This is a genomic window from Pseudomonas sp. NPDC089530, assembly GCF_050280705.1.
Classification (GTDB): Bacteria; Pseudomonadota; Gammaproteobacteria; order Pseudomonadales; family Pseudomonadaceae; genus Aquipseudomonas.
In genome coordinates this window covers 1-52,479 of the sequence record NZ_JBNNVU010000012.1, presented here as the reverse complement: position 1 = coordinate 52,479, position 52,479 = coordinate 1, and the positions used below count along the sequence as shown (strand labels likewise).

General features: G+C 64.0%; 57 protein-coding genes and 4 pseudogenes (1 of these 61 only partly in view). 31 read left to right on the top strand and 30 right to left on the bottom strand.

All coding sequences use genetic code 11. From position 1 onward, the window contains the following. Positions 1-281, top strand: partial view of an ABC transporter substrate-binding protein gene (locus ACQKQA_RS07375; RefSeq protein WP_427555011.1) — the final stretch only. Its footprint begins 733 nt before the window's first position; 281 of the gene's 1,014 nt are visible here — the last part of the coding sequence; the start codon falls outside the window, past its left edge; it ends in the stop codon at positions 279-281. Positions 282-288: 7 nt separating this feature from the next. Here ACQKQA_RS07375 and gstA read toward each other — a convergent pair whose 3' ends face one another. Next, on the bottom strand, positions 289-894 hold the full coding sequence (gstA, locus tag ACQKQA_RS07370; protein ID WP_427555009.1) for a glutathione transferase GstA: 606 nt from the start codon (positions 892-894) through the stop codon (positions 289-291). Positions 895-992: 98 nt separating this feature from the next. Between gstA and ACQKQA_RS07365 the strand changes: the two genes are divergently transcribed. Then, entirely contained in the window at positions 993-1,865 is an 873-nt protein-coding gene (locus ACQKQA_RS07365) for a LysR family transcriptional regulator (RefSeq protein WP_427555007.1), read from the top strand. An 80-nt stretch (positions 1,866-1,945) separates the two neighbouring features. Here the strand turns inward: ACQKQA_RS07365 and ACQKQA_RS07360 are convergent, their stop codons facing one another. From ACQKQA_RS07360 to ACQKQA_RS07350, 3 genes are all read right to left on the bottom strand, one after another. After that, positions 1,946-2,455, bottom strand: a complete 510-nt coding sequence (locus ACQKQA_RS07360) for a hypothetical protein (protein ID WP_427555005.1) — start codon at positions 2,453-2,455, stop codon at positions 1,946-1,948. Between the two features lie 193 nt (positions 2,456-2,648). Continuing rightward, positions 2,649-3,278, bottom strand: a complete 630-nt coding sequence (locus tag ACQKQA_RS07355; RefSeq protein ID WP_427555003.1) for a glutathione S-transferase family protein — start codon at positions 3,276-3,278, stop codon at positions 2,649-2,651. Positions 3,279-3,360: 82 nt separating this feature from the next. After that, positions 3,361-3,792 (bottom strand): PACE efflux transporter, encoded by a 432-nt coding sequence (locus ACQKQA_RS07350; RefSeq protein ID WP_427555001.1) that lies wholly within the window; start codon positions 3,790-3,792, stop codon positions 3,361-3,363. 133 nt (positions 3,793-3,925) lie between these two features. Between ACQKQA_RS07350 and ACQKQA_RS07345 the strand changes: the two genes are divergently transcribed. Next, positions 3,926-4,825, top strand: a complete 900-nt coding sequence (locus tag ACQKQA_RS07345; protein WP_427554999.1) for a LysR family transcriptional regulator — start codon at positions 3,926-3,928, stop codon at positions 4,823-4,825. A 12-nt stretch (positions 4,826-4,837) separates the two neighbouring features. Here the strand turns inward: ACQKQA_RS07345 and ACQKQA_RS07340 are convergent, their stop codons facing one another. Further along, on the bottom strand, positions 4,838-5,770 hold the full coding sequence (locus ACQKQA_RS07340) for a LysR family transcriptional regulator (protein ID WP_427554997.1): 933 nt from the start codon (positions 5,768-5,770) through the stop codon (positions 4,838-4,840). 66 nt (positions 5,771-5,836) lie between these two features. Here ACQKQA_RS07340 and ACQKQA_RS07335 point away from each other — a divergent pair, with 66 nt between their 5' ends. Beyond that, on the top strand, positions 5,837-6,457 hold the full coding sequence (locus tag ACQKQA_RS07335; protein ID WP_427554995.1) for a LysE family transporter: 621 nt from the start codon (positions 5,837-5,839) through the stop codon (positions 6,455-6,457). Between the two features lie 7 nt (positions 6,458-6,464). On the opposite strand, the gene ACQKQA_RS07330 is transcribed toward ACQKQA_RS07335, so the two are convergent. Then, positions 6,465-7,496, bottom strand: a complete 1,032-nt coding sequence (locus ACQKQA_RS07330) for a LacI family DNA-binding transcriptional regulator (protein ID WP_427555106.1) — start codon at positions 7,494-7,496, stop codon at positions 6,465-6,467. Between the two features lie 215 nt (positions 7,497-7,711). Between ACQKQA_RS07330 and ACQKQA_RS07325 the strand changes: the two genes are divergently transcribed. Both ACQKQA_RS07325 and ACQKQA_RS07320 read left to right on the top strand, forming a co-directional pair. Beyond that, positions 7,712-8,245, top strand: coding sequence for a gluconokinase (locus tag ACQKQA_RS07325; RefSeq protein WP_427554993.1), 534 nt, complete (start codon positions 7,712-7,714; stop codon positions 8,243-8,245). A gap of 82 nt (positions 8,246-8,327) precedes the next feature. After that, positions 8,328-9,680 (top strand): GntP family permease, encoded by a 1,353-nt coding sequence (locus tag ACQKQA_RS07320; protein ID WP_427554991.1) that lies wholly within the window; start codon positions 8,328-8,330, stop codon positions 9,678-9,680. Between the two features lie 64 nt (positions 9,681-9,744). Here the strand turns inward: ACQKQA_RS07320 and alaC are convergent, their stop codons facing one another. Continuing rightward, the gene (gene alaC / locus ACQKQA_RS07315; RefSeq protein WP_427554990.1) at positions 9,745-10,956 is read right to left on the bottom strand and encodes an alanine transaminase; all 1,212 of its coding nucleotides are present in this window, start codon (positions 10,954-10,956) and stop codon (positions 9,745-9,747) included. 257 nt (positions 10,957-11,213) lie between these two features. On the opposite strand from alaC, the gene ACQKQA_RS07310 reads away from it, so the two are divergent. From ACQKQA_RS07310 to ACQKQA_RS07300, 3 genes are all read left to right on the top strand, one after another. Then, positions 11,214-11,876 (top strand): LysE family translocator, encoded by a 663-nt coding sequence (locus ACQKQA_RS07310; protein ID WP_427554988.1) that lies wholly within the window; start codon positions 11,214-11,216, stop codon positions 11,874-11,876. A 65-nt stretch (positions 11,877-11,941) separates the two neighbouring features. Beyond that, positions 11,942-12,430 (top strand): GyrI-like domain-containing protein, encoded by a 489-nt coding sequence (locus ACQKQA_RS07305; protein ID WP_427554986.1) that lies wholly within the window; start codon positions 11,942-11,944, stop codon positions 12,428-12,430. 307 nt (positions 12,431-12,737) lie between these two features. Continuing rightward, a complete protein-coding gene (locus ACQKQA_RS07300; protein ID WP_427554984.1) occupies positions 12,738-13,235 on the top strand; it encodes a GNAT family N-acetyltransferase in 498 nt (165 codons plus the stop codon). Between the two features lie 127 nt (positions 13,236-13,362). On the opposite strand, the gene ACQKQA_RS07295 is transcribed toward ACQKQA_RS07300, so the two are convergent. Together ACQKQA_RS07295 and ACQKQA_RS07290 are read right to left on the bottom strand one after the other, a co-directional pair. Then, entirely contained in the window at positions 13,363-13,968 is a 606-nt protein-coding gene (locus ACQKQA_RS07295; RefSeq protein WP_427555104.1) for a pyridoxamine 5'-phosphate oxidase family protein, read from the bottom strand. Positions 13,969-13,989: 21 nt separating this feature from the next. Beyond that, positions 13,990-14,475, bottom strand: a complete 486-nt coding sequence (locus ACQKQA_RS07290) for a GNAT family N-acetyltransferase (RefSeq protein ID WP_427554982.1) — start codon at positions 14,473-14,475, stop codon at positions 13,990-13,992. Between the two features lie 197 nt (positions 14,476-14,672). On the opposite strand from ACQKQA_RS07290, the gene ACQKQA_RS07285 reads away from it, so the two are divergent. The 4 genes from ACQKQA_RS07285 (at position 14,673) to ACQKQA_RS07270 (ending at position 17,313) form a co-directional block, all read left to right on the top strand. Beyond that, positions 14,673-15,107 carry a YybH family protein gene (locus ACQKQA_RS07285; RefSeq protein ID WP_427554980.1) on the top strand — a complete coding sequence of 145 codons (435 nt, stop codon included), beginning with the start codon at positions 14,673-14,675 and terminating at the stop codon, positions 15,105-15,107. A 67-nt stretch (positions 15,108-15,174) separates the two neighbouring features. Next, a complete protein-coding gene (locus ACQKQA_RS07280) occupies positions 15,175-15,519 on the top strand; it encodes a YciI family protein (protein WP_007925146.1) in 345 nt (114 codons plus the stop codon). Between the two features lie 52 nt (positions 15,520-15,571). Next, entirely contained in the window at positions 15,572-16,063 is a 492-nt protein-coding gene (locus tag ACQKQA_RS07275; RefSeq protein WP_427554977.1) for an SRPBCC family protein, read from the top strand. Further along, positions 16,063-17,313, top strand: coding sequence for an RNA polymerase sigma factor (locus ACQKQA_RS07270; RefSeq protein WP_427554975.1), 1,251 nt, complete (start codon positions 16,063-16,065; stop codon positions 17,311-17,313). Before ACQKQA_RS07275 ends, ACQKQA_RS07270 begins: the two co-directional genes overlap by 1 nt. A gap of 76 nt (positions 17,314-17,389) precedes the next feature. Here ACQKQA_RS07270 and ACQKQA_RS07265 read toward each other — a convergent pair whose 3' ends face one another. After that, positions 17,390-18,244, bottom strand: a complete 855-nt coding sequence (locus tag ACQKQA_RS07265) for a LysR family transcriptional regulator (RefSeq protein WP_427554973.1) — start codon at positions 18,242-18,244, stop codon at positions 17,390-17,392. A 90-nt stretch (positions 18,245-18,334) separates the two neighbouring features. Here ACQKQA_RS07265 and ACQKQA_RS07260 point away from each other — a divergent pair, with 90 nt between their 5' ends. Next, on the top strand, positions 18,335-18,778 hold the full coding sequence (locus ACQKQA_RS07260) for a multidrug/biocide efflux PACE transporter (RefSeq protein ID WP_427554971.1): 444 nt from the start codon (positions 18,335-18,337) through the stop codon (positions 18,776-18,778). A gap of 24 nt (positions 18,779-18,802) precedes the next feature. On the opposite strand, the gene ACQKQA_RS07255 is transcribed toward ACQKQA_RS07260, so the two are convergent. Continuing rightward, the gene (locus ACQKQA_RS07255; protein WP_427554969.1) at positions 18,803-19,435 is read right to left on the bottom strand and encodes a TetR/AcrR family transcriptional regulator; all 633 of its coding nucleotides are present in this window, start codon (positions 19,433-19,435) and stop codon (positions 18,803-18,805) included. Between the two features lie 161 nt (positions 19,436-19,596). Here ACQKQA_RS07255 and ACQKQA_RS07250 point away from each other — a divergent pair, with 161 nt between their 5' ends. The 4 genes from ACQKQA_RS07250 to ACQKQA_RS07235 are packed head-to-tail and all read left to right on the top strand — an operon-like array spanning position 19,597 to position 23,099. Next, complete coding sequence (locus ACQKQA_RS07250) at positions 19,597-20,205, top strand: paraquat-inducible protein A (RefSeq protein ID WP_427554967.1); 609 nt, start codon at positions 19,597-19,599, stop codon at positions 20,203-20,205. Further along, the gene (locus tag ACQKQA_RS07245) at positions 20,205-20,819 is read left to right on the top strand and encodes a paraquat-inducible protein A (protein WP_427554965.1); all 615 of its coding nucleotides are present in this window, start codon (positions 20,205-20,207) and stop codon (positions 20,817-20,819) included. The genes ACQKQA_RS07250 and ACQKQA_RS07245 overlap by 1 nt, the downstream gene beginning before the upstream one ends. Further along, entirely contained in the window at positions 20,812-22,500 is a 1,689-nt protein-coding gene (locus ACQKQA_RS07240; protein ID WP_427554963.1) for an intermembrane transport protein PqiB, read from the top strand. The genes ACQKQA_RS07245 and ACQKQA_RS07240 overlap by 8 nt, the downstream gene beginning before the upstream one ends. Further along, positions 22,497-23,099 (top strand): PqiC family protein, encoded by a 603-nt coding sequence (locus tag ACQKQA_RS07235; protein WP_427554961.1) that lies wholly within the window; start codon positions 22,497-22,499, stop codon positions 23,097-23,099. The genes ACQKQA_RS07240 and ACQKQA_RS07235 overlap by 4 nt, the downstream gene beginning before the upstream one ends. A gap of 123 nt (positions 23,100-23,222) precedes the next feature. On the opposite strand, the gene ACQKQA_RS07230 is transcribed toward ACQKQA_RS07235, so the two are convergent. Further along, the gene (locus ACQKQA_RS07230) at positions 23,223-24,140 is read right to left on the bottom strand and encodes a LysR family transcriptional regulator (RefSeq protein WP_427554959.1); all 918 of its coding nucleotides are present in this window, start codon (positions 24,138-24,140) and stop codon (positions 23,223-23,225) included. Positions 24,141-24,387: 247 nt separating this feature from the next. On the opposite strand from ACQKQA_RS07230, the gene ACQKQA_RS07225 reads away from it, so the two are divergent. From ACQKQA_RS07225 to ACQKQA_RS07200, 6 genes are all read left to right on the top strand, one after another. Next, on the top strand, positions 24,388-25,146 hold the full coding sequence (locus ACQKQA_RS07225; protein ID WP_427554957.1) for a 5-oxoprolinase subunit PxpA: 759 nt from the start codon (positions 24,388-24,390) through the stop codon (positions 25,144-25,146). An 87-nt stretch (positions 25,147-25,233) separates the two neighbouring features. Next, positions 25,234-25,479 (top strand): acetyl-CoA carboxylase, encoded by a 246-nt coding sequence (locus tag ACQKQA_RS07220; RefSeq protein WP_075121217.1) that lies wholly within the window; start codon positions 25,234-25,236, stop codon positions 25,477-25,479. Between the two features lie 10 nt (positions 25,480-25,489). Continuing rightward, entirely contained in the window at positions 25,490-26,863 is a 1,374-nt protein-coding gene (locus ACQKQA_RS07215) for an acetyl-CoA carboxylase biotin carboxylase subunit (protein WP_427554955.1), read from the top strand. Beyond that, positions 26,860-27,732: a 5-oxoprolinase subunit B family protein gene (locus tag ACQKQA_RS07210; protein WP_427554953.1), complete on the top strand. Its 873-nt coding sequence runs from the start codon at positions 26,860-26,862 to the stop codon at positions 27,730-27,732. The genes ACQKQA_RS07215 and ACQKQA_RS07210 overlap by 4 nt, the downstream gene beginning before the upstream one ends. After that, positions 27,729-28,703, top strand: coding sequence for a biotin-dependent carboxyltransferase family protein (locus tag ACQKQA_RS07205; RefSeq protein WP_427554951.1), 975 nt, complete (start codon positions 27,729-27,731; stop codon positions 28,701-28,703). Before ACQKQA_RS07210 ends, ACQKQA_RS07205 begins: the two co-directional genes overlap by 4 nt. 112 nt (positions 28,704-28,815) lie before the next feature. After that, positions 28,816-30,138: a purine-cytosine permease family protein gene (locus tag ACQKQA_RS07200; protein ID WP_427554949.1), complete on the top strand. Its 1,323-nt coding sequence runs from the start codon at positions 28,816-28,818 to the stop codon at positions 30,136-30,138. 128 nt (positions 30,139-30,266) lie between these two features. Here ACQKQA_RS07200 and ACQKQA_RS07195 read toward each other — a convergent pair whose 3' ends face one another. Further along, a complete protein-coding gene (locus ACQKQA_RS07195; protein WP_427555102.1) occupies positions 30,267-31,769 on the bottom strand; it encodes an inorganic phosphate transporter in 1,503 nt (500 codons plus the stop codon). 260 nt (positions 31,770-32,029) lie between these two features. Beyond that, positions 32,030-33,052 (bottom strand): transporter, encoded by a 1,023-nt coding sequence (locus tag ACQKQA_RS07190; RefSeq protein ID WP_427554947.1) that lies wholly within the window; start codon positions 33,050-33,052, stop codon positions 32,030-32,032. 207 nt (positions 33,053-33,259) lie between these two features. On the opposite strand from ACQKQA_RS07190, the pseudogene ACQKQA_RS07185 reads away from it, so the two are divergent. Both ACQKQA_RS07185 and ACQKQA_RS07180 read left to right on the top strand, forming a co-directional pair. Beyond that, a pseudogene (locus ACQKQA_RS07185) lies at positions 33,260-34,015 on the top strand (methyl-accepting chemotaxis protein); the annotation flags it as partial. Between the two features lie 165 nt (positions 34,016-34,180). Then, the gene (locus tag ACQKQA_RS07180) at positions 34,181-34,948 is read left to right on the top strand and encodes a methyl-accepting chemotaxis protein (protein ID WP_427555100.1); all 768 of its coding nucleotides are present in this window, start codon (positions 34,181-34,183) and stop codon (positions 34,946-34,948) included. Positions 34,949-35,022: 74 nt separating this feature from the next. Here ACQKQA_RS07180 and ACQKQA_RS07175 read toward each other — a convergent pair whose 3' ends face one another. Next, positions 35,023-35,340 (bottom strand): PepSY domain-containing protein, encoded by a 318-nt coding sequence (locus tag ACQKQA_RS07175; RefSeq protein WP_427554945.1) that lies wholly within the window; start codon positions 35,338-35,340, stop codon positions 35,023-35,025. Positions 35,341-35,492: 152 nt separating this feature from the next. On the opposite strand from ACQKQA_RS07175, the gene ACQKQA_RS07170 reads away from it, so the two are divergent. Beyond that, positions 35,493-36,380 carry a sterol desaturase family protein gene (locus ACQKQA_RS07170; RefSeq protein ID WP_427554943.1) on the top strand — a complete coding sequence of 296 codons (888 nt, stop codon included), beginning with the start codon at positions 35,493-35,495 and terminating at the stop codon, positions 36,378-36,380. A 1-nt stretch (position 36,381) separates the two neighbouring features. Here ACQKQA_RS07170 and ACQKQA_RS07165 read toward each other — a convergent pair whose 3' ends face one another. Then, positions 36,382-37,062, bottom strand: a complete 681-nt coding sequence (locus ACQKQA_RS07165) for a helix-turn-helix domain-containing protein (RefSeq protein ID WP_427554941.1) — start codon at positions 37,060-37,062, stop codon at positions 36,382-36,384. 10 nt (positions 37,063-37,072) lie between these two features. Then, complete coding sequence (locus ACQKQA_RS07160; RefSeq protein ID WP_427554939.1) at positions 37,073-38,197, bottom strand: glycerophosphodiester phosphodiesterase; 1,125 nt, start codon at positions 38,195-38,197, stop codon at positions 37,073-37,075. 250 nt (positions 38,198-38,447) lie between these two features. Between ACQKQA_RS07160 and ACQKQA_RS07155 the strand changes: the two genes are divergently transcribed. Continuing rightward, positions 38,448-38,780 carry a DUF2025 family protein gene (locus ACQKQA_RS07155; protein ID WP_427554937.1) on the top strand — a complete coding sequence of 111 codons (333 nt, stop codon included), beginning with the start codon at positions 38,448-38,450 and terminating at the stop codon, positions 38,778-38,780. A gap of 36 nt (positions 38,781-38,816) precedes the next feature. Here ACQKQA_RS07155 and ACQKQA_RS07150 read toward each other — a convergent pair whose 3' ends face one another. Continuing rightward, on the bottom strand, positions 38,817-39,140 hold the full coding sequence (locus ACQKQA_RS07150) for an antibiotic biosynthesis monooxygenase family protein (protein ID WP_427554935.1): 324 nt from the start codon (positions 39,138-39,140) through the stop codon (positions 38,817-38,819). Further along, on the bottom strand, positions 39,137-39,856 hold the full coding sequence (locus ACQKQA_RS07145; RefSeq protein ID WP_427554933.1) for a CTP synthase C-terminal region-related (seleno)protein: 720 nt from the start codon (positions 39,854-39,856) through the stop codon (positions 39,137-39,139). Before ACQKQA_RS07145 ends, ACQKQA_RS07150 begins: the two co-directional genes overlap by 4 nt. Before the next feature lie 25 nt (positions 39,857-39,881). Between ACQKQA_RS07145 and ACQKQA_RS07140 the strand changes: the two genes are divergently transcribed. Next, positions 39,882-40,829 (top strand): LysR family transcriptional regulator, encoded by a 948-nt coding sequence (locus ACQKQA_RS07140; RefSeq protein ID WP_427554931.1) that lies wholly within the window; start codon positions 39,882-39,884, stop codon positions 40,827-40,829. 4 nt (positions 40,830-40,833) lie between these two features. Here ACQKQA_RS07140 and ACQKQA_RS07135 read toward each other — a convergent pair whose 3' ends face one another. The 5 genes and pseudogenes from ACQKQA_RS07135 to ACQKQA_RS07115 all read right to left on the bottom strand — a co-directional run bounded on the left by ACQKQA_RS07135 (position 40,834) and on the right by ACQKQA_RS07115 (position 45,040). Beyond that, positions 40,834-41,373: a DUF1003 domain-containing protein gene (locus ACQKQA_RS07135; RefSeq protein ID WP_427554929.1), complete on the bottom strand. Its 540-nt coding sequence runs from the start codon at positions 41,371-41,373 to the stop codon at positions 40,834-40,836. Between the two features lie 97 nt (positions 41,374-41,470). After that, positions 41,471-41,908, bottom strand: a pseudogene (locus tag ACQKQA_RS07130) (methyl-accepting chemotaxis protein); the annotation flags it as partial. Positions 41,909-42,025: 117 nt separating this feature from the next. Beyond that, positions 42,026-42,700: pseudogene (locus ACQKQA_RS07125) on the bottom strand (PAS domain-containing protein); the annotation flags it as partial. A 444-nt stretch (positions 42,701-43,144) separates the two neighbouring features. After that, positions 43,145-44,221, bottom strand: a complete 1,077-nt coding sequence (locus ACQKQA_RS07120) for a diguanylate cyclase (protein WP_427554927.1) — start codon at positions 44,219-44,221, stop codon at positions 43,145-43,147. A 210-nt stretch (positions 44,222-44,431) separates the two neighbouring features. Beyond that, on the bottom strand, positions 44,432-45,040 hold the full coding sequence (locus tag ACQKQA_RS07115) for a TetR/AcrR family transcriptional regulator (protein WP_427554925.1): 609 nt from the start codon (positions 45,038-45,040) through the stop codon (positions 44,432-44,434). 202 nt (positions 45,041-45,242) lie between these two features. On the opposite strand from ACQKQA_RS07115, the gene ACQKQA_RS07110 reads away from it, so the two are divergent. Continuing rightward, positions 45,243-46,301 (top strand): MBL fold metallo-hydrolase, encoded by a 1,059-nt coding sequence (locus tag ACQKQA_RS07110; RefSeq protein ID WP_427554923.1) that lies wholly within the window; start codon positions 45,243-45,245, stop codon positions 46,299-46,301. A gap of 90 nt (positions 46,302-46,391) precedes the next feature. Then, positions 46,392-46,949 carry an AAA family ATPase gene (locus ACQKQA_RS07105; protein WP_427554921.1) on the top strand — a complete coding sequence of 186 codons (558 nt, stop codon included), beginning with the start codon at positions 46,392-46,394 and terminating at the stop codon, positions 46,947-46,949. Here ACQKQA_RS07105 and ACQKQA_RS07100 read toward each other — a convergent pair. The 6 genes and pseudogenes from ACQKQA_RS07100 to ACQKQA_RS07075 form a co-directional block, all read right to left on the bottom strand. Beyond that, positions 46,931-47,248 (bottom strand): helix-turn-helix domain-containing protein, encoded by a 318-nt coding sequence (locus ACQKQA_RS07100; protein ID WP_427554917.1) that lies wholly within the window; start codon positions 47,246-47,248, stop codon positions 46,931-46,933. The genes ACQKQA_RS07105 and ACQKQA_RS07100 overlap by 19 nt on opposite strands. A 210-nt stretch (positions 47,249-47,458) precedes the next feature. Continuing rightward, positions 47,459-50,143, bottom strand: a complete 2,685-nt coding sequence (locus tag ACQKQA_RS07095) for a T6SS phospholipase effector Tle1-like catalytic domain-containing protein (protein ID WP_427554915.1) — start codon at positions 50,141-50,143, stop codon at positions 47,459-47,461. Continuing rightward, a complete protein-coding gene (locus tag ACQKQA_RS07090; RefSeq protein ID WP_427555098.1) occupies positions 50,128-50,601 on the bottom strand; it encodes a DUF3304 domain-containing protein in 474 nt (157 codons plus the stop codon). The genes ACQKQA_RS07095 and ACQKQA_RS07090 overlap by 16 nt, the downstream gene beginning before the upstream one ends. Positions 50,602-50,735: 134 nt before the next feature. After that, positions 50,736-51,284, bottom strand: coding sequence for a DUF3304 domain-containing protein (locus tag ACQKQA_RS07085; protein WP_427554913.1), 549 nt, complete (start codon positions 51,282-51,284; stop codon positions 50,736-50,738). After that, the gene (locus ACQKQA_RS07080; RefSeq protein WP_427554911.1) at positions 51,281-52,087 is read right to left on the bottom strand and encodes a DUF4123 domain-containing protein; all 807 of its coding nucleotides are present in this window, start codon (positions 52,085-52,087) and stop codon (positions 51,281-51,283) included. The genes ACQKQA_RS07085 and ACQKQA_RS07080 overlap by 4 nt, the downstream gene beginning before the upstream one ends. Positions 52,088-52,098: 11 nt before the next feature. Continuing rightward, positions 52,099-52,479: pseudogene (locus ACQKQA_RS07075) on the bottom strand (type VI secretion system tip protein VgrG); the annotation flags it as partial.

Genomic DNA, 52,479 nt, shown 5'->3' with positions numbered 1-52,479 from the left:
TGGCCGATGCCGGCAACCCCCATCCGCGGGGCACCCGGTCGCTGCCAGCGCATCTGGCCATCGGCGTGTCCGCGCCGTTCAAGGCGCAGTACCCGGAACTGGTGAGCTTCTTCGAGAAGGTCGACCTGCCCATCGACCTGCTGAACCGCACCCTGGGCCGGATGAGCGAAACCCGCCAGCCGCCGCGCCAGGTCGCCGAGGCCTTCCTGCGCGAACAGCCGCAGGTATGGCAGGGCTGGGTACCGAGCGAGATTGCCAGCCGCGTCAGCGCCGCCCTTTGACCCGCTCCTACAGGGCGGCTTCGGCCGCCAGGGCCGCTTGCACGGCTTCGCGCCGGGCAATGCGCGCCTGGAAGCGCACCAGCGCCGGCCACTGCTGCAGGTCGATGGCGAAGCCGGCGGTCCAGCGCAGCACGGTGAACAGGTAGGCGTCGGCGATGCCGAAGGTGGCGCCCAGCAGGTAGTCCTGCTGTTCCAATGTCTGGTTCAGCAGCCCCAGGCGCTTGAACAGTTTCTGCCGGATCTGCGCCTTGGTCGCCTCGGGAAACCCGTCGTTGAACAGCCAGCCGAGGCCGCCATGGATCTCGCTGGAAACGAAGTTGAGCATCTCCTGCAGCCGCACCCGCGGCCAGCTGCCGTTGGCCGGTGCCAGGCCCGCCTGGGGTTCGAGGTCGGCCAGGTACTGCAGGAGCGCCGGCCCCTCGGTCAGCACCTGGCCGTTGTCCAGCGCCAGCGCCGCCACATAACCCTTGGGGTTGATCGCCAGGAAGTCGGCGCCGTCGACCGTGGTCTTGTTGCGGTTGTCGACCCGGATCAGCTGGAACGGCAGGGCCAGTTCGCGCAGCACGATATGCGGGGCGAGGGAGCAGGCGTCAGGTGAGAAATACAGCTTCATCGGGGGCTCTCCAGAAAAGGGGAAGGCCAGTGTCACAGTCCGCGCTGCTCTCAGTAAAATGACTCTTTCAGAATGCAGCCATAAGGACAGCTACTGCCATGATGAACCTGATGCACTGGCGCCTGCTGGTGGCCGTGGCGGACACCGGCAACATCACCCGCGCCGCCGAGCGGGTCGGCATGACCCAATCCGGCGCCAGCCAGGCCCTGGCCCTGCTCGAGGACAACCTGGGCGTGCAGCTGTTCGTTCGCGAACATCGCCAGGCCCTGCCCACGGCCGTCGGTGGAGCCGTGGTCGAGCAGGCGCGGCTGATGCTCGCGGCGTTGCAGAACATCCGCGACACCGCGGACGCGGCCCGGGACATCCAGCGCGGCACCCTTCGCCTGGCCAGTTTCCCCATGGTGCTGGCGACCTTCCTGCCGCCGCTGCTGCGGCGCTTCAAGCAGTTGTACCCGGGGATCCAGGTGGTGGCGCTGGAGGTCAGCGACGACGAGGTCGAGGCCTTGCTTGCGGCGCGGCTGGTCGACGTCGGGGTGGTCCTCAACCCCGCTCCCGGGCGCAGTGCCGGCCTGCTGGGACGCGATGCCTGGGTGGCGGTGCTGCCGGCCGGGCACGCCCTGGCGCGTCGCACTCAAGAGCAGGGGGTGAGCTTGCAGGAGCTGGTGCGCGAGCCCTTCGTGCTGGCCACCGGCGGCTGTTCGGTCAATGCCCGCAGCCTGGCGGCGGACGCCGGCCTGGAACTGGCGGATGTGCGGGTCGAGGTGCGGGAGTGGAGCAGTGCCTTCACCCTGGTTCGCGAACAGGTGGGGGTGAGTCTGGTGCCACAGATGACCTTGCCGGAACAACGCCACGGCCTGTGCGTGCTGCCGTTGAGCGTGCCGATCCAGCGCAGCTTTGCCCTGGTGCTGGCTGAGGGCGGTGAGCCGTCGCCGGCGTTGCGGGCCTTGCTCGATCTGGTGGGACAGGGCTGAGCCCGGAGAAGGGGCGGCCCGCTCATTTGGGCCGATGACTGAAAAGGGTTCCGTGCGGGAACCCTTCTTCGGTGTGTCGCTTACAGCGCGGCGAGGAACTTGTCGGCGACTTGTTTCTCGACGCCATTAGCGTCTTTCTCGACCTGTGCCAGCTTCAGCTTGTCCTGCATCCGCTGGGCGATTTCCTGGGCCACCGCCTGCTGTTTCTCCGGCGGCATGTTTTTCAGCTCTTCCTCGGTAATGCCCATCTCTTCGAGGATTCTGTCGCGCAGGCGCTGTTCGGGGGACTTGCTCATGTAGTCCTTGAACTCATTCAGGGCTGAACCCTGGGTGGCGCTGTTGGTTTGCGCGGTGCTGGCGGTCGGCGGGGTGGCCTGCAGCAGCACGCGGGTCTTGGCGAAGGCCGCCGCGACATTGTCGCTGACCGTATTGCTGGCCTGTTGCACGGTCTGGGAGGCCTGGAACGTCGCGGCGTTCTGCACGTTCTGCATCAGGCCGCTGTACAGCGCGCTGGCGGCAGCGGTGGTAGGGTCCAGGTCGGACCGCTGGGAGGGCTGGATTGCCGAGGTTTTCTGGGCACTGACCAACATGATTGGGTACCTGCATGTAAGGGCTCTCCCGGGCTAAACAGCAATTTGCGTGCCGTTGCCCCGGAGCGCTCTGGGATGGGACCTGGCGCCGATCGCCCAGCAAGGCTGGCGGCACACGGCGGACAAGCCTTGCCGCTTGCGGCCAGCGGCGACCGGTTGGCGCGCAGACGCTATCGACCGTCGTAGGCGCGAATCAGGGGTGGCCGTTGCGCCCATGCAGCAGGAACCCCGGGCGTTCGCTGAGGCGCTGGTAATAGGCGGCGACGGCGGGATAGTCCGGGTGTTCGATGGGCGCCACGGCCCAGCGGTGCACCGACAGGCCGAGGACGATATCGGCCAGGGTGAACCGGTCGCCGAGCACATAGGCGTCGCTGCCGGCCAGTTGCTGCTCGAGCAGGGCCATTTTTTCGTTCCAGCCGCGCACGCCGGCGGCGATCCGCTGCGGGTCCTGATAGTCCGGGTTCTGCCGCACCAGGGCATGGAAGGCATAACCCCAGGAGGGGTTGAGCTCCGTGGCCTGCCAGTCCATCCATTGCTCCACCAGCGCCCGGCGCCGGGCTTCGCCGGGCAGCAAGCGTTGTCCGGGCACCTTGCTGGTCAGGTAGCGACAGATGCTGTTGGATTCCCAGAGCACGCCGGCTTCGTCGATCAGCACCGGCACCTGGGCGTTGGGGTTGAGCTTGAGAAACTCGGGGCTGTGGGTCGACTGGAAGCCGTTGCCCCAATCCTCGCGTTCAAAGGGCAGACCCAGTTCCTCACAGGTCCACAGTACTTTTCTGACGTTGATCGACGACGCTCTACCGAGAATTCTCAGGGTTCCCATGGGACGTTCCTTGGCGGTTGGGGAGGCCCGGGGAATGTAGCAACGCCGCCCGCCCGCGTCGATGACGATGGGGGCCTGGGGCTCAGGCCGGGTCGGGCAGCGCCGAGGCCGGCAGGCCGAAGACCCGGTCGAACAGCCAGTTGAAGACGAAGGTGTAGCAGGGGATGAACAGGATCAGCGCCAGGTCCAGCAGGAAGGCCTGCACCAGGCTGATGTGCATCCACCAGGCGATCAGCGGGATCAGGAACACGATCAGCGTCAGTTGGAAACCCACGGCATGGGCGATGCGCCGCTTGACCGTGCGGGTCCGCGAGACCTGGCGGCTTTCCCAGCGCTCGAACAGGCTGGTGTAGATGAAGTTCCAGGTCACCGCGATGCTGGTGATCACCACCGCCAGCGGCCCGGTGCTGCTCGGCGAGGCGCCGGACAGAAGGGCCAGGCCCAGGGCCGAGAACGTCATGCCGAACACCTCGAACAGGGACACATAAACCAGTTTGCGCTTGATGCCTTGCATGCTTTTTTCCTCTGCGTTCATTGGCCGGGCCGCTCCTGGAGCAGGAAAGGCTGGCGAAGGCGGCGCAAGATAGCTTCAATAGACGTGACAGAAAAAGTCAGAATCTTTCAGATTTACTGATGGGTAAGGGTTTGTGAATTTCTCCAGCGACAGCATCCAGTTGTTTCTCGCCGTGCTCGAGCGCGGTTCGTTTTCCGCCGCGGCCCGGGCCCTGGGCAAGGTGCCTTCGGCGGTGAGCATGGGCATCGCCAACCTCGAGGCCGAGCTGGGATACCCCTTGTTCGACCGCAGCCATCGCGAGCCGGTGCCCACCGCCATGGCCAACGCCCTGGCGCCCCATGCGCGGCTGATCGCCGAGCAGCTCAAGCACTTGCAGGTGCATGCGGTGGAGCTGTCCCTGGGGCTGGAAAGCCGGCTGTCCATCGGCGTGGTCGAGGACCTCGACAAGTCCCGGGTGCTGGCGGCGATCAAACTGATCGCCGAGCGCCATCCCTTGCTCGATATCGAGGTGCTGAGCGCGCCCCAGGACGATGTGCTGCAACTGCTGCACAGCGGCCGGATCGCGGTGGGCGTGGCGTTCGCCGGGGTCAGCCTGAATGTGCTGGAGTATTTCCAGTACGTCGGCAGCGAACGGATGATCGCCTGCATTTCCGCGCAGCACCCGCTGCCCATGGCGCCGGATGCCACCCTCTACCTGGAGGAGCTGGTCAACGTGCGCCAGGTGGTGGTCGCCAGCCGCGACTTGCCAATCCGCGATACCCGGCCGCTGATCGCCGAGTCCTACTGGCGCACCGACAGCCTGGCGATGGCCCTGGACATGGTCGAGTCCGGCATCGGCTGGGGCAATTTCCCGCAGTCGGTGATCGCTCCGCTGCTCGAAGCCGGACGGCTCAAGCGCCTGACCTTCAAGAACATCGATAACGGCCTGCTGCTGCCGGTGCACGCGGTCTGGCTGAGGAGCCAGCCCCTGCAAAAGGCCGCCCAGGCCTTTGTGCAGTTGCTGGGCGGCCAGGACCCGGCGCTGGGCGTCTGAAACGGGGAGCGTTCAGGCGCTCGCCAGGGCCTGGCAGCGCAGCCAGTCGAGCAGGCGGGCGACCGGCGAGTCCGGCTCGATCGCCTCGGGTGACAGCAGGTAGTAGGCGCTGCCGTCGGCGATAAAACCGCAAGGCGCGACCAGCAGGCCCGAGTCCAGGTCGTCGCGCACCAGTTGCCAGGGCGCGATGGCCAGCCCCAGCCCGGCCACTGCCGCTTGCAGGCTGAAGTAGAAATGCTCGAAGACCTGCTCCTCGCCCGCGCTCTGTTGCAGGCCCTTGAGGGCCGACCACTGCTCCCAGGCCTGGACCCGGGTCGCGCTGTGCAGGCGCGGCGCGTTGTCGGCCAGTTGCACCCTGCCGCTGGCTTCGCGGGTCCAGCCAGCGGCCTGTTCCGGACGGCACACCGGGCCGATGGCTTCGTCGAACAGCCACTGCGCCTGGGTGTGCCGCTGCCAGGGAAAGTCGTTGCGGCGGATCGCCAGGTCGATGCCCTGGCCGAAGACGAAGGGCCCGCCGCCGGCCACCAGTTGCAGGGGAATGTCCGGGTGGGCGGCGAAGAAAGCTGGAATCCGTGGAATCAGCCAGCGCATCAGCAGGGTCGGTTCGCAGGACAGCACCAGGGGCGCGGCGTTGTCCGGCGTCCGCAGTTTGCGCGCGGCGGCCTCGATCAGGTCGAAGGCATTCGTCACGCTGTGCAGCAATTCGCGGCCGGCGTCAGTGAGAAACACCCGGTGGCTGCGCCGCTCGAACAGGCGCGTACCCAGGTCTTCTTCCAGGGCGCGCACGGCCCGGCTGATGGCGCCATGGGTCAGGTGCAGGGCTTCGCCGGCACGGGTGAAACTCTCCAGCCGGGCGGCGGCCTCGAAACAGCGCAGGGCGCTCAGGGGCGGCAGGCGCCGTTTGACTGTCTGTGAGTTTTCATCACCGAGAGTGTCAGTTTTCATCGTTCGCTCTGTGACTGTTCGTGCCCATAAAGTGTGGGCCGGATTCTATAGCGAAGGCGTTTGAAAATGACCGAACTGTTAGTGGTAATCACCATCACCTTTCTGGCGGTGCTTAGCCCGGGGCCGGATTTCGCCATGGTCACGCGCAACAGCCTGGTGCTGTCGCGGCGCCATGGGGTGTTCACGGCACTGGGGATCGGGCTCGGCGTGATGCTGCATATCGGCTACACGCTGTTCGGCGTCGGGCTGCTGGTCAGGGAGTCGTTGTTTCTGTTCGGCGTCTTGAAAATCGCCGGGGCGCTGTATCTGGTCTATCTCGGCATCGGCATGCTGCGCTCCCGGGGCGACGAGGCGGGCGAGGTGGCGGTCGATGGGCGTCGGATCTCGGCCTGGGTGGCCTTGCGCAGCGGTTTTCTGACCAATGCGCTGAACCCCAAGACCATGATCTTCGTGGTCAGCCTGTTCATGCAGGTGATGCAGCCGGGTACGGTGCTGGCGGTGCAGATCGGTTATGGCGCGATCATTGTCCTGGCCCATGTGCTGTGGTTCGTGGCGGTGGCGCTGTTCTTCTCGGCGCCGGGCATCCGCGCCCGGCTCATGGCGTACAAACGGCGTATCGACCAGGTGTTCGGCGTGCTACTGGTGGGCTTCGGCGTGCTACTCAGTGCCTTGAGCCTGCGTTCCTGAGCGAGGCTCAGGTGCTTTCGCGCACTTTCAACTCGAAGCCCATGTCCACCACCGGCCGGGCCACGGTGTTGCCGGCCATCAGCGTCAGCAACTGTTCCGCCGCGCGGCGGCCGATGGCTTCGCGCGGGGTGCTGATGCTGCTCAGGCGCGGCACCATGTGCGCCGAGGCGGGCAGGTCGTTGAAGCCCATGATCGCCACGCGCTCGGGGATCTTGATGCCGTGACGCATGGCTTCCAGGAGGGCGCCGTGGGCCAGGTCGTCGTTGCCGAAGAAGATCGCGTCGACGTCCGGGTGGCGGTGCATCAGTTGCAGGAACAGCTCGCCGCCCAGGCCCACCGACGAGGGGCGCGGGGTGAGGATTTCCAGGTTCGGGTCGTACAGCCCGGCCTTCTCCAGGCCGCGGCGGAACCCTTCGCCGCGCATCAGGGTGCGCTGGTCGAGCTGGGCGCCGATATAGGCCAGGCGTTTGCGCCCGCGCAAGATCAGGTGCTCGGCGGCGGTTTCGCCGGCATTGTGCTGGGAGAAGCCCACGCAGTTCAGGCCGGCGTCGGGGTTCAGATCCATCATGTAGACGCAGGGCACATTGCTGGACTCGACCATCCGTCGGGCGCTTTCGGTCCGGTCGAAGCCGGTCAGCAACAGGCCGCGCGGCTGATAGGCCATATAGTTGCGCAGCAGGTTTTCTTCTTCGTCGGGGGAATAGTGGAAGTTGCCGATCAGCACTTCGAAGCCCTTGGGCCGCAGCACCTGATGAATGGCTTCCAGGGTCTCGATGAACAGCAGGTTGGACAGCGACGGCACCAGCACCACCACCGAATGGCTCTGGGCCGAGGCCAGGGCGCGGGCGGCGGGGTTGACCACGTAATTGAGCTCGCGGGCCGCCTTCTGCACCTTTTCCACCAGCTCCTTGGCCACCGTGTCGATGCCGCGCAGGGCCCGCGAAGCGGTGATCGGGCTGACGCCGGCCAGGCGCGCGACTTCGTTGAGGGTAGGGCGCCCCGTGGTGCGGGTATTTTTATCGTTCTTGGAGGAGGTCATCAGACGGCTTGCCAAACAAAATTCAAGTCACTAAGGTAGCGCTGTCTCGAAACAGCTGCAATGCGTGAGCGCGGTCGGCCTGACCCGCACTCTTCGGTTTCGCGGCCTATATACGCGGCAACCCACAAAAATGACAAGAAGGCGTCGGCAGAAACTATTTTTGCACTAGCATTTCCGAGAGCGAAGGTAGCGCTGTCTGCGCGCTGAGGTGTTACATGAGTCAACCCATCACCGCCCTGGTCATCATGGGCGTTGCCGGCTGCGGCAAGTCCAGCGTCAGCGAAGCGCTGTGCCAACGCAGCGGCGCTACGGCCATTGAAGGCGATACGTTCCACCCTGCCGCCAATATCGCCAAGATGAGTGCCGGTATCCCCCTGGACGACGACGACCGTGCCGGCTGGCTCGACAGCCTGTGCGACGAGTTGCGCCGGGCCCTGGCCGCCGGACAGCGTCCGGTGCTGACCTGCTCGGCGCTCAAGCGCAAGTACCGCGACCGCCTGCGCAGCGCCACTCCGGGCCTGGGCTTCGTTTTCCTGCAATTGACACCTCAGGTGGCCGCCGAGCGCGTGGCCCACCGACCGGGGCATTTCATGCCCTCGACCCTGATCGACAGTCAGTTCGCCACCCTCGAATCTCCCGTCGGCGAACCCCTGACCCTGGCATTGGACGCCACCATCCACAGCGTTGACCGCCTGGCCGAACAGGCCCATGGCTGGTGGCTGGAGCATGGGCTGGAACCATCCCGGTAAGCTTCGGTTCATCTAGATAGCGCTATCCCACTCGGCTCACGTTTTTAATGCGAATAAAAACAACAAACCGGAGGCAACCCCCATGTTTGGCATGTCCCAAGAGACCTTTCTGCTGATCGATGCAGTGGTCACCATCATCGGGCTGATCGTGCTGATCACCCGATTCAAGCTGCATCCCTTCATTGCCCTGACCATCGCCGCGGGTTTCCTCGGCCTGACCTCGGGCATGCCGGTGGACAAGATCATCAAGGCGTTCCAGGACGGCTTCGGCGGGGTACTCGGTTTCGTCGGGATCATCCTCGCGCTGGGCACCATGCTCGGCAAGATGATGGCCGAGTCCGGCGGCGCGGATCAGATCGCCCAGACCCTGATCCGCTCGTTCGGCAAGGAGCGGGTGCAGTGGGCGATGATGTTCGCCGCCTTCCTGGTGGGCATCCCGCTGTTCTTCGAAATCGGCTTCGTGCTGCTGATCCCGCTGGTGTTCATCGTCGCCCGGCGGACCGGCGTGTCGATCATCAAGATCGGCATTCCGCTGCTGGCCGGCCTGTCCGCGGTGCACGGCCTGGTGCCGCCGCATCCGGGGCCGCTGCTGGCCATCGGCGTGTTCGGCGCCGACATCGGCAAGACCATTCTCTACGGCCTGATCGTGGCCCTGCCGACCGCCATCATCGCCGGTCCGATCTACGGCACCTTCATCGCCAAGCACATCCCGGGGCATCCGTCCCAGGAACTGGTGGACCAGCTGGCGCGGGAGAACACTTCGCAGAACCTGCCGAGCTTTGGCGTGACTCTGCTGACCGTGTTGCTGCCGGTGTTCCTGATGCTGCTCAAGACCTTCGCCGACGTCGCGTTCCCGGACGGGCATTTCTTCCGCATCTGGATGGACATGATCGGTCACCCGATCAGTGCGTTGCTGCTGGCTTTGCTGCTGTCGCTCTACACCTTCGGTTCGCGCCAGGGCATCGGTTCCAAGCAGATCCTCAAGCTGCTCGACGCCAGCCTGGCGCCGACCGCGGCGATCATCCTGATCATCGGCGCCGGCGGCGGCTTCAAGCAGATGCTGGTGACCAGCGGCGTGGGCGATGTGATCGGCCACATGGCGGTCAATGCGCAGATCTCGCCGATCCTGCTGGCCTGGCTGGTGGCGGCGGTGATTCGTATCGCCACCGGTTCGGCGACCGTGGCCACCATCACTGGCGCGGGCATCGTGGTGCCGGTGGTCGGCATGATTCCCGGGGTCAACCGTGAGCTGCTGGTGCTGGCCACCGGCGCCGGCTCGCTGATCCTGTCCCACGTCAACGACGCCGGTTTCTGGCTGGTGAAGCAGTACTTCAACATGACCGTGGCGGAAACCTTCAAGACCTGGACCGCGATGGAAACCATCCTCTCGGTGGTGGGCCTGATCTTTATCCTGCTGTTGTCGCTGGTGGTCTGATCCGCTTCCTGTCGCGAGATACAAAAAAACCGCATCGCTGCGGTTTTTTTGTGTCTGCTCGATCTCAGCCTTTCGCTACCAGGCCATCGGCCCGGAACATGCCGCGGATGCCGCGTACGGCCTGGCGAATGCGGTCCTGGTTTTCGATCAGGGCGAAACGCACGTGGTCGTCGCCGTATTCACCGAAACCCACCCCCGGCGAGACGCAGACCTTGGCCTCGGCCAGCAGCTTCTTGGCGAACTCCAGGGAGCCCAGGTGCGCGTAGGCCTCGGGAATCTTCGCCCAGACATACATCGAGGCCTTGGGGTTCTCGACCATCCAGCCCAGCTCGTGCAGGCCCTTGACCAGCACGTTGCGGCGCTGGCGGTACTGTTCGGCGATGTCTTGCACGCACTGCTGGTCGCCTTCCAGCGCGGCGATCGCCGCCACTTGCAGCGGGGTGAAGGTGCCGTAGTCGTGGTAGCTCTTGATCCGCGCCAGGGCGCTGACCAGTTCCGGGTTGCCGACCATGAAACCGATGCGCCAGCCGGCCATGTTGTAGCTCTTGGACAGGGTGAAGAACTCCACCGCGATGTCCTTGGCACCCGGCACCTGCATGATCGATGGGGCTTTCCAGCCGTCGTAGACGATGTCGGCGTAGGCCAGGTCGTGGACCACCAGTACGTCGTATTGCTTGGCCAGGGCGATCACCCGTTCGAAGAAATCCAGCTCCACGCACTGCGCGGTGGGGTTGGACGGGAAGCCGAGGATCATCATCTTCGGCTTCGGGATCGAGCCACGGATGGCCCGTTCCAGCTCGTCGAAGAAGTCCACGCCCGGTACCAGCGGCACCGAACGCACCTGGGCGCCGGCGATCACCGCGCCGTAGATATGGATCGGGTAGCTGGGGTTGGGCACCAGCACGGTGTCGCCCTGGTCCAGGGTGGCGAGCATCAGGTGCGCCAGGCCTTCCTTGGAGCCGATGGTGACGATGGCTTCGCTTTCCGGGTCGATATCGACCTCGTAGCGATCCTTGTACCAGCGCGAGATCGCCCGGCGCAGACGCGGAATACCCTTGGAGGTGGAGTAGCCGTGGGTGTCTTCGCGCTGGGCGACGGTGACCAGTTTTTCGACGATGTGCGGCGGAGTCGCACCGTCGGGGTTACCCATGCTCAAGTCGATGATGTCTTCGCCGCGCCGACGCTCAGCCATCTTCAGCTCGGCAGTGATATTGAAAACGTAGGGGGGGAGTCGATCTATGCGCGCAAAGCGGCGCGGCGAACCTTGTTCGGCCATTGTTGCCTCGGAGTACGTGAGCGCCCGGAACCGTCCGAGCGACGTCGGCCACTGCGGTGGCCTGCGGGGCAGACGATAAGGGTAGGGGCGCCAGGCTGTCCAGAGGGCCGTGACAACTATTTTTTTTGCCGGTGCCGGCATTGCCTGGACGGGAATTTGCATCGGCGTGCCGGGATCCGCGGCGCGCGGATTGTGTTTGCCGGGGGCGCCCGCGTTAAATACCCCCACTCGAATAACCGCATCAAACGGGATGAACGATGGAGTTTTCCAGCGGCTTTCTGCTGAGCCTTTCCCTGTGCCTGGACATAGGCGTGGCCAATATCGCGATCATTACCCTGGCCATGCAGCGTGGCTACTTCCAGGGTTTCTGCCTGGGCCTGGGCACGTGTGTCGGCGACCTGATCTACGCCGTGCTGGCCCTGGCCGGCATGACCGTGCTGCTGCAGTACCCGGCGGTGCGCTGGGTCCTGTGGATCGGTGGTTCGGCGCTGCTGGTGTACTTCGCGGCGAAGATGATCCATGCGGCGATCTACCACAGCGCCGTGCTGGCCGAGGCCGGGGAGGTGGACAACGGATCGCCGCGCAAGGAGTTCTTCCGTGGCGTCTTCCTGGCCATGTCGTCCCCCAGCGCGATCCTCTGGTTCGCCGCGGTGGGTGGCACCCTGATTGCCCGTTCCGGTGGTGGCGACCTGGCCAGTTCCGGGTTGTTCCTCAGCGGTTTCTTCTGCGCCGGGCTGGCCTGGATCCTCGGCCTGTGCTTCGCCGCGACCCAGGGCGGCAAGCTGCTGGGCGACAAGCTGTTGCGTTATTCCTACCTGGCATCGGCGGCGATCTTCTGCTATTTCGCGGTCTACGTGATTCTATCCGGCTATCAGGAGTTCATCGTCGGGGCGACGGTCGCCGAGCTGCCCGGGCTCTGAGTGGGGGATTCGGATTTGGCTTCTATACTCCCTGCCGAATCCATCTTTCTGGTAGGAGTTGCACCATGGATGAGCACAGCAAGAGCGCAGGACCGGCGCCACGCCTCGAAAAGGGGCATTTTCTGCTGATTGCCGGTCTCGGTGGGCATTTTACCCCGGAGACGACGCAAGGCATTTCTGAACTCTGGGAGCGCTTCATCCCGCATCTCGGCAAGGTCCCCGACCAGGTGGGGGAGGTGACCTACGGCGTCTGCTGCAACCCCGACGGCCAGGGTGGCTTCGACTACATCGCCGGGGTCGAGATCAGCAGGCTCGACGACCTGCCCGAGCTGTACCGCTGGATCGAGCTGCCAGCGCAGCCCTATGTGGTGCTCGAGCACCAGGGGCCGCTTTCCAGTGTGCCGCAGACCTTCGGTTACCTCTTGAAAACCTGGCTGCCGCAGTCCGGGCGCGAAGCCGCCGAGGCGCCAGCGTTCGAACGCTACAGCGCCGACTTCAACCCCTGCACCGGCCAGGGCGTGCTGGAGGTCTGGCTGCCGCTCAAGGAGCAGTAGTTGTGCCACGCGGCCGGGCCCGCCCTGGGCCCGGCTATTGGCCCTTGCTGGCTCGGCGCGCGCGCCACAGGTCGATGGACAGGGTGATGAAACCGAACGCGCTGATACCGAACAGCACCAGCAAACCGATCTGAACATTACTCATGGCGATTTTCCGTACTCGACCAGGATTAGGGCCTTGATAAATAGCCCGGCCGGCGTGCGGAAGACAGCGACTCTACGCAGGTTTTACGGCTTTGCCGGCAATCGATATGCAAGCCTTATTACTTTATGATCGGCGGCCTTTCCCCTTGCCGGTTCGTACTCCATGACCTTGCCCAATCTTGTCATCCGTCAGGTCGTCGCTGCCGACCTGGACCGCTGCTTCGCCATCGAAACCCTGGCCTACGAAGGCGACGAAGCCGCCACCCGGGAAAAGATCGCCACCCGCATCGCCACCTGGCCCGAGGGCTTCATTGTTGCGCAGGTGGATGGCGTGGTGGCCGGTTTCATCAACTCCGGCGCGGCCTTCGAGGTCGAGATGGCCGACGAGGCGTTCAAGGAACTGATCGGCCACGACCCGGCTGGCCCCCATGTGGTGATCATGTCGGTGGTGGTGCACCCGGACTACCAGGGCCTGGGCGTTTCCCGGCAGTTGCTGGAGGCGTTCATCGAGCGCATGCGCGGCCTGGGCAAGGCCAGCATCAACCTGATGTGCAAGGAACGGCATGTACCGCTGTACGAACGCTTCGGTTTCGTCTACCTCAAGGCCTCGGCGTCGGACCACGGCGGCATGGCCTGGCATGAGATGGCGCTGAAGCTGTAAGAAATTACCGCCCACTCCACAACGCCCCCCTGTAGGAGCGAGGCTTGCCCGCGATCAAGACGCCGCGGTCTGGCCGATCCACCGCGTTAGCCTTCATCGCGAGCCAGCTTCGCTCCTGCAAAAGCGCTCAGTACAGGCTGTTGCGCAGCCGCTCGGGCATTTCCCGGTCGTAGCGGTCGGCGTCGAACTGATCGCCGTTGACGCGCTTGAGGATGGCGCCGGCGGAGGGCAGGGCCGAGCGTTCCAGGTAACGCTCCGGGTTCCACAGGTCGGAGCGCACCATGGCCTTGGAGCAGTGGAAGTAGGCCGCCTCGATGTCCACCAGGATCACCGTGCGCGCCGCCTTGCCATTCACCGCGAAGCTTTCCAGCAGCGCCGGTTCTGCCGAGATGCGCGCCCGGCCGTTGACCCGCAGGGTTTCGCCGATCCCCGGGATGATGAACAGCAGAGCCACCCGCGGGTCCTTGATGATATTGCGCAGGCTGTCGATGCGGTTGTTGCCCGGGCGGTCGGGAATGGCCAGGGTGCGTTCGTCGATGATCCGCACGAAACCCGGGGCATCGCCCCGGGGCGAGCCGTCCATGCCGTCGGGGCCGACGGTGCTCAGGATCACCAGCGGCGAGGCGCGGACCATGGCCTGGTAGTCCGGGTTGAGGAAGGGGATTTCCTTGCGCACGGCCCGCTCCAGGGGCTGGCCGTAGATCGCTTCCAGTTGCTCGAGGGTGGTCAGCATCATGCTTCTCCGAAAGTCACGTCAGAACATCAGGGCCAGGCGCCGCTCGTAGCCGATGCGGCCCTTGTAGGCTTCGCCGCAATCGACCCAGCCTTGCTGCAGGTAGAGGTTGAAGGCCGCCTGGTTGTGCGCGTCCACCGACAGCATCAGACCCTTGATCTCCGGCCAGGCCTGGCGTGCCGCCGCGGGCAGGGCTTGCAGGCAGGCCCGGCCGTAGCCTTGGCCCTGGACCCGACGATCGACCTGCAAGGCATGCAGGGTCGCGGTGTCGGGCTCGGCCCAATGGGGCAGGAACGGCGGGCGCTTGAGCAGCAGGAAGGCCACCGGGACTTCGCCTGCGAGCAGGGCGAAGCCCTTGATGCCAGGCTCCGGCGCCTTGAGCAGGGTGTGCAGTGCGGTGTAGATGTCGCCGGAAAAATTCAGCTGCTGCGGGTGTACCTCGAGGGCGTCGAGTTGCTGCAATTGCGTGGCGTCGAGCTGCTCGTAGGGGACGAGTCGGGTGGTCACTGGGTTTCCCTGTCCAGGTACTGATGGCGGGTGGTGCGAGTGGCGATTCTAGCGATTTTGTCCGCCCCAGCGTTTTTTTTTCCTGGCCTTGTCGATTTGCCCGGCGGCCAGACGACTAAGGGTGTCTTCAGGATTTCAACGGTCGCCTTGCGGTGGCCGCCTCGACCCTGTGTCACTCAAGCCCAAGGAGAAATGCCATGAACGCCCCTACCAGCGAAAGCGAAATCCGCAGCCTGATCGACGCCTGGCGCCAGGCCGTGATGGTCAAGGACATCGACCGCATCGTCAGCTATTACGCCGACGACATCACCTCGTTCGATGCCGTGGCCGCGTTGCAATTCAAGGGCAAGGAGGCCTACCGCGCGCACTGGAAAGCCTGCATGGAAGTCTGCCCCGGCCCGGGCATCTTCGACTTCGAGCAACTGCGGGTGGTCGCGGCCGGCGACATCGCCTTCGCCCACTGGCTGGCCCACTGCGGCGGCACCGACGACAAGGGCGAGACCAAGGCCTGCTGGATGCGCGTGAGCGCCGGTTACCAGCGCCTGGGCGGCCAGTGGAAAGTGGTGCACGAACACTGGTCGGCGCCGTTCGACATGCAGAGCGGCACCGCGTTGTTCGACCTGCAACCCTGATCGTCAGGTTTTTCGCCAAAGCCTGAAACTGCAGCCATAGTTGATCAGCCCGATCGAGGAGAGCCCCATGAAATACCTATGCCTGGTCTACAGCGACGAACAGTTGCTGCACAGCCTGCCGGAGAGCCCGAAGGACGCCGAATGCATGGCGTACGCCGAGTCGGTGCAGGGCAGTGGCCGGATGCTCGCCGCCGAGGCCCTGGAGTCGGTGCAGACCGCGACCACGGTGCGCATGCGCGGCGGCCGGCTGTCGATCACCGACGGCCCGTTCGCCGAAACCAAGGAGCAATTGGCCGGGTTCTACCTGATCGATGCCAAGGACCTCAACGAGGCCATCCAGGTCGCCGGCAACATCCCGGCGGCCCGGGTCGGCAGCGTCGAGGTGCGCCCGGTGCGTGAGCTGAATCCCTGACCCCCGACCTTTGCCGGCGACCCTGAAAATAATCATAAGCAGGAGTTTCACCATGACTGACCACCGCGCGAGCCGTGCGCCCGCCCAGCATGAGTTGTCCATCAGCCGCCTGATCGATGCGCCGCCCGCCAGGCTGTTCCGCGCCTGGACCGAACCGGAGCTGCTGGTGCAATGGTGGGGGCCCCACGGCATGACCACCCCGGAGTGTGAAATGGACCTGTGGGTGGGCGGCCAGTTTCGCACGCTGATGCGTGCCCCGGACGGCAGCGAATACCCGACCATGGGTGTGTTCCTGGAAATAGTCGCGCCGCGGCGGCTGGTGTTCACCGATGCGTTCCTGCCGGGCTGGGTGCCCTCGGGCAAGGCTTTCATGAGCGCCGAGGTGACCTTCGACGACGTGGGCGGCAAGACCCTCTACACCGCCCGCGCCATGCACTGGAGCGAAGAGGATCGAAAGGCCCATGAGGCCATGGGTTTCCACGAGGGCTGGGGGCAGAGCCTGGATCGCCTGGAAAGCCTGGTGACCCGGGGCATGCCGGACTGATGCCGACCGAGACGCAGGACAGCGTCAAGGCGCTGGTGGAGAGGGTCTACCGCAACGAGTCGCGGCGGATCCTGGCGACCCTGATTCGCCTGCTGGGGGATTTCGACCTCGCCGAAGAAGCCTTGCACGAGGCGTTTTTCGTCGCGGTGGAACGCTGGCAGCGCGACGGCGTCCCGGACAATCCCCGGACCTGGCTGGTGTCGACCGGGCGTTTCAAGGCCATCGACGGCTTGCGTCGCCGGGCGCGCTTCGCCGCGTCCCAGGCGGCGCTGGTCAGCCAGCTCGAAGAGCTGGAGCAGGCCGACTGGAGCGAGGAAGACCTGGAAGACGACCGTCTGCGCCTGATCTTCACCTGCTGCCACCCGGCGCTGGCGGCGGACGCCCAGGTGCCGCTGACCCTTCGGGAAATCTGCGACCTGACCACCGAGGAAATCGCCCGGGCCTTTCTCTCGACGCCGGCCACCATCGCCCAGCGCATCGTGCGCGCCAAGGCCAAGATCCGCGATGCGCACATCCCTTATCAGGTGCCGTCCCTGAACGAGTTGCCCGAGCGTTTGGACAGCGTATTGCGGGTGATTTACCTGGTGTTCAACGAAGGTTATTCGGCGTCCATGGGTACCGAGCTGACCCGCGAGGACCTGACCCATGAGGCGATCCGCCTCGGGCGTCTGCTGCTGGAGTTGCTGCCGGAACCCGAGGTGATGGGCCTGTTGGCGCTGATGCTGCTGCATGAGTCACGGCGCCCGGCGCGCACCTCGGCGAGTGGGGAACTGGTACTGCTGGACGAGCAGGACCGCTCGTTGTGGGACGCCGGGCTGATTGCCGAAGGTTGTGCCCTGGTGGAGCACGCCCTGGGTACCCGGCGTTTCGGTCCTTATTGCCTGCAGGCGGCGATCGCCGCGGTGCATGCCGAGGCGGCGACGGCGGGAGAGACCGATTGGCAGCAGATCGTCGGCCTGTACGACGTGCTGTTGCGCGCCATGCCCTCGCCGGTGATCGAGTTGAACCGCGCCGCCGCCATCGCCCAGCGCGACGGGCCGCTGGCTGGCCTGGAGCGGGTCGAGGCGATTTTGGCCCGGGGCGAGTTGCAGGATTACCACCTGGCCCATTCGGCCCGGGGTGAGTTCTGTCGGCAATTGGGGCGGATCGAGTCGGCGCGGGAGGCTTATCGGCGCGCTCTGGAACTGACCCGGCAAGAACCCGAGCGGCGCTTTATCGAAAAGCGTCTCGAAGCCCTGAAAACACCCTGAATCCTGTAGCCGCTGCCGCAGGCTGCGCTCGGGCTGGGCGGCATTCCGACGTAGCGCCCGCAAGAAACACCGGCGATTATTCCAGCATCTTCCCCAACAACCAGCTGCCCGCCGGCCCCGGCGGGTGCAGGCGCGACCACAGGGCATCGACCGCCACGTTGCGCGGCCAGCCGCGGGCGTCGAGTTCCACCAGGCTGCCGGCGGCGAAACGCTCCACCAGCCAGCGCGGCAGGGGCGCCCAGCCAAAGCCGCCCTGGGCCATTTCCAGCAGCATCAGGTAGCTCGGCGCCGACCACACCCGGCCCCGGGGCCGGCTTTCGTTCGGGTTGACGATGGTCGCCAGGCGCAGCTCGCGGTGCTGCTGCAACTGCGCCTGGTCGATATTCTTCTGCGCCGCCAAGGGATGCCCGTGGGACACGAACAGGGCAATTTCCGTGCGCTCGTCCACCGTCGCGTGCTCCAGGTCCGGCGGGTAGACCGGCTGCATTTCGGCAAAGGCGATCTGCGCCCGGCCACGCTGCACCAGCTCGATCAGGTCATCGCATTCGGCGATCAGGCATTCCAGTTCCAGGTCCGGGTAGCGTTGCTCGAAGGTGTTCATCGAGGCTTCGAAACGGTCCGACTGGTAGGTGTCGGACAGGGCCACCGTGAGCCTGGCCTCCACCCCGCGGGCCAGCTGGCTGGCGGCCATTTCCAGGCGGCTGGTGGCGGCCAGGATGTCTTCGGCCCGCTGCAGCATGATGCGCCCTTGCGGAGTGAGGGCGGGCTTGCGGCTGCTGCGGTCGAACAGTTGCAGGTCGAGGTCGATTTCCAGGCTCGCCACCGCCGCGCTGATGGTCGACTGGCTTTTGCCGAGCTTGCGCGCGGCCGCGGAAAACGAGCCCTGGGTGGCCGCCTGGACAAAGGCCAGCAGTACTTCGTGTGAGGCCATGAACTATCGCCTTGGTCGATGGTTAATGATTATGAAGTATCGGCAGCGAAGGTGATCATGGCAACCTCATTCACTGGCGGGAGCCGGATCATGAACACCACCAAATCCTTGACCGAACGCGTTTGCCAGGCCGTGGGCTTCGAGCTGCTGGCATTCGCCCTGTGTACGCCGCTGCTGGCCTGGATCATGGACAAGCCGTTTGTCGACATGGGCGTGGCGACCATCGCCATCGGCCTGATCGCCCTGGCCTGGAACGTGGTCTTCAACGGCCTGTTCGACCGCCTGCTCAAGCGCCTGGCCCTGGCGCCCAATGGCTGGACCCGCATCGTCCATGCGCTGCTGTTCGAGGGCGGCCTGGTGGCGGTGAGCGTGCCGCTGATTGCCTGGTGGCTGCAGGTCAGCCTGTTGCAGGCGTTGATCCTGGATATCGGCGTGCTGCTGTTCTTCCTGCCGTACACCTATGTCTATCACTGGGGCTACGACCTGGTGCGGGCACGGCTGGTGCAGCGGCGCCTGCTCGACCAGGCCGGTTGACTGCCCGGTTGAACCGCCCCGCGTTCAGCGCCTGGTGTGGCGCTGTTCGAGGGCTTCGAGGTAGGCCTGCATCGCCCGGGGTACCTCTTGCAGCAGCAGAATGCTCTTGAGCTGACTATTCTCCAAAGCAACCTGGAACAGGCCGAGGGGCAAGCCGAGCATCGCCGTGACGTAGGTGTCGCGCTCCGTGGCGCTGGCGCCGGGCAGGCGCAGGGCGAGCATGCGGGCGTAGGTGGCCTGGATCCGCGCCCGGGCCTCCGGCACCTGGAGTTGGCCGGGAGCGAAGGCGGGGCTGATCATCTGCAGCAGGTCGGGGTGGGTCTCGAGGTATTCCAGGATTGGCAGGATCATCCGCTCGATCACCTCCTGGCAGCTCGAGCCGACCCAGGTGGCCGGGTCGATGGCCAGGAGGTTTGCGCTGATCCGGTCGATGGCCCCGATGTGGCGCTGGCCCAGGGCGTCGAGCACGCTCTGCTTGTCGCTGAAGAAGTGATACAGCGAACCGATGGAGGTGCCGGCTTCGCGCGCGAGGCCATGCATGGTCAGGCTGGCCACCCCCTGGGCGACCAGCAGGCGCGCGCAGGCATCGAGAATCGCCGTGACCCGTTCATGGCCACGGGTCTGTTTTGGCGAGCGCGAGGCTTTGGCCGGGAGCATCTTTGAATCGTTCATGGTCTGACAGGCGGCAAGGGGCATACATTATGGCGCACCAGAGCGTTTGCGGTACTTACGCAAAACTAGACACCATCCTCTACTTTTGTCGAAAATACGCGCCATGGAGCAGCGCCCTCCGCTGTCCAACCTGATATTCGAAGACCATGACACTCTCTCCCAACTGGATCATCTGCGAGCATTGCGACTCGCTGTACGAGTCCGTGCCGCTTGCAAAAGGCCAGACGGCCCAATGTTCGCGCTGCGGTGCCGTGCTAGAGCGGGCCCGGCACCTGAGCGTGCAGCAGCTGTTCGCCCTGTCGATCACCGCGGCAATGTTGTTCGTGTTCGCCAATGCCTTCCCGGTGATTCGCATCAGCCTCGAAGGCCTGAGCAACGAAGCCACCCTGTGGCAGTCGGTCGAAGCTTTGGCCTACGGCCGCATCAGCCTGATCGCCGCGGTCACGGGGCTGGCGATCATCCTGGCGCCGGGCCTGCAGATCGCCTTGCTGTGCTGGGTGCTGGGCTTCGCCAACGTCGGTCGCGCGGCGCCGGGCTTCAAGGCCTGCATGCGCGCCCTGGAGCATCTGCGCCCCTGGAGCATGCTGGAGGTGTGCCTGCTGGGCATCCTGGTGGCCATCGTCAAGCTGGCCGGCATGCTCGATGTGCATCCGGGCCTGGGGCTGTGGTCGCTGTCGATGCTGACGATCCTGATCATCCTGATTTCCGGCAAAGGCATCCGCCGCCTCTGGGACGACCTGGAGGGCCGCTACTGATGAGCCTGCCACCCTACGCCCGCGACCAGGGCCTGATGCTGTGCCATACCTGCGGCCAGGCCTGCCCGCAGGACGTTCACCACTGCCCGCGCTGCGATGCCGTGGTACATGCGCGCAAACCCGACAGCCTGAACCGCACCTGGGCCTTTCTCGTGGCCAGCCTGATTCTCTACATCCCGGCCAACGTGCTGCCGGTGATGTACACCCAGATCTTCGGCAGCGGCAGCGAAAATACTATTCTCAGCGGGGTGCTGGAGTTCTGGCATCACGGCGCCTGGGACATTGCCCTGCTGATCTTCGTCGCCAGCGTGGTGGTGCCGTGCAGCAAGTTCTTCGTCCTGGGGATGCTGCTGATCACCTGCCAGCGCCGCAGCCACTGGGCCATGCGCGAGCGGGCCAAGCTCTACCGTTTCATCGAGGTGATCGGCTACTGGTCGATGCTCGACGTGCTGGTGGTCGCCCTGGTGGCGGCGCTGGTGCAATTCCACGCCCTGAGCTCGATCGAGCCGCGCATGGGCATCCTGTTCTTTGGTTTGGTCGTGGTCCTGACGATGTTTGCGGCCATGAGTTTCGATCCCCGGCTTATCTGGGACGTAGAGGTTGAAGATGTCTGATCATCCAGGTTCCACCGCTCCACGCGCGCCGAACGCGCCGGGTACCCCGGCGGTCAAGACCCGCCGGTTCAACATTTCGCTGGTGTGGATCGTGCCCATAGTCGCGGCCCTGGTCGGCCTGTCGATGCTGGTGCACAAGTCGCTGTCGGCCGGGCCCGAGATCTCCATCAGCTTCCAGACCGCCGAGGGCCTGGAAGCCAACAAGACCCAGGTCAAGTACAAGAACGTGGTGATCGGCAAGGTCACCTCCATCGCCCTGAGCAAGAACCGCAGCCAGGTGGTTGCCACGGTCGAGCTGGACCAGTCGGCGGAATCCTTCACCGCCGCCGACTCGATGTTCTGGGTGGTGCGCCCGCGCATCGGCGCCGGGGGCGTGTCCGGGGTCGATACCCTGCTGTCGGGGGCCTTTATCGGCGCGGACGCCGGTCAGGACGATCAACGCAAGAAGAGCTTCGTCGGCCTGGAGACACCGCCGCCGGTGACCTACGGGCAGAAAGGCAAGCGTTTCACCCTGCGCACCGATGACCTGGGCTCGCTGGACGTCGGTTCGCCGGTCTATTACCGGCGCATCGAGGTGGGCCAGGTGATTTCCTACAAGTTGGCGGAAAACGGCAAGGGCGTGGATGTACGGATCTTCGTCAACACACCCAACGACCAGTTCGTCACCACCGACTCGCGCTTCTGGAACGCCAGCGGCGTGGACGTGACCCTGGGCGCCAACGGCCTGAAGGTCAACACCGAATCCCTGTCGTCGATCCTGGCCGGCGGCATCGCCTTCGTCGAACCCAAGTACAGCCCCGACGCCAAGCCGGCCGAGGAAAACGCCAGCTATCAACTGTTCGCCGATCAGGACACTGCGCTGGCGCCGCCTGACGGCGACCCCTACTACATGCGCATGCGCTTCAACCAGACCCTGCGTGGGCTGGCACTGAATGCGCCGGTGGAGTTCCTCGGGGTCAACTTCGGCAAGGTGGTGTCGATGGACCTGGATTACGACGAGCAGCAAAAGTCCTTCTCGACCGTGGTCGGCGTAGTGATCTACCCGGCACGCCTGGGCAAGGTCCATGAAAAGCTGGAGAAACTCAGTGGCGCCGACGAAAGCCGCGCGGGCTACCTGATCGGTGCCTTCGTCCAGCATGGCCTGCGGGCCCAGGCGCGCAGCGGCAACCTGCTGACCGGCCAGTTGTATATCTCCATGGACTTCATCCCCAACGCCAAGCCGGTGGTCTTCGATGCGACCGCGCGGCCCCTGGAAATCCCTACGGTGCCGGGCGGCCTCGACAAGCTGCAGGAGCAGTTGCAGCGGGTGGTGGAGAAGATCAGCAAGCTGCCGATCGATGCCATCGCCGACAACCTCAACGGCAGCCTGAGCGAGCTGCAGAAGACCTTGCAGAACGTCAACGGCAAGGTATTGCCGGAGATGCACAGCACCCTGGAGCAGACCCGCAAGACCCTGGCCACCACCAACGACAGCCTCGCCGAGGATTCGCCGCAGCGCCTGCAACTGGGCCAGGCGGTGGACGAAGTGCAGCGTACCGCCCGTTCGGTGCGGGTGCTCACCGACTTCCTCAGCCGCCATCCCGAGGCGCTGATCCGTGGGCGGCTCCAGGACAAACAGCCGGACGCCTACAAATCCTCGTCATCGTCTTCCCGTGAGCCCGAATCGGAAGTCCAGCCATGAAAAAAACGCTTGTGTTGTTGATCGCATCCCTGGGCCTGGCGGCCTGCAGTTCGGCGCCGACCCACTACTACACGCTGGTGCCGCCGGCGGCGGAATCGGCGTCCAGCGCCGCGGCGTCGGGCCTGCAGTTCGAGATGGCCGCGGTGCGTATTCCGGTGCAGGTCGACCAGCCGCAATTGGTGGTACGCCAGGACAGCGGCACCCTGGCGATCCTGGAAACCGCGCGCTGGAGCGCGCCGCTGGTGGATGAGTTCCACGACGCCCTGGCCAGCCAGATGGAGCAGCAGTTGGGCACGCGCAACCTGGAAGGCCTGCCCAAGGCGCCGGGGCAGCCGGTGCTGTCGCTGCAGACCGATGTGCGCCGTTTCGAGTCGGTGCCGGGCCACTATGCGTTGATCGACGTGGTGTGGAACCTGCGCCTGCGCGGCGATGGCGTCGAACGCCGCAGCCTGACCTGCAGCAGCCGCATCAGCCAGCCGGCCAGCGTCGAGCTGTCGAGCCTGGTCCAGGCCCACCAGCGGGCCATCGGCGAGTTGGCCAAACGCATTGCCGGCACCGCCAAGGGCTGGGTGCGCAACCCCGCCACCCGCTGCCCCTGATACCCACGATCCCGGCTCTTCGTAGCCGCTGCCGAAGGCGGCGATAAGGCTGCAGGCCTTCGGCGATCGTCAGTGCGCAGCCGCCGTACCGACCGATCGCAGCCTGCGGCAGCGGCTACAGGGTCAGCGCCTTGTCGAGAGCTGCTGCGGCGCCAGGAAGGCGTCGTGGAAGTAGTCGCGAAACGCCTGCATCGCCGGGGTGAACGCGCGCTCGCGATGCCAGGCCAGGCCGACGCTCATGGGGGTCACCGGGTCGCTCACCGTCAGGGTCTCGATGCGCTTGCCCTCCAACGACCAGGGGCGGTGCACCAGGTCCGAGAGGATCGCCACGCCGCTGCCGTTGGCCACCATGCTGCGCACCGCCTCCACCGAACTGGTACGCACCCGCACCCGGGGTGTCTGCCGGGCATTTTCCCAATAACGCTTGGCGCTCTGTTCGGCTTCGTCGACGGTCAGCAGGATGTAGGGTTCCCGGGCCACATCGGCGAGGCTGACGGTGGCTCGCTCGCACAGCGGGTGATGGCTGGGCAGCCACAGCCGGCGTTCGGAGTTGAACAGGGTTTCGGAGACGATGTCCGGGTGGGTGAGGTTGGCGGTCAGCACCACGGCCATGTCGAAGCGGCCTTCCAGCAGGCCCTGTTCGATGGCTTGGCGCTCCTGTTCGTGCACCTCGATGGTCACGTCCGGGTGCCAGTGTTCCAGGCGTTGCAGGTGGTGCGGCAGGAAGTAGCCGATCACCGTGTAGCTGGCCGCCAGGTGCAGCAGGCCGCTGGCGCGGTAGTCCGGCAACGGGCTGTTCAGCGCATCGTCGACGCTGCGCAGGATTACGTAGGCGCGGTTGAGGAAATGCCGCCCGGCGTCGGTCAGGTTCATGCCCTGGGCCGAGCGCAGGAACAGCTGTACGCCGAGCATCGCTTCCAGTTCCTTGATCGCGGTGGTCACCGCCGACTGGGAGATATTCAGGTGGATCGCCGCTTGGGAAATCTGTCCGATCTCGGCGGTGGCGACGAAGTAGCGGACCTGGCGCAGGGTGAGGGACATCGCGAATTCCTGTCGGACTGTGTAGGAGCGAGGCTTGCCCGCGATGGCGTCTGTGGCCGCGCTGCCGGGCCCGATGCGATGGCGCCTGTCGTGGCCTTATCGCGGGCAAGCCTCGCTCCTACGGGGAAAGGGGAAAGTATGTATCTGTTTTTCAGAAGATGGTCTATCTGATAATAGATCTTCCCAAGGGGTCAAGGGCGGCCTTAATTTCCACTGCACGAAGTCACGAGACGTTGGAGCGACCGTAATGCAGGCAGTGGATTTCAATTCGGACATGGGCGAAAGCTTCGGTCCCTGGACCATCGGCGATGGTGTCGACAACGAGCTGATGGGCTTCATCAGCTCGGCCAACGTCGCCACCGGCTTTCATGCCGGCGACCCCGGCACCATGCGCCGTACCGTCGAACAGGCCAAGCGCCTGGGCGTGGCCGTCGGTGCCCACCCGGGGTTCCGCGACCTGGTGGGCTTCGGTCGCCGGCACATCAATGCCTCGGCCCAGGAGCTGGTGGACGACATGCTCTATCAGCTCGGTGCCCTGCGCGAACTGGCCCGGGTCCAGGGCGTGGCGCTACAGCACGTCAAGCCGCACGGCGCGCTCTACATGCACCTGGCGCGAGACGAAGAAGCCGCCCGGCTGCTGGTGGAAAACCTGCGCAAGCTGGAACCCGAGTTGCTGCTGTATTGCATGCCCGGCTCGGTGATCTGGCGGGTGGCCAGGGAGCTGGGCCAACCGGTGGTGCGCGAGTTCTACGCCGATCGCGAATACGACCTGAGCGGCTCCATCGTCTTCACCCGCAATGTCCGGGCCCTCGACCCGGCCACGGTCGCCGCCCGCGTGCTCCGCGCTTGCCAGCAAGGCGTGGTGCGTACGGTGGAGGGCGAGGACCTGAAGATCGAGTTCGACTCCATCTGCCTGCACAGCGATACCCCCGGCGCGCTGGATCTGGTGGAGGCCACCCGCGCCGCCCTGGATCGAGCCGGGATCGAGGTGCGTCCCCCACGTTGAGTCGAGCCGCGACACCGGGCGCACAGACGCCGGGGTTCGCCCAACTTTTTTGCCTGCCTTTCTACAACTATTCCAAGAGGAACAGACATGGCCGAACACTCCGTTATCAGCCCCTTGCCGGGCACTTTCTATCGCAAGGCCACGCCCGAGTCGGCGCCCTTCGTCGAGGTGGGCGAGCGCGTTGACGCCGACACCGTCATTGGCCTGATCGAGGTCATGAAGCAGTTTTCCGAATTGACCGCCGGGACGGCCGGTCGCGTTACGGCCTTCGCAGTGCAGGACGGCGACCCGCTGGAGCCGGGTCAGGTCGTTGCCACGCTCGACGATCAGTGAGGGCCGACCCATGACTCGATCCATCCATAAACTGCTGGTTGCCAACCGCGGCGAAATCGCCGTGCGGATCATCCGTGCGGCCCAGGCGCTGGGCATTCCCACCGTGGCCGCGTGCAGCGAAGCGGACGTCGACTCCATGGCCGCGCGCCTGGCCGACGAGGTGCAGGTGCTCGGCCCGGCCCGCGCCGACCAGAGCTATCTGAATGTCCAGGCCTTGCTCGGCGCCTTGCGCGCCAGCGGCGCCGACGCGGTGCATCCCGGCTACGGTTTTCTCTCGGAGAATGCCGAGTTCGCCGAAGCGGTCGCGGCGGCGGGGGCGATCTTTGTCGGCCCGAGCCCGGAGACGATCCGGCGCATGGGCGACAAGGCCGAAGCCCGGCGCACCGCTCAGGCCGCGGGCGTGCCGGTGGTACCGGGTTCGCCCGGCGAACTGTTCGACCTCGATGCAGCCCTGCAAGCCGCTCGGAACGTGGGCTTTCCGCTGCTGGTCAAGGCTTCGGCCGGTGGTGGCGGGCGCGGGATCCGCCTGGCGGAAAACGCCGCGCAACTGGCCGAGGAATTCCCCCGGGCGCAGCGCGAGGCGCAGGCCGCCTTCGGTAACGGCGCGTTGTACCTGGAACGCTTTATCGGCAAGGCTCGGCATATCGAGGTGCAGGTCTTGGGCGACGGCGTGCGCGCGGTGCATCTGTTCGAGCGCGAATGCTCGTTGCAACGGCGGCGGCAGAAGATCTTCGAGGAAGCGCCGTCGCCGGCCCTCAACGGCCTGCAACGGGAAACCCTGTGCGCCAGCGCGGTACGCCTGAGCGAAGCCCTCGGCTACAAGGGCGCCGGCACCCTGGAATACCTGTACGACGAGGCCAGCGGCGAGTTCTTTTTCATCGAGATGAATACGCGGATCCAGGTCGAGCATCCGGTCAGCGAACGGGTGACCGGGATCGATCTGGTCCAGGCCCAGTTGCGCATTGCCGGCGGCGAGCCGCTGGGCCTGCGACAAAGCGATATCCGCCTCAATGGCGCGGCCTTGCAGATGCGCATCAACGCCGAGGACCCGGCACGGGATTTCTTCCCCAGCCCCGGCGTGGTGCAAGAATTGCTCTGGCCGCAGGAGGAGGGGGTGCGGGTCGACAGCCATCTGTACCCCGGCTACCGCGTGCCGCCGTACTATGACTCGCTGCTGGCCAAACTGATCGTCCACGGCCGCGACCGCGGTGAGGCCCTGGCTCGGGCGCGGATCGCCCTGGAGCACAGTACCCTGACCGGCATGGCCAGCACCCTGGGCCTGCATCGGGAGTTGCTCGCCGAACCCTGGCTGCATCACGCCGACTTCCATACCGGTACCCTGGAAACCTGGCTGGCCGCGCGCCATATGGGAGGTGCCGCATGAATACCGCGATCCGCTACAGCTTCGGCGCCGACGAGCACCTGTTCGCCGAAGTCAGCGACAGCATGTCCCTGGAGGCCTTCTTCAAGGGCATGGCGGTGACCCGCGCCGTGGAGCGCCTGGAACTCGACGGCGTACTCGACGTGTGCCTGGCCAACGCCTCGTTCCAGATCCGTTTCGACCCCGACCGCATTGCCCCCCAGGCGCTGCTCGACGCCGTGCGCGGCGCCGAGGCCGAGGCGGTGGCCGAGCGCCGGCTGCACACCCGGATCATCGAGATTCCGGTGCTGTACAACGACCCCTGGACCCATGAAACCCTGATGCGTTTTCGCGACCGCCACCAGGACCCCGACGCCACTGACCTGGAGTACGCGGCGCGGATCAACGGCCTGGCGGATGTCGAGGCGTTCATCGCCGCCCACAGCGGCGCGCCCTGGTTCGTGTCGATGGTGGGGTTCGTCGCCGGCTTGCCGTTCATGTTCCAGATGGTCGAGCGCGAACGCCAGTTGCAGGTGCCCAAGTACCTGCGCCCGCGCACCGACACGCCGAAGTTGACCCTCGGCCACGGCGGCTGCTTCGGCTGCATCTACTCGGTGCGCGGCGCCGGCGGCTACCAGATGTTCGGCGTCACCCCGGCGCCGATCTACGATCCGCAGCAGCAACTGGCCTACCTCAAGCAGCATATGGTGTTCTTCCGCCCGGGCGACATCGTGCAGTTCAAGCCCATCGACCGCGAGGCTTACGACCGCGCGGTGGCTGAAGTGGAAGCCGGGCGCTTCGACCTGCGTATCCGCGAGGTGGCGTTCTCCCTGGATGCGTTTCTTGCCGACCCGGTCGGTTATCCCAAGTCGTTGCAGGAGGTGCTGGCATGATCAAGGTCATCAAACCTGGCCTGGCCACCTCGGTGCAGGACCTGGGCCGCGAAGGTTACTACCACCTGGGCATCCCGCCGTCCGGGGCCCTGGATCAGTACGCCCTGAGCGCCGCCAACCAGCTGGTGGGCAACCCGGCCGGTGCGGCGGCGCTGGAATGCACGCTGCTCGGCCCGGAGCTGGAATTCGCTTGCGATGCGCTGGTGGCGGTGTGCGGCGCGCACATGACGCCCAAGGTCGATGGCGTGGACATGCACCTGGACACCGCCTTCGCGGTCAAGGCCGGGCAAGTGTTGCGCTTCGACTTTCCCAGGGCCGGCGCTCGGGCCTACCTGGCGGTGGCCGGCGGCATCGATGTGCCGTTGGTATTGGGCAGTCGCTCGACCTACGCCCTGGGCGGCCTCGGCGGTTTCCACGGTCGGCGGCTGGCGGCGGGGGACGAATTGCCGGTGGGCGCCGCCAGCGGCAAGGGCCGGCCGGGGGCGAGCCTGCCCATGGCCCTGCGCCAGGCCCTGGGCGGCGAGATCAGCCTGCGGGTGGTCCCGGGCCTGTACTACGAGCGTCTGACCGACGCGGCCAAGGCCAGTTTTTTTGCCGAACCCTGGACCGTGGGTTCCGAAGCCGACCGCATCGGCTACCGCTTCAAGGGCGGCAGCGCCCTGGGCTTCCAGCCGCGGGAGCAGCCGTTCGGCGCCGGCTCCGATCCGTCGAACATCGTCGACAGCTGTTACCCCATCGGTTCGATCCAGGTGCCGGCCGGGCTCGAGCCCATCGTGCTGCACCGCGATGCGGTATCCGGCGGCGGCTACGCGATGATCGGCACGGTGATCAGCGCCGACCTCGACCTGATCGGCCAGATGCAACCCAACCAGAAGGCCCGCTTCGTCGCGGTGACCCTGGAAGAAGCGCTGGAGGCTCGGCGCTCCTACAAGAAAAAGCTCGGCTGCCTGAGCAAGCTGTTCCCTTCCTGATTCTGCCCGCCGCCTGGCGCGGGTCACTGCCAAGAGGTTTGTTGCCACCGCGCTCCGGTGCGGTGGCGGCTGCCCGCGCCACAACCTTCGACCGGTTCTGGAGTTCACGCATATGGCTGCTTTATCGCAAGCGAAACAACCCGGGCAGGACCCGGCCCATCTGCCTGTCGCCGCGGACGCGCGCATGGGCAAGCTGTCGCTGACCATGGCCTGGTGGGCCGTGTGCAGCGCCATGTTCTACATCGTGGTCGGCGCGTCGCTGGCGCTGTCCTACGGCACTCGCAACGCGCTGCTCGGCATGCTGCTGTCAGTGTTCTGTTATGGCTTGGTCAACAGCGTGCTCAGCCGTTTCGCCATGCGCAGCGGCTTGTCGGTGGCGCTGTTTTCGCGGCTGCTATTCGGCAGCAGCGGCGCCTGCCTGGCGACGCTGATCTTCTTCTCCACGGCGATCTACTACGCGGTATTCGAAGGCTCGGTGATCGCCGTGGCGCTCAATCACCTGTATCCGCAACTGGCGTATCCGCTGGCCGCGCTGCTGGTGGTGCTGTACAGCGTGCCGCTGATCCTGGGCAGCGTGCAGCACTGGCTGGACAAGCTCAACGGCGTGCTGTTGCCGCTGTACCTGGGCGGCTTGCTGCTGGCGGTGGGGCTGTCGATCGCGCGTTACGGCTACCAGCCGCAATGGCTGGACTTCGGCCCGGCGAACCCGGTGGCCTCGGGCTGGTGGGACTGCTTCGTGGCGTACATGGGGGTGTGGATCCTGATGCTGTTCACCTTCGACTACGCGCGCTTCGGCAAACCCGAGGACGCCGCCTACCATGGCCGCTGGAACTTCGGCATGCCGTTCTACGCGGTGACCTTCCTGCTCAACGGCGCGGCGGGCATCTACCTGGTCAGCAGCATTCCCCACGCAGGCGCGCTCAACGAAGTGTCGGTGGTGATGGCGATCCTGCAGTTGATGGGGCTGTGGGGGCTGTTGTTCGTCTGGGCCACGCAGACCCGGATCAACACCGCCAACTATTACCTGGCGACCCTGAACATGCAGGCGTTCTTCGGCCGTTTCGGCGTGCGCGGTTCCTACCTGGCGTGGGCCGTGGCGGTGGGGATCATCGTCTATGGACTGATGCTGGCGGATGTTTTCGCTTATCTGCTCAAGGCCCTGGCCTACCAGGGGATCTTCGTCGTCGCCTGGGTCGGCGTGGCGCTGGCGCAGATTTTGTTTGGGCGCAGCGAGGTGGCGGCCATCGAGCGCGTGGCGGCGTTCAACGCGGCGGGGCTGGGTGCCTGGTTCGGCGGCACCGCGCTGGGCCTGGCGCTGATGTGGGCGGGCGGCGGGCTGGCGAGCTTTTCCGCGCCGCTGACCGGGGTGCTGGCGTTTGCCTTGCAGGCCGCCCTGTCGAGCCGCATGCGCGCAAGCCTGCCGGAGTCTGTGTAGCCGCTGCCGAAGGTTGCGCAAGGTCCGCAGGACCTCCTGCGATCTCAAGAACGGCGCCCGCTGCGTGGTCGTGCGCAGCCCGCGGCAGCGGCTACAGAGGGCGAAGCTTCGTTCCTACAGAGCTGCACTCAGAACAGCTGGGTGAACAGCCAGTACAGGCTGCCGGACAGCAGGATCGCCGCCGGCAGCGTCAGCACCCAGGCCATCAGCAGGTTGCGGATGGTCTGCATCTGCAGGCCGCCGCCATTGGCGACCATGGTCCCGGCCACACCCGAGGACAATACGTGAGTGGTGGACACCGGCAGGCCGAACAGGTCGGCGGCGCCGATGGTCAGCATGGCCACGGTTTCCGCCGAGGCGCCCTGGGCATAGGTCAGGTGGGTCTTGCCGATCTTTTCGCCGACGGTGACCACAATGCGTTTCCAGCCGACCATGGTGCCCAGCCCCAGGGCGATGGCCACGGCGATCTTCACCCATAGCGGGATGAAGCGCGTGGCGTTGTCGATCTGCTGCTTGAACAGTTGCAGCTTGCCCTGGGTATCCGGGTCGAAGTCGCCGACCTTGTGCTTGTCCATCAGGCGAATGGTTTCGCTGCTCAGGTACATGTCGTTGCGCACGTTGCCCATGGCTTCGGCCGGCACCTTGGCCAGGGAGCCGTAACCCTTCACTTCGTCACCGATATGCCCGGTCAGGGCGGCCAGGGCCGGGATCAGCTGCGGCGTGGCTTCCTTGCTGCGCACATAGTCGGACAGCACCGCCCGCGGATCGGCCGGGGCGGATTGCGGGGCGCTTTTCACCAGGGCCTGCTGGGTCACCTCTGCCACCGCGGCGAATTGCAGGGCCTGGTCGGCCGGCATGGTGCGGTTCAGCGCATAGGCCATGGGCAGGGTGCCCACCAGGATCAGCATGATCAGGCCCATGCCTTTCTGGCCGTCGTTGGAGCCGTGGGCGAAGGACACGCCGGTGCAGGTGGCGATCAGCATGCCGCGAATCCACCAGGGCGGCGGGGTGTTGCCCTTGGGCGCCTTGTACAGCGCGCGGTTCTTCACGAACAGGCGCAGGGCCAGGAGCAGCAGGGCGGCAAAGACGAAACCGATCAGCGGCGAGAACAGCAGGGCGTAGCCGACCTTGGTGGCCTGGCTCCAGTCCACACCGCTGGTACCGTCCCGGCCGTGCATCAGGGCGTTGGCCACGCCGACACCGATGATCGAGCCGATCAGGGTGTGGGACGACGAAGCCGGCAGGCCCAGCCACCAGGTGCCGAGGTTCCACAGGATGGCGGCGATCAGCAGGGCGAAGATCATCGCGAAGCCCGCCGAGGAGCCGACCTGCAGGATCAGCTCCACCGGCAGCAGGGCGATGATGCCGAAAGCCACCGCGCCGCTGGACAGCAGCACGCCGAGGAAATTGAACAGGCCCGACCAGACCACCGCGAAATGCGGCGGCAGCGAGTGGGTGTAGATCACCGTGGCCACGGCGTTGGCGGTGTCGTGGAAGCCGTTGACGAACTCGAAGCCCAGGGCGATCAGCAGTGCCACGCCGAGCAGCAGGAACGGGGTCCAGGTGGTGACCGTGGTGCCCAGCTCATGCACGTCCTGCAGCAGGCTGTAGGCGGTGAACAGCAGGCCCATGGCGAGGACCGCGAAGAACACCACCAGGGTGAAGGGGCTGGTTTTCTTATCCAGCTGCGGCCTGGCTTCAAGGGCGGGAGAAGGGGAGGCGGTCAGGGACGGGGTGGCCATTACCGGACAATCCTGTGGGAGAAAGGAGTGTCGCCCATGATCGTTGCCGAATGTTACATAGAAACTGCCTCAGGTCAGTGTTTCGGTAAATCCTTGAGCCGCTGGTCAAGAATCGGCCCCTTTTCTGTAGGAACTGCTGTGTGTCGGGGTCAGTAATCCTGGCGCTTGCGAAATGCCCAGCGGCCGGCGATGGCGGTGAAGGTGGCGACCAGGGCAACGAGGATCCAGAAGCCTTCGGCGTCGTTGGAGAAGGGAATGCCGCCGACGTTCATGCCGAAGAAGCCGGCGATGATGTTGATCGGCAGCGCCAGCACCGTGACCATGGTCAGGGTGAACAGGGTGCGGTTGGTCTGCTCGTTGATATTGGCGGCGATCTCTTCCTGCAGCAGCTTGATCCGCTCGCCCAGGGCGGTGAGGTCGTTGATGATCAGGGCGAACTCCTCGGTGGACTTGCGCAGTTCCTTGACGTCCTCCTTCTGCAGCCATTGCGGCGGACGGTTGAGCAGCCGCAGCAGCGAGCCCGGCTCCAGCGCCAGCAGGCGTTGCAGGCGCACCAGCACCCGGCGCATGGCCCCCAGTTCCGCGCGGTTGGTGGAGATCCGCGCCGCCAGCAACTGGTCTTCGATCTGGTCGACGTTGAGGCTGGTCTTGCGCACGATCTGGGTCAGCACTTCACCCTGGTCGCGCAGCAGGTGCACCAGCAGTTCCAGGGGCGAGCGGAAACGTTCGCCGGCCTTGACCGAGGAGCGCAGCTTGTCCACCGAATGCAGCGGCTGCAGGCGCGCGCTGACGATCAGCCGGCTGCGGGCGCAGACCCACAGGGTGGAAATGTCCGAGGAGACCATGTTGCCGAAGTTGAACACCACATCGTTGACCACGGCCAGCAAGGCCGAGTCCACGTGCTCGATGCGGGTCGAGCGCGAGCCTTCGTGCAGCGCCTCGAAGAACTCTTCCGGCAGCGCCAGGTGGGTCTGCATCCAGCGTTCGCAGGCGGCATGCGCCAGGTTCAGGTGCAGCCAGAGAAACTCCTCGCCCTCGTCCGGCCGTTGCAGGGCTTGCAGGGCCTTGGCCGAGTCCAGCTCGCGCCCCCGTTCGCCCGGGCGGAACGCAAAGCCATAGAGCAGGCCGAACAGATCGGAGTCGCGGTGGGCATGGTCGAGGCTGTGGTTCATGGAGGCTCGCAGGAGGGGTGCCTGTAGGCGGTATTACAGGTTCACTTGAGCCGGATCATCGCAAGGCACCATGACGATTTTGTGACAGTTTGAAGTGCAATATTGCGCGGTTATAACCGGCTGTCGGAGGCCCTCAAGAAAGCCTCTGTCAGGCCGATCACGCATACGACGACTGTGCGATCGGCTGCCCCGGTTCGCCTGACAGGGATGTCAGCAAGCTACGCATGCCCGCCTTGGGCGTGCCTTATCCCTGTTGAGAGATCTCATTTGATGTCCCTGCAAAAATCCCTGAGAGCGCAAGTCCTGGCTTTGTTGAGTGGCAGTCTGCTGGCGATGCTGTTGATCGCGCTGGCGTGTTTTCACTTCCTGTCCAATGGCGTGCAAGGTTATCGCGACCTGCTCGAGGGGCCGTTGCGCACCTCGCAACTGATCGATGAAGCCAACCTGCAATTCAAGGTTCAGGTGCAGGAATGGAAGAACGTGTTGCTGCGGGGCAAGCAGAGCGCCGAGCTGAACAAATACTGGCAGCAGTTCGAGGATCGCCAGCGCGAGGTGCAGGGCATTCTTGGCCAGTTGGCGGCCCAGCCCGACATCGACGCAACGCTCAAGGGCCGTATCGAACGCCTGCGTGAAGAACACCGGTTGTTGGGCGCGGCTTACCAGAAAGGCCGCGATGCCTTTGTCGCCGCCGGTGCCGATCCGGCCGCCGGCGATGCCGCGGTCAAGGGCGTGGACCGCGCGGCCAGCGAGCAGATGAGCGAACTGGTGAGCGAGCTGCGCAAGCAGGGCAGCGAGCAGTCGAACGCCATCAGCGCCGCCGCGCAGCGCACGGTATGGGTCGGCCTGCTGGTGATGCTGACTTCGGGTGTGCTGATCGGTCTGCTGAGCCTGTGGCTGGTCAACCGCAGCCTGGTGGAACCGATCCGCCAGTTGATCGACTACGTGGCGCAACTCAGCCGTGGGCGGATCGCCGAGCGCGTGGCCAGTACGCGCCAGGACGAGCTGGGCAAGCTGGCGGTCGCCGCCAATACCTTGCGGGATTTTCTCGCCGAGACTTTCAGCCGCCTGCAACGCAGTTCCTCTGACCTGGACAGCGCCAGCGGCGAGCTGAATGCCATCGCCACCCTGATGTCCCGGGGCACCAACGAGCAGTTCGAGCGCACCGACCAGGTCGCCACGGCGATGAACGAAATGTCCGCCACCGCCCAGGAAGTGGCGCGTCACGCGGCGGATGCGGCGCGGGCCGCCGACGATGCCGACCAGTCGGCCCAGCAGGGCGAACAGGTGATGCAGGGCACCATCTATACCATCACCCAGATGCGTGGCGAAATCGCCAACACCGCCGAAGTGATCCGCCGCCTGGAAGCTGACAGCGGGCGCATCGGCAAGGTGCTGGAAGTGATCCGCGGGATCGCCGAGCAGACCAACCTGCTGGCGCTCAACGCCGCCATCGAGGCGGCGCGGGCTGGCGAGGCCGGGCGGGGTTTTGCCGTGGTCGCCGACGAGGTGCGCAGCCTGGCGCAGCGTACCGCGGCGTCGATCATCGAGATCAACCAGATCATCCAGACCGTGCAGACCGGGGCGCTGGACGCCGCCCACGCGATCGAGAGCGGCCAGGCACGCAGCGACGAGAGTGTCGAGCAGGTGACCCAGGCCGGCGCCATGCTGGAACGGATCACCGAAGCGGTGGAAGCGATCCGCGACATGAACCGGCAGATCGCCACGGCGGCGGAAGAGCAGACCTCGGTGGCCGAAGACATCTCGCGCAACCTGACCGAGATCACCACCATCGCCAGCACCAACCTGGACAACGTGCAGCGCACCGAGAGCGCCAGCCAGAACCTGCATGGCCTGTCGGGGCAGCTGAGCGAGGTGACGGCACGCCTGAGTGCCTGATGCGCGAGGCATGAACAAGCCGCGTGGCCTTTCGGACACGCGGCTTTTTTATGGCGGGCTTCTTGGGTGAAGCGTTACTTGTCCTGCTTGTTGCTCAGCACCTGGCCGGTCTTGGCATCCAGGTCGACGTCCCACTCGACGCCCTTGGCATCACGCAGTTCCACCTGGTAGACGTAGGCGCCAGTGGCGGTCTGTTCCAGTTCGGTGTCGGTGATGTGGGCGGCGGTGGTGCCTGGGTGTTGGGCCAGTGCCGCCTGGTTGAGTTTTTCCAGGTCCATGATGGTGCCGGCTTTGAGCAGGCCCGGGATCAGGTCCGGGCGCACGTCGGCCTGGGCCAGGCCAGCGGTCAGGGTCAGGGCGGTAGCGGCGAACAGGGCGGTCAACGTTTTCATTGCTTCTTTCCTTGGGGTGATTCGTTCGAGTGGCGCCAGATTAACCGGCGCAACTTAATTCACCCTTAATTCGGCGCCAGCGTTGCGCCGTTTGTTCAATTCCAGCGGCCCTCGGGTATTTCAAGCTGTGCTCTCGAACAGGAGAGGCAGTGATGAAACCAATGATCAAAGGCTTGTACGGTCCGGCGTTCTTTGCCGGCTTCATCGGCGCTGGAGTGTGGGTGATCGGCACGCCGGGCCTGGCCCCGACCTGGTTGCTGCTGGTGTTCGCCGGGGCGCTCGGGGTGTCCTTTCTCGCGGAGTGGTGGTTGCCCTATGAGGTGGGCTGGAACCGCCCGCAGCAGGATCGTCTGCGCGACGTGTTGCACGCGCTGGTCAATGAAGGCCTGAACGCCCTGGGGTTGCTGCTGTTGCCGGGGCTGGTGAGCCTGCTGGCGTTCGAGGGCCTGTGGCCGCGCGGCTGGTCGCTGTGGGCGCAGTTGGCGCTGGCGATTGTCATCGCCGACTGTGGCCTGACCCTGGCGCATTATTGCAGTCACCGGCTGTCCTGGCTGTGGCGCCTGCACGCGGTGCATCACAGCGTGCAGCGCCTGTATGGCTTCAACGGCTTGATGAAACACCCGCTGCATCAACTGCTGGAAGCCGGTGCCGGGCTGTTGCCGCTGCTGTTTTTGGGGATCCCGTTGCCGGTAGCGCAGCTGTTGGCGTTCGCCATCGCCATCCAGTTGCTGTTGCAGCACTCCAATGTCGACATGCGCCCCGGCCCTCTGGGCTGGGTGTTTGCCTGGGCGCCGATGCACCGCTTTCACCACATGAAGTACGGCACCGCCGGCAATGTGAATTTCGGTCTGTTCTTGAATGTCTGGGACTGGTTGCTGGGCACGGCGTTTTACTCCTCGGCCTATCCGATTCGCCAAGACGACCTGGGCATCGGCAGCCAGCCGGATTATCCACGCACGTACGGGCGCCAGCTGCTGGCTCCGTTCAGGGCGCAGACCTTGCACGAGGAGCCGCCGGTGCCCTCGCCGTTGCGGCGTTGAGTCAGTCCAGCAGGTGCAGCTCGATGTGTTGCAGGGCCTGGCGCGCGGTGACGCCGAACAGGGATTTCAGGGTGCGGGAGAAGTGCGCGGAATCGGCGAAGCCGGCGCCATGGGCAGCCTCGGTGATGGCCTGTCCCGCCAGCACCAGACCTATCGCCAGGCGCAGGCGTCGCCACAGCACCAGGCGCCGTACCGGCAACCCGAGCTGGCCACTGAACAGCCGTTCGAGCTGGCTCAGGGACAGGTGCGCATGGGCCGCCAGGGCGCTGGCCGAGACCTTGCCGGTCAATTGCCTGTCGAGGGCCGCCAGGGCTTTTTCGAGCCGCCGGTCCTGCAAGATTCTGCGCGGGCAATGCTGCATCGCTTCGGTCAGTGCCGGCAGTGTCAGTTCGGCACCCAGCAGGCTGTGTTGCAGGGCCTGGGCGTCAATCGTCAGCGGTTCGGCGTAGAGGGTGAACAGGGGCCCGGGCGCATCGAGGATGGCATGGCATTGCAGGGCAGGGATGAACAGGTGTCGAGCGGTGCAAGGCTGGCCGTCGAGCTGGACGGTGACCGGTGCATCGGGGGCGAGGATCAGTTGATGGGCATAGTGGGCATGGGGCGCGGTGCGCCCCAGCTCACCCTGGATCAGTCCGTAGTCGCGCCCGAGCCACAGCTGGCCTGTCCACTCGGGCGTGCGCACGGCGGCGGGCTCAGTAGCCGTTGGCCTCGAGCAGTTGGGTCACGCTGCCGCTGGCCGGACGCTTGACGTACTTGAGCAGCTCCGAGGCGCGGTTGGTGAAGATGCCGTCGACACCGGCGTCCAGCACCTTCTTGAAGTCCACCGGTTCGTCGATGGTGTACACGTGCACCAGCAGGCCCTGGTCGTGGGTGTAGGTGTTCATCCATGGCTTGACCAGGTCCGAATAGCTCTGGTCGCCCAGTTCCGTCAGCAGCGCCGAAGGGCCGGTACCGATAGCGCCCTGGGCCTTGGCGTAGTCGACCCATTGCTTGAATTCGGCTTCGTCCTTGGGTTCTTGCTTGGCGTAGTAGGCGGCCTTGGTTTTCTCGCCGCTCTCGGCGAAGGTCACCTTGGACTTGGGCTCGATGCTGCCTTCACCGACCCACAGCAGGAGGATCTTCGGCACTTTCGGCATTTCTTTCTGCAGCAGTTCCAGGCTGCTCTTCTCGAAAGTCTGCAACACCACCTTGCCTTTGCCCTGGCCTACCGCCAGTTCGCTTTTCGCCAGCTTGGAACCGGCCGGGCTCAGCCAGCCGCGGTCCTGGAGTTTTTCCTTGAGGTCGCGCTCGATGCCGGGGAACTGCTTGGGCTCCTTGGTCTCGATGTACAGGCCGGGCTTGTGCTGCGGGCTGCTCTGGGCGATGTCGATGATTTCGTCGAGGGTCAGGATCTTCAGGCCGGCGTAGGCGGGACGGGCACGCTCGGGGTAGGCCTGGTTGAACCAGCTGCCGGCGTCGAGGGTTTTCAGCTCGGCCATGGTGAAGGCATTGGCCGGGCTGTCCTTGCGCTCGGGGAACTTGGTGGCGACGTCGGTGGTGCGTTGCAGGTTGTTGTCGTGCAGGGCGAACAGCACGCCGTCCTTGCTGCGCTGCAAGTCCATTTCCAGGTAGTCGGCGCCCAGGTCGCGGGCCAGCTTGTAGGCGGCAGCGGTGGATTCCGGAGCATCGAAGGAAGCGCCCCGGTGCGCGATCACCGCGGGGTGGGGAATGCCCTGGCTGATGGCCAGTGCGGTGGTGCTGGGGGTGGCGGCCTGTGCCTGGCCCAGGCCAAGCATCAGGCTCAGCAGCAGGGCGTTTTTGGTGGAGGTGGCAGGCATGGTCGAGGTCCTTTCGTGGAGGGCGGTTTTCAAAGGACTACCTTTTAACAACTGAAGGGCCGTTGTGCTATCGAGAAACCGACATAAATCTGCCCATGCGGCAAATTTTCCGACGCTTTTGTGGAGCGCTTTGCAGTAGGCTTGCGCCCTGAAGTTTCCCCGCCAGAGGGAAACCCTCGAGAACATCCATTCTTGCCCGGCGTGTAAACCATCGATCACCTGTCCTTCGGGATTCTTAGTGAGGTTTACCATGCGCATCACATCCGAACTCATCTGCCAGGCCGCCGACCAGCTCAAGGGCTTTGTCGGTTTCAACCGCAAGAGCGGCCGGCACATCGTGCGCTTCAGCGAAGACTCCTTCGGCATGGACGTCGCCGACGACGCCATCACGCCCGCCTGCGAATTCGTCTGGGCCAGCGCCGAGGGCCAGGTCATGGTGCTCAAGCGCGAGTTGATCCAGCTGTTGCTGGAGCAGAACATCGACGACCGCATCAACATCAGCGAACCCTTGCGTGTGTATATGCGCCGCACCGACCTGCCGGAAATCTCGGCGGTGCGCAGTCTGCTGCCGGTTACGCAATAACCGGGAGGCGCGCTGGCCCGGCTGGCGCCGAGGCGGTCAGCGCTCGAACAGATAGGCCCGCTCGACCTTGCACACCCGCGTGTGGCAGGCCGCGTACCAGTCGCTGCGGCCCCGCTCGCGGGCGCAGCGGTGTTCGGCGTGCTGCTTCCAGGCGAGGATCGAATCCTGGTCGCGCCAGTAGGACACAGTGATGCCGAACCCTTCCTCGTTACGCGCGAACTCCATGCCGAGAAACCCCGGTTGCTGTCGCGCCAGTTCGACCATGCGCTCAGCGGTCTGCTCGTATGCCGGGTCCGGTTCGCGGCGCTGGGCGCTGAAAATCACCGCGTAATAGGGGGCTTCGGGCGTACCGGCGATCATGGCTGCCGCTCCAGGCACGCGGCGAGCAGGGCGCTGACCAGGGGCGGGACGATACCCTTGAGCGCTGCCCGCTCCGGCTGGAACAGGGTGGCGACGAAAAATCGCTGGTTGCGCAGTTCCACCGCCCGCAGGTCGCCGGCCGAGTCGTAGCCGCCGGGGCGCAGGTCATGTTCGAGCAACTGCGCCGCGAACTGCGGATTGACCCCATAGAGGCAACGGTAGCCCTCGCTGATCTGGCTCTCGCCATAGGCTTGGGCGATGCGGCTGCCGGCGCACAGCTGAATGCTGTCGGTGGTTTCCACCAGCGAGCAAGCCAGTGGCGTGATCAGTGCGTGCTCGACCTCGGGATGGGTTTCGCCGTGCTCGGCGTCGGTCCAGCCCAGCACGTTGCGCGCGTATTCCAGCAGCGCGTGCTGAAAGCCGCCGCAGGTGCCAAGAAAGGGCCGCTGCCGTTCGCGGGCGAAGCGGATCGCGCGCAAAGCGCCATCCGTGGAGCGGTAGGGGCTGGCGGGCACGCACCAGATGCCGTCGACGTTTTGCAGGGGGGCGTCGCTGCTCAGGCTGTCGGTGGCCAGCCAGTGGTAGCGCACCTTGAGGCCGGTTTCCGCGGCGGCCAGCTCCAGGGCCCGGGGAATGGCCTGGTGCGCGGTGACCTGAGGGTCGTAGTCGCCCACCAGGGCGATCTGCAGGGTAGGCGAGGGTGCGAGATGCGGCATGGATTTCTCCCGGTTTGAGCAGCGCTTGTCGATTGCTGGAGGCCACTATAGATTGGCGTTCACGCACTCGATATTGGCGTTTATCCAATTGAACAATGCAGCTGTGCACTATCGACTCGACTACCCCGACCTGTCGCTGATCCTCGCCCTGGTGCGCGGCGGCTCCCTGGCTCGCGCGGCGGCGTTGCTGAAGGTGGATGTGTCCACGGTGTTCCGGGCGGTGCGTCGCCTGGAGGCCGCGCTGGGCCAGCAACTGTTCGACAAGAGCCGCGCCGGCTATCTGCCCACCGGCCTGGCGCGGACCCTGGCCGAGCAGGCCGAACGCGCCGAGCAGGCCCTGGAAGCCGCGCGGGTCGGGGTGGAGCAGGGCGGCGCGGTGGTCAGCGGCACGGTGCGCCTGACCTGCTCCGACTCGGTGTTGCAGGGCCTGCTGTTGCCGGCGCTGGCGCAGTTCATGCCGCGCTACCCGGCATTGGCCCTGGAACTGAGCACCTCCAACGATTTCGCCAACCTCAGCCGGCGCGATGCCGACCTGGCCCTGCGCCTGACCTGCACGCCGCCCGAGCATCTGGTGGGCCGGCAGTTGCGCGCGGTGTCCTACCGGGTCTGTGCCAGCCCGGCCTATCTGCGGGCGGCGGCGTCGACGGAGCTGGCCGAGCTGACCTGGATCGCCCCGGACGATTTCCTCCCGGACCACGCCACTGTGGCCTGGCGCCGCCAGGCATTGCCGGGCGTGGTGCCGGGGTATCGCTGCAACAGCATGCTGGCGGTCAGCGAACTGGCGAAGGCCGGGTTGGGCGTGGCGGTGCTGCCGGATTTTCTCCTCGATCAGAGCACCGACCTGCAACCCATGAGCGAGCCGCTGCCGGGCTGCGACACCGCGCTCTGGTTGCTGACCCGCGCCGACTGCCGGGCGCTGCGCGCAGTGGTGACGCTGTTCGACGAATTGAGCCTGCGTCTGCGCGCACCGTAATGAATCACGCCTGGGGCGGGGTCTTGGGCAGAAAATGCTGGTGCATTTCCGATGTCAGGTTCTCGATGCGTTCGGTCAGCTGTTTGGTCATCTCGGTCAGGCGGGTGTTCTGCTCCAGCAACTCGAGCAGTTGCGCGGCGTGCTGCGCGGCTTGCAACTGACGCTCGCTATTGGCGATAGCGATGGCTTCCCGGTGCTGGGCATCGGCCTCGGTCTGGGCTTTGTCGCGCGCGGCCTGGCGGGTCTGGGCCAGCAGAATCAGCGGTGCGGCATAGGCCGATTGCAAGCTGAAGGCCAGGTTGAGCAGGATGAACGGGTAGACGTCGAACTGGGTCACGCCGCTCAGGTTGAGCCCGACCCAGACCAGCACGATCAGGGTTTGCGCACCGAGAAAGGTCGGGGTGCCGAAAAAACGGGCGAAGGCTTCGGCCTTGAGGGCAAAGCTGTCGTTGCCGAAGGTCGGGGCCAGGTGGGCATGGGGGCGGTGAAAACGCAGGTGGTCGACAGGGGCGGGGGCAGCGGCTTCGGATGGGGTCGGGTGCATGGCGGGCTCGGGGCGATGGGACTGCCGCTCACTATAGCCCTGCACCCTTGCCCGACGCCTTCCCTGGTGCCGAGGCCGTTGCTTCAGGACTGCCGGTTCACTGTGCGTCGCGTTCGTTGGCGAACATGCTCACGGCCTGTACCGCCTCGCTGGCGCCGTCGCGGATCTGCAGGATCACGGTGCCGGCCTGGTCCGCCAGGTCCACGCCCTTGGCCGCTCGTTCCCGGGTGCCGTCCATGCTCTTGATGGCCTGCTGGGTTTCGTTCTGGATCATGTCGATCATCCCCGAGATTTCCGCGGTCGAGCCGCTGGTGCGGGCGGCCAGTTGCCGGACCTCGTCGGCGACCACGGCAAAGCCGCGGCCCTGCTCGCCGGCACGCGCCGCTTCGATGGCGGCGTTGAGCGCCAGCAGGTTGGTCTGTTCGGCGATGGCGCGGATGGTGTTGACGATGGCGGTGATCTGCTCCGAGCGTTCGCCGAGCTTGGCGATCAGGGTCGAGGAGTCTTCGATGTTGGCGGCAATCTGGCGCATCTCGCTGGCCGTCTGCTGGATCACCGCGGTGCCCTGTTCGGCCACTTGCCGGGTTTCCATCGAGATATGGTAGGCCTGGGTCGCGCTCTGGGCGTCCTGGGTGTGTTTCTCCACCTGGGCGGTGACGTCGGAGGCGAACTTCACCACCTTGCACAGACGCCCGGCGGCGTCGTACACCGGGTTGTAGTTGGCCTCCAGCCACAGCGACCGGCCGAATTTGTCGACGCGCTCGAACTGGCCGCTGAAGAACTCGCCCTGGTTGAGGCGGCGCCAGAAGTCCTGGTAGGCGCTGCTGTTGGCCAGCTCGGGGCGGCAGAAAGTCCGGTGATGCTTGCCCTTGAGTTCAGCGAGGCTGTAGCCGAGGCGATCGAGGAAGTTCTGGTTGGCGGTGATGACGCTGCCGTCGAGGTTGAACTCGATCACCGCCATGGCCCGGTCGATGGCGTGCAGCTTGCCCCTGGACTCGCTTTCCTGCTGGACTTTCTCGGTGACGTCAAGGGCGTACTTGACCACTTTGAAGACCTTGCCGTCGGCGTCCCTGATCGGGTTGTAGCTGGCTTCCAGCCACACCGGTTGTCCTTTGGCGTTGACGCGTTCGAAGGTGCCCGACTCGAACTGGCCGTTTTTCAGGCGTGCCCAGAGTTCGCGATAGCCATTGCCGCGGGCGAATTCGGCGCTGCAGAACTGGCGATGGGGCTGGCCGATGACCTGCTCCGCCCGATAGCCCATGGTCTTGAGGAAGTTGTCGTTGGCCCGCAGGACCCTGCCTTCCAGATCGAACTCGATCACCGCCATCGAACGGTCGATGGCTTCGAGCAGGCCGGCTTGCTGGGCGATGGTGTGCTGCAGGGCGTCGATGGTCTTGTTATGGCGGTTGAATAGCATGATGGCGGGTGCTCAGTGGGAAAAACCTGGAGTCAGTCCCTGTTGTGTGCGCCTGCATGCCGAGAACCCCGGGGCCTCGGCCTTGTCTGCTCAATGCCAGCATTCCATGACTGACAGATAAACCCTTAAATGGTACGACCGTACCTGTTGGGAGGCGACGCGTAGCCTTGCGCAACGCCTGATAAAGACGCTGTGCCTGCGGGTTAATTTAGGGACGTTATGTTGCACGGCGGCGAGTGTTCGCCTCGGCTGTTATTGCAATGACCGCATGGCGGCATTATGCCGGCTCGGCTGGGGTGGGTGCTGAACGAAGTTGTACAAAACGACGGTTTTTTTACATTTTTGTACAACTTTTCAGGCGCCGGTTACTGTGGCGAAGGACGCGTCGTTTGCCGGGCTGGCACTGGCGACTTTGTTGCGTCCGGTATTTTTCGCCGCATATAGGGCCCGGTCGGCTTCGATGAGCCACATGGCCGCGTCGCGCAGCCCCGGATGCCAGGCGGCCAGGCCGATGCTCAGGCTGACCCGCAGTTGCGGCACGCCCGGATGGCGATAGTTGTTGAAGACTTCCCGCAGCCGCTCCATCACTTCACCGGCCTGCTGGAGGGAGGTCGCCGGCAGGATCACGCAGAACTCGTCGCCGCCGTAACGTCCGGCCAAGTCGTCCTGGCGCAGGTTGCGCTTGAGGTCCCGGCTCAACTGGTGCAGCACGGTATCACCGAGGACATGGCCATAGCTGTCGTTGATGCGTTTGAAGTGATCGATATCGATCAGGGCCACAGTGCCGTGGCAATGTTGCTGCTGGCACTTGAGGAACTTGAGATGCAGCAGGTCTTTCCAGGCGCCGTGGTTGAGCAGGCCGGTCAGGCTGTCGGTGCGGCTCAGGGCTCTGAGGGTGCGCTTGTGCTCGGCGAGCTTGATCGCCAGCCGATAGCAGACCATGCCCACCGCCATCGGGTAGAGGGTCAACATGGGCAGGCAGGCATAGATCTGCCACTGAGTGGTGTGCCCGGTGAAGGCAAGGCCGAGCAACAGCCAGGAGAGCAGCACCCCGCCCAGTTGCGCCAGAAAACCGTGGATGAACAGGCGCAGGCCGCCGGCCGCGACATTGTTCATGGTCATCATGGCCAGGATGGTCACCGTCGGCAGCGGATTGAACTGCATGGCCGCCGCCCAGAAACCACCGAACAGCGAGTCGCACAGCAGGTTGCGGCGTTCGGCCTGGTAGGGGAAGGTTGTACGGGTTGAGATCAGGTACGCCAGGTGCGCCCAGACAAACCCGTTGAACAGCAGGAACAGCCACACCCAGGACGGTTGCGGCAGCGGGTACAACCCGGCGAATACACTGAGACAGCCGATCCCCAGCCCGACCACCCTGGGGATGTAAATGCGTTTGGCAAACGACAGCCCTTTGCCTTGTTGGTTATCCATGAATTTTGCGCCAGCCCGGGTCTGAAACACTTTGTGGTGTTTTTTATTGGCCTAGTCCTTCATTGGACGAGGCGGCGAATATTGTCATTTATTCCACAAGGAATAATCAGTGTCCTTACAGGCCATTTAATGGCACGAGCGTACGCAAAAGCCCATTGCAGAGCGGCCCGGCGGATCCACTGGCGGGAGACAACCGAGGAGGCGAAAGGATCAGGCTTGATAGCAGGCCAGGAACATGTCCAGCGCGGACTCGACGACGCGCTGCTGTTCGTCGTCCTTGAGGGGGGCTTGGTTCATGGTGATCTGCGGCCAGAAGGCAAATGCCTTGAGCATGCCGTGGAGCTGCTGGGCGGCGAAGTCCGGGTCCAGCGGCTTGAGCCGGCCGTCCGCCTGAGCCGAGCGAATCCACACCATCAGGCCTTCTTCGCGTTCGCCCATGCGCGCCACCATGTACTGGGCGCGTTCGGGGGAATGCAGGGTGGCGGCGATGGCGACCCGCGCCAGGTTGAGGAAGTTGGCGTCGGCCAGCAGTTGCAGCTTGGCCATCAGCAATTCCCGCAACTGTTCACGCAGGGTTAATCCTGGCTGGTAAACAATGTCCGACTGTGCGCGGATACTCGCCCATAACTTGTGCAGGATTTCGCTGAACAACTCCTCCTTGCTGGGGAAGTGGTTGTACACCGTGCGCTTGGAAACGCCGGCCGTCGCCGCGATCTTGTCCATGCTGGTGATATCGAAACCGCTGGCGTGGAATTCGGTGATCGCCGCCTGGATGATGGCTTCGCGTTTGCGGTCGGTCAGGCGCTTTGGAGCTGTCATAAGTTGGGTTCGATGGCGGTCGTTGGTGGTAATCCGGGGCAGTTTACTTAGTCCCGGCTTTGGCGCAATCTATAAAAACTACACTGTGCAGTGTAGTTCAAGGCAAGAAAAATGAGGGTCGGCTGACGCTTGCGTGCATTGGCCTTTCTCGTCCCGCAGAGAATCACCGGAGCCTTGCCGGGTTCCTTGGAGTCACTGATTCATGGCCACTCTTTCTTCCCGCGCGAACAGCGCCCCACGCCCCGAGACCTCCTTGCAGGAACAGGGTGCGTTCCGCAATCACGCGCCGGTCCGGCGTGCCGGGCTGGGCAAGACGCTGGGTATCTTCTGGCGCATGCTGTTCCACAAACCGCGCAACACCCGTCCGGCCGGGGCCATCCCGGTACAGCCGTTGACCCGCGAGCAACTGTTGGCGGCGCCGAACCGGAGCGTCTACCGCCTGGGCCATTCGACGGTGCTATTGAAGTTGCACGACAAGTTCTGGATCACCGACCCGGTGTTTGCCGAGCGCGCATCGCCGGTGCAATGGGCGGGCCCGAAGCGTTTCCACCAGCCGCCCATCAGCCTGGACGAACTGCCGCCGATCGAAGCGGTGATCCTGTCCCATGACCACTACGATCACCTGGACCACCAGACCGTGCTCAGGCTGGCGGACAAGACCCGGCATTTCCTCACCCCGCTGGGCGTGGGCGATACCCTGGTGAAATGGGGCGTACCGGCCGACAAGGTGCGCCAGCTGGATTGGTGGGAGGGCACTGAAGTCGATGGCATTCGTTTTATCGCCACGCCTTCGCAGCATTTCTCCGGCCGTGGGCTGTTCGACGGCAACAGCACCCTTTGGGCGTCCTGGGTGATGATCGACGGCGACACGCGGATTTTCTTCAGCGGCGACAGCGGTTACTTCGACGGCTTCAAGCGGATCGGCGAGCGTTACGGCCCCTTCGACCTGACCCTGATGGAAACCGGTGCCTACAACGTCGAGTGGCCGGGCGTGCACATGCAGCCGGAGCAAACCCTGCAGGCGCACATCGATCTCAAGGGGCGCTGGCTACTGCCCATCCACAACGGCACCTTCGACTTGTCGATGCATGCCTGGTACGAGCCGTTCGACCGCATCCTCTCCCTGGCCTGGGAACACAGCGTTGCCATTGCCACGCCGCAGATGGGCGAGGCCTTCAACCTGTCGCACCCGCAACGGGGGCATGCCTGGTGGATGGAGGTCGACCCCGTAGCCGAGCAGGTGACGGCCAGCGACCTGTAGACCCTTCATCGGGCCCGGCCAGCGCCAGGTTGCTGGGCCGGGGCCAGGGGAGTATCTAGAAAACTCCCTCAGTGCCCACGGACCTTTGCGATGGCTTATCGGCTGCATCTGTTCGGAGCGTCCGGCTCCGGCACCACGACCCTGGGGCAGGCCCTGTCCCGGCGGCTGGGGATTGTGCATTTCGATTCGGACAACTTCTTCTGGCAGCCCAGTGAGCGGCCTTTCAGCCTGAGGCGGCCACGGGACGAGCGCATCCGGCTGCTGCAACAACAGGTGGCCGGGCTGGACAGCTGGGTGTTGTCGGGCTCGCTGTGTGGCTGGGGCGACCCGATGATTCCAGCTTTCACCCATGCCGTTTTTCTCCGCCTGGAGCCAGAGATCCGTTTACAACGCCTGCGCGTGCGTGAGTTTCAGCGTTACGGTACGCAGATCCATGAGGGCGGCGAACGCCACCTCGCTACCCAGACCTTCCTCGCCTGGGCGGCCGGTTATGACAGCGGCGGCCAAGGCACTCGCAGCCTGCGCCGGCATGAAAGCTGGATCACCGGCCTGAGTTGCCCGGTGATCCGCATCGATGCCACTCATCGTTCGGTGCAGGCGTTGCAGGAAGAGGTTCTGAGTGCCCTGGGTCACTCGATCAGGGCGTAGTCGGGCCGTTCCATCGGGTTGGGTGTGGCTCCCCTGATGTTCATGCCGCGCCCGGGAGCGAAGCCGGGGAAGAACACCAGGCCTTCCGCCTCCAGGCGAAACGCGAGGGCCAGGCGGGTGACGTCGAGCAATTCGCCGCCGGCCTCGAAACGCTGAATGGCGGCTACCGAGACGCCGGACTCCTGGGACAACTGCTCCTGACGCCAGCCCAGCATGGCGCGGGCCTGGATGCAGTGTTCCGGGGTGAATTGAAAGAGGGCGATACGTTCCAGGGTGACTTTCATCGCGAGCGAGGCCATGGGTTTTCTCCGGAAGCTGGTGAAGGTGATTCGATAAAATACTGTTTGTTTGTACAGTTGTTTTGCTCTCGGATCAAACCCATTTTGCCGATCGCCTCATTGTCTTCGTGACAAGGCGTGTCCTGGTGCCGGGTCCTCCGCTGCTGAGGCACCCTTCAAGAAAACAAGTAAAGGGTGACTCCAGAAGCGCCGCCCTTTACTGCTTTACAGCTACACCTTCTTCTCGGGCAATTTCAGATTGCCGACCTGATTCGCCAGCATGTCTTTCCAACCACCGGGCTTATCCTTATCGCTAGCAGTTTTCGCCAACATCCCGGCCAATGCTCCCGCGTCCTTGTCACTCGCAGCTTCCACAGCCTCCAGAGCCCGGTGCGCCACCAGGATTTTCTGCAACGCAGGTGTGTTGGCAGTTGCCTCGTTCAATGGCAACAGTGGCGGCAATGCCGCGACCTTAGCAGTGAGGTCTCCCGGTGCTTTAGTGAAAGCCCGCAGCGAATCCAGGTTGCTCATCATTGGCAGGGCAATACCAGTGAGTGGATCGAAGGCACTGATTTCCGGCAAATCTGGCATGCCCACCTTGCCGGCAAGCACAGGACGCGCCAGGGATGGCAGGAACAGGCCCAGCAACATACGGGGGTCTTTCTTTTTAATACTCAGTCCTACGCTGGCAACCGCCAATCCGATGCCGATCACCCGCCCGGCTTTAGCCAGCAGCGATAGTTGCTTATTCGACTCGTTGTCGAAATGCACCAGGCGAATTCGGAAATAGTCAGTGAATGGCTCTCGAGGACCAAGGCCCGAGTGGTTCATGAACCACGCACGTGAGTCATGGATCTGATCATCGAACAGCGCCACCAAGTCCTCTTCCCCTGGGCTTGGCTTGTCGGGGGAACTAAACATCTTGCGGTAACGCTCAGTTCCTTCTGAATGGAGGTAAGCGTACTCAGCCGCTTCGTCCTCTTCGTTGATTAAATAGACCGTGCCTCCCAATAACATGTCGAGAATACCGCCACCGTTAAAGCTATCCTCAAGCATTCCCCATTCTTGCTTGTAGTCGTGGCGAAACTCAGCAGCAGCCCCGCTAAGTTGCCGGCGGTCAAGTGGAGGCTCAAATTTTTTCTCCTTTCGCATGCTAGCAACTTTTTCTTTGCCGCCGACAATCTGCACATTCAGCTGATACTCTCTTTCATCCTCCTCTGAATAGGTCGGTGCAGGTTTACCTTTAGCAGCAGCTGTAGTTTCAGCATCGTTACGCTTTTGTATTGCCTCCCAAGCATCAATCTGGGCTTTTGGCATATCTTTAGGAGCGTTTTGGAAGAACGCCTGCTTTTCTATGCCACCAGCATAGCGATCTATTCGCCATGCAGTAATAAGCGCTTGTTGTTGCTCGATCATATCTTCGAGCGGACCTTTTACTTGCTTTGCCGCTTCGGACTGCCATGCGTTAAAACGTTTGATTAGTTCGTCCGATACATTGAATTCAATCTCAGTAGCCGGCGCCATTGCACGCCAGCTCTGATGTACACCAGGTTGCACTATTGTTTCTGCCACTCTTAGAGGAGCCCCAGCCATGAATGCTTCTGCATACAAGTGCTGCAAAGCTATCTGCGACAATAGATGATCTGTGCCAGCCACAGCCTTACCTTGATCGCCTGGCGAATACCCACCCCCTACATCAGAGTGCACGCCAGGATACAAGTACTCGACAGTATTAGTACGATAGCTGGATGGTTTGCTTGTGTCTCGCTGGCCGTCTGCTTTTTTGGGGCGACGGCGTATTGAATCCAATGGAAAACTCGCGCGCTGCTCATGTGCAGATACTAGATGTACACAGCGTTTTAAATAGTGGCAATCATCTGGAATGGAAGTATCCATACACATATTTGATGCCTCATCTGGCAGGCGCATGGTGCCGTCCGCCCAATCCATATGTCCTGCTGCAAATGGAGCACTGTCAGCCAAACCAACCGCTGCAACAGTATCGTATAAACCCAAAAACTCTACTGATATTGGTAATCCTGCGAAGCGATACTCCACTCCACCGTCACTACCATTACAATGCGTCAAGGTCTGGAGCCAATTAACAAACGCCCGTGCCTGTGCGGCGCCTCGGGAAAAGCCATAAACATATAAACGCATAGCAAGAATGTGTGGCTTTTGCTCAGACTCGTTACGTTGCTTTAGGCTTTTCTCTAGGTCATCCATATAAGGACGCATAGCGGCTTCGCGTTTTTTCTCACCATTCTCCAACAGGCCTGCAGTAGCTATATTTCCGTACCAACATGTGGCCATATCTTCTAGTAGTTTTTGAGTCTCGGGCTGAAGCAGTGGCTTCGCCGCATCCAATGCTTTTTTTAATGCATCGATTAGGCGTGTTAACCCCCAATTGATACGATTTTCCCCACCACTAGCACCTATCAAGCCAGATGAGTTTGGAATGTGCTCGCCGATCTCTGGGAAAGTAGTTCCTACACCAGGGCTGTAGTAGCGATAAAACCCTTCTGAATGCGGGTCATTTTCAGATTTAGAAGGCTGATTACTCTCAACCTGCGTAGTACCTGAAACCCCTCCGATACTAGCGTGATAAAGCCTGGAAATATTACTTCGAGAGGTTGGTGATGAAGATCCATCAGCTTGATCGTTATTGTTAGTGCCGTCAAATGCCAGTGTGATGTGCAAAGTTTTACAGCAAGGAGGGCCACTATATGTATCGCCCTTGGCGGAAAGTTTCATTCGCTGCTGATTAGCAAAGGCCACTTCATCGCGTTTCTGTAAGCTTATGTTCCTTGAGAGCTGATTGGAATCAGTAGGCATAAGCCTACTTAACGGAAAAGCCGGTGCCAGCTGGACATGGCTGGCTCCAGAATTACGCTCCTTACTCATTGGTCCGGACATGTTTTTGGCTCCGGCATGTTCATAGGGAAGTTATAAGGGTACCCAGGATGGCCCGGTGTTATTCCAGTAGCAGAAACACGTACTTGGTCGCACGGGAGAAAGTGAACATTCAAGCTTCCTGGCTCGTCATACTTCGGAATATCTACAGTTACTTTGTGGTGGGTATAGCCTTTCGCATGGCGCTGATAGTCGCTGGCCTCGAGCTGACCATATTTATCGCGCTTTATTTTTTCACGAGGGTTTGGATCTTTCTCCCACTCGACAATAGCTCTGATTCCTGGCGTCCAGTGTCTTGGAATTGAGCCACAACAAACTTGGCTGCCACCACCTTCATGAGGGCCTAAATTTCCTCCTCCAGCGCCGTTGACACTAAATCTATTTATATTTGCCGAAGTATGATTGTAGCCTGTCACCGGTGAGGCCAACATCTTTGGTTCAGCCTGGCATGCACTGATCATAGACAGGCTTAAAACAATTAATGAGCAACGAAAAGCGCCTAAAACACTGCTCCATCTGAAGCTAAAGGTACTCAAGCTTAACGTTCGAGAAACCATGTTGAATGGCAAGAAAGAAAATAAAGGTTTCTTGAGAGCTAGATTGAACATGCCTTTGGCTCCTCCATGTTAATTGGGTAGTTGTACGGATAACGGGGGTCCCCACGTTTAATATTGTCAGCGGAAACCCGCACTTGATCACAAGGAAGAAAGTGAATTTTTAAGTTGCCCGCTACACTATATTTCGGAATATCCACAGTGGCTGTATGCCGGGAATACTGTTTTTTGTGTTCTTCCATCCGGACCCTCCATTCATCTGAGTAAGGGCGCTCAGCCCAACTGCCATACGAATACGGATCAGGATCCTTCTCCCACTCAACAATCGCCCTAAGCCCCGGCACCCACCCGCGAGGCACCAGGCCGCAACAAACCTCGCTCCCCCCGCCTTGGTGGGGACCAATATTCGGCCCTCCCGCCCCATTGACCGTAAAACGGTTGATCGCCGCCGAAGTATGGTTATAGCCCGTTACCGGTGCACCCAACATCTTGGAGGGGCTCTGGCAGGCGGCGATCATCAGCACGCTGCTCACGCCCAATAACAGCCGTAGCATCGGGCTGCTGGCACTCCCCTTGAAAGTCCGCTTCATATCAACGGCCTCGGCGGCTCATCGATGACAAACGGCGAGTTATCCTGCAGCCACTCCTGGATAAAGGGCTGGCGCTCTTCCGGTTCCTTGAGGCCTTTTTTGTTGGCGGCCAGCTGGCTGTGGAACAGGTGGCGGATCAGGCCTTCCTTGCGGCTCATGCCGTAGTCCTGCGGGGTGGCGCAGCGTTCGACGCGGTAGTTATCGGCCTCGGTCCAGGCCAGCAGGTTGGCCACTTGCGGGTGGTCGAGCATGAAGGGCTCGATGGCCGGTGGCGGCGTGTGGCGCACGTAGTTGCCGGTCAGGCTCTGGGCTTGCTGGTCGCGGTCGAGCCAGTGCCAGGCGATGACCGGGGCGTGGAGTAGCTGGCCTTGCGCCGGGGTCAGGGTTTCGCATACCGGCACGAACAGGCGCGGATCGTAGTAGCGCAGCACGCCTTCGGAGCGCCCCTGGTTCCATCGCGCCTGGGTACAGCGGCGCAGATGTTCGCCCAGGGTTTCGAAACTCCAGGGGCTGAACAGTGCCAACACGTGTTGATTGCAGTCGACAGCACTGATGAAGGTTTTCAGCCAGGGCTTCTGCGCCTTGTTCACCCGCAGCAATAGCGGGCCGAAATCGGCGATCGCCACTTCCGGGGTGTTGTCGAACAGCTTGGCCAGTGCCGGGGCATCCGGCTGGTTCGCCAGCTCTTCCAGCAACGGGTAGTCGAGGCTGGTGGCGTCGATCAGCAGGTCGATATGGTCCAGGCCCAGCTGTTGAACCTGGTCCCATAACAGCTCGTGCCACTGCGGATTGCTTGGGTACATGTCGGGGTCCTTTAGCGTGCCGCCAGGGCTTGGCTGTTACGTTTGGCCCGGGCCAGGCATTCCTTGCACACCGGAGGTGGCGGCATCGGCATGTTGCTGGACGCAACCACGGGCAGATCACCGGCCACATCCTTGTCCGCCGCCCCCGGCAACCCCGGCGGCTTGATCCCAATCCCCGTCCCGCTCCCCGGCGCGCCGCCGGCATTGATCTTCACCACCGGCCCCACCACCGTGACGCCGCCGGCATCCAGCTTGATAAAGCTGCCGCCGGCCTTGATCGTCAGTTCGCTGCCGGCCTCGATGACCATCTTGGCCCCGGCCTTGAGGTGGATTTCCTGGCCGGCTTTGGTCAGTTGCGCGGTGCCGAGTTTGATGTGCTGGTTTTCGCCCAC

What these genes read in the sequence shown, in the direction of transcription:
- ACQKQA_RS07340 (WP_427554997.1), bottom strand. Translation starts at nt 5,770, where the DNA reads ATGAAAACTGACACTCTCGGTGATGAAAACTCACAGACAGTCAAACGG.
- ACQKQA_RS07325 (WP_427554993.1), top strand. Translation starts at nt 7,712, where the DNA reads ATGAGTCAACCCATCACCGCCCTGGTCATCATGGGCGTTGCCGGCTGC.
- ACQKQA_RS07155 (WP_427554937.1), top strand. Translation starts at nt 38,448, where the DNA reads ATGCGCATCACATCCGAACTCATCTGCCAGGCCGCCGACCAGCTCAAG.
- ACQKQA_RS07255 (WP_427554969.1), bottom strand. Translation starts at nt 19,435, where the DNA reads ATGCTCCCGGCCAAAGCCTCGCGCTCGCCAAAACAGACCCGTGGCCAT.
- ACQKQA_RS07230 (WP_427554959.1), bottom strand. Translation starts at nt 24,140, where the DNA reads ATGTCCCTCACCCTGCGCCAGGTCCGCTACTTCGTCGCCACCGCCGAG.
- ACQKQA_RS07365 (WP_427555007.1), top strand. Translation starts at nt 993, where the DNA reads ATGATGAACCTGATGCACTGGCGCCTGCTGGTGGCCGTGGCGGACACC.
- ACQKQA_RS07145 (WP_427554933.1), bottom strand. Translation starts at nt 39,856, where the DNA reads ATGCCGCATCTCGCACCCTCGCCTACCCTGCAGATCGCCCTGGTGGGC.
- ACQKQA_RS07250 (WP_427554967.1), top strand. Translation starts at nt 19,597, where the DNA reads ATGACACTCTCTCCCAACTGGATCATCTGCGAGCATTGCGACTCGCTG.
- ACQKQA_RS07120 (WP_427554927.1), bottom strand. Translation starts at nt 44,221, where the DNA reads ATGGATAACCAACAAGGCAAAGGGCTGTCGTTTGCCAAACGCATTTAC.
- ACQKQA_RS07220 (WP_075121217.1), top strand. Translation starts at nt 25,234, where the DNA reads ATGGCCGAACACTCCGTTATCAGCCCCTTGCCGGGCACTTTCTATCGC.
- ACQKQA_RS07200 (WP_427554949.1), top strand. Translation starts at nt 28,816, where the DNA reads ATGGCTGCTTTATCGCAAGCGAAACAACCCGGGCAGGACCCGGCCCAT.
- ACQKQA_RS07175 (WP_427554945.1), bottom strand. Translation starts at nt 35,340, where the DNA reads ATGAAAACGTTGACCGCCCTGTTCGCCGCTACCGCCCTGACCCTGACC.
- ACQKQA_RS07260 (WP_427554971.1), top strand. Translation starts at nt 18,335, where the DNA reads ATGAACACCACCAAATCCTTGACCGAACGCGTTTGCCAGGCCGTGGGC.
- ACQKQA_RS07310 (WP_427554988.1), top strand. Translation starts at nt 11,214, where the DNA reads ATGGAGTTTTCCAGCGGCTTTCTGCTGAGCCTTTCCCTGTGCCTGGAC.
- ACQKQA_RS07150 (WP_427554935.1), bottom strand. Translation starts at nt 39,140, where the DNA reads ATGATCGCCGGTACGCCCGAAGCCCCCTATTACGCGGTGATTTTCAGC.
- ACQKQA_RS07135 (WP_427554929.1), bottom strand. Translation starts at nt 41,373, where the DNA reads ATGCACCCGACCCCATCCGAAGCCGCTGCCCCCGCCCCTGTCGACCAC.
- alaC (WP_427554990.1), bottom strand. Translation starts at nt 10,956, where the DNA reads ATGGCCGAACAAGGTTCGCCGCGCCGCTTTGCGCGCATAGATCGACTC.
- ACQKQA_RS07170 (WP_427554943.1), top strand. Translation starts at nt 35,493, where the DNA reads ATGAAACCAATGATCAAAGGCTTGTACGGTCCGGCGTTCTTTGCCGGC.
- ACQKQA_RS07265 (WP_427554973.1), bottom strand. Translation starts at nt 18,244, where the DNA reads ATGGCCTCACACGAAGTACTGCTGGCCTTTGTCCAGGCGGCCACCCAG.
- ACQKQA_RS07240 (WP_427554963.1), top strand. Translation starts at nt 20,812, where the DNA reads ATGTCTGATCATCCAGGTTCCACCGCTCCACGCGCGCCGAACGCGCCG.
- ACQKQA_RS07275 (WP_427554977.1), top strand. Translation starts at nt 15,572, where the DNA reads ATGACTGACCACCGCGCGAGCCGTGCGCCCGCCCAGCATGAGTTGTCC.
- ACQKQA_RS07210 (WP_427554953.1), top strand. Translation starts at nt 26,860, where the DNA reads ATGAATACCGCGATCCGCTACAGCTTCGGCGCCGACGAGCACCTGTTC.
- ACQKQA_RS07110 (WP_427554923.1), top strand. Translation starts at nt 45,243, where the DNA reads ATGGCCACTCTTTCTTCCCGCGCGAACAGCGCCCCACGCCCCGAGACC.
- ACQKQA_RS07085 (WP_427554913.1), bottom strand. Translation starts at nt 51,284, where the DNA reads ATGAAGCGGACTTTCAAGGGGAGTGCCAGCAGCCCGATGCTACGGCTG.
- ACQKQA_RS07160 (WP_427554939.1), bottom strand. Translation starts at nt 38,197, where the DNA reads ATGCCTGCCACCTCCACCAAAAACGCCCTGCTGCTGAGCCTGATGCTT.
- ACQKQA_RS07320 (WP_427554991.1), top strand. Translation starts at nt 8,328, where the DNA reads ATGTTTGGCATGTCCCAAGAGACCTTTCTGCTGATCGATGCAGTGGTC.
- ACQKQA_RS07235 (WP_427554961.1), top strand. Translation starts at nt 22,497, where the DNA reads ATGAAAAAAACGCTTGTGTTGTTGATCGCATCCCTGGGCCTGGCGGCC.
- gstA (WP_427555009.1), bottom strand. Translation starts at nt 894, where the DNA reads ATGAAGCTGTATTTCTCACCTGACGCCTGCTCCCTCGCCCCGCATATC.
- ACQKQA_RS07225 (WP_427554957.1), top strand. Translation starts at nt 24,388, where the DNA reads ATGCAGGCAGTGGATTTCAATTCGGACATGGGCGAAAGCTTCGGTCCC.
- ACQKQA_RS07335 (WP_427554995.1), top strand. Translation starts at nt 5,837, where the DNA reads ATGACCGAACTGTTAGTGGTAATCACCATCACCTTTCTGGCGGTGCTT.
- ACQKQA_RS07115 (WP_427554925.1), bottom strand. Translation starts at nt 45,040, where the DNA reads ATGACAGCTCCAAAGCGCCTGACCGACCGCAAACGCGAAGCCATCATC.
- ACQKQA_RS07090 (WP_427555098.1), bottom strand. Translation starts at nt 50,601, where the DNA reads ATGATCAGTGCATGCCAGGCTGAACCAAAGATGTTGGCCTCACCGGTG.
- ACQKQA_RS07285 (WP_427554980.1), top strand. Translation starts at nt 14,673, where the DNA reads ATGAACGCCCCTACCAGCGAAAGCGAAATCCGCAGCCTGATCGACGCC.
- ACQKQA_RS07180 (WP_427555100.1), top strand. Translation starts at nt 34,181, where the DNA reads ATGTCCCGGGGCACCAACGAGCAGTTCGAGCGCACCGACCAGGTCGCC.
- ACQKQA_RS07195 (WP_427555102.1), bottom strand. Translation starts at nt 31,769, where the DNA reads ATGGGCCTGCTGTTCACCGCCTACAGCCTGCTGCAGGACGTGCATGAG.
- ACQKQA_RS07095 (WP_427554915.1), bottom strand. Translation starts at nt 50,143, where the DNA reads ATGTCCGGACCAATGAGTAAGGAGCGTAATTCTGGAGCCAGCCATGTC.
- ACQKQA_RS07355 (WP_427555003.1), bottom strand. Translation starts at nt 3,278, where the DNA reads ATGGGAACCCTGAGAATTCTCGGTAGAGCGTCGTCGATCAACGTCAGA.
- ACQKQA_RS07360 (WP_427555005.1), bottom strand. Translation starts at nt 2,455, where the DNA reads ATGTTGGTCAGTGCCCAGAAAACCTCGGCAATCCAGCCCTCCCAGCGG.
- ACQKQA_RS07105 (WP_427554921.1), top strand. Translation starts at nt 46,392, where the DNA reads ATGGCTTATCGGCTGCATCTGTTCGGAGCGTCCGGCTCCGGCACCACG.
- ACQKQA_RS07245 (WP_427554965.1), top strand. Translation starts at nt 20,205, where the DNA reads ATGAGCCTGCCACCCTACGCCCGCGACCAGGGCCTGATGCTGTGCCAT.
- ACQKQA_RS07215 (WP_427554955.1), top strand. Translation starts at nt 25,490, where the DNA reads ATGACTCGATCCATCCATAAACTGCTGGTTGCCAACCGCGGCGAAATC.
- ACQKQA_RS07305 (WP_427554986.1), top strand. Translation starts at nt 11,942, where the DNA reads ATGGATGAGCACAGCAAGAGCGCAGGACCGGCGCCACGCCTCGAAAAG.
- ACQKQA_RS07330 (WP_427555106.1), bottom strand. Translation starts at nt 7,496, where the DNA reads ATGACCTCCTCCAAGAACGATAAAAATACCCGCACCACGGGGCGCCCT.
- ACQKQA_RS07295 (WP_427555104.1), bottom strand. Translation starts at nt 13,968, where the DNA reads ATGCTGACCACCCTCGAGCAACTGGAAGCGATCTACGGCCAGCCCCTG.
- ACQKQA_RS07190 (WP_427554947.1), bottom strand. Translation starts at nt 33,052, where the DNA reads ATGAACCACAGCCTCGACCATGCCCACCGCGACTCCGATCTGTTCGGC.
- ACQKQA_RS07280 (WP_007925146.1), top strand. Translation starts at nt 15,175, where the DNA reads ATGAAATACCTATGCCTGGTCTACAGCGACGAACAGTTGCTGCACAGC.
- ACQKQA_RS07270 (WP_427554975.1), top strand. Translation starts at nt 16,063, where the DNA reads ATGCCGACCGAGACGCAGGACAGCGTCAAGGCGCTGGTGGAGAGGGTC.
- ACQKQA_RS07350 (WP_427555001.1), bottom strand. Translation starts at nt 3,792, where the DNA reads ATGCAAGGCATCAAGCGCAAACTGGTTTATGTGTCCCTGTTCGAGGTG.
- ACQKQA_RS07300 (WP_427554984.1), top strand. Translation starts at nt 12,738, where the DNA reads ATGACCTTGCCCAATCTTGTCATCCGTCAGGTCGTCGCTGCCGACCTG.
- ACQKQA_RS07100 (WP_427554917.1), bottom strand. Translation starts at nt 47,248, where the DNA reads ATGGCCTCGCTCGCGATGAAAGTCACCCTGGAACGTATCGCCCTCTTT.
- ACQKQA_RS07205 (WP_427554951.1), top strand. Translation starts at nt 27,729, where the DNA reads ATGATCAAGGTCATCAAACCTGGCCTGGCCACCTCGGTGCAGGACCTG.
- ACQKQA_RS07080 (WP_427554911.1), bottom strand. Translation starts at nt 52,087, where the DNA reads ATGTACCCAAGCAATCCGCAGTGGCACGAGCTGTTATGGGACCAGGTT.